The organism is Chitinibacter sp. GC72 (assembly GCF_009760905.1).
Classification (GTDB): domain Bacteria; phylum Pseudomonadota; class Gammaproteobacteria; order Burkholderiales; family Chitinibacteraceae; genus Chitinibacter.
On the sequence record NZ_VIRW01000010.1, the window covers coordinates 1 to 55,924 of the forward strand.

Here is a 55,924-nt window from a genome sequence, read left to right on the forward strand (position 1 = left end):
ATCCGGCATTTGCGGCAAGTATTTGATGTCGATGTGAAAATAGCCGGGATCGTAGGCCTTGAAAGGCTTGCTGAGCTTGGGGGCGGTGGCGGGCTCCAGGTCGCGTAGACTGCCAACCCCATGACGATGCAAACAACGATCCAGCCCGGAACGGGAAACCGCGGGATTGAGGAATTCGCGGATGACCAGCAGTAAATCATCCAGCCCGAGTTTGAGCAGCTTGCGCAATTGGACGGCAATGCGTTCCTGCGCAGGCGTCAGGGTGGTTTGCAAGCGATGTGCCGTATGAGAGCGATCTGCCACACTGTCCCGGTTCTGCCACTTGTGAATGGTATCGACGGAGACGTTATAGCGTGCAGCCAGTTCGGCCTGAGTGCCGGTCGCTTGCTGAATTTCCCTGCGAATGGCAGGCGTGGTGCGGGCGTTTTTGTGTAATTGGACGATCATGTTGTCTGGGCCTTGAGCGTTGCCAGAAGCTTACCTAAACTCTCGCGAGCTAGGGCAAGTTTCCAGATGCGTTTACTCAGGCAATCGTCCGGGATGCGACACCCGGTGCGACTCATTCGGTCATCTTGTCTTGGCAAATCACTAAGTGTTCGGGCAGTACGTCGGCCAAGTTAGCTTCATTAAAATCTTTGCGCGATATATTAGCCAACACTAGGCCATGCCCATACGGCATAACTAATTTTCCGGCGTAGCGGCTGGCCGAAGGGTTGATTAATAGCGGATCTTTTTTGAGCATATCAATGGTGACATTGATAAAGTCCCGTGCTTTGAGAAGTGGATTAACATCTTTGACCAGCTTGCCATTGAATTCACATTCAACAAGATTCGGATTGATCGTCAAAATACTAGCAAGTTTCCAGTCCTTAACTTCGAGTGCAAGTAGCCCGCGATGCGGATTTAAAATCAGAAAATCAGGGCGCCGCCGTTTTACGCCCACGGTCACGTCATACCAGCACAGGTAATCGTCTTCAAGTAAAACTTCAAGACGGCGAGCGAAGCGCTTCTCACCAGAAGTCATTCGGGACAGGCAAGTGTTTAAACTGGGGATAAGCGTTGCCATGCAAGATTTCCTAAATGCTGATTGTTGTGTGCAGCTCGACTATCAACTTTGCCGTAAGTCAATTCAAAAATAGTTTACATGATTAATCAGCAAAAGCCTGCTGCACGGCATCAACAACCCTTTCACCAATAACTGGTTTTTCAGCAAGGATTGGATATCGCTTACAAAGTTGGTTGGACAACGCGTTGCCATTTTGTCGAATGCTGCGAATGATGCTATCGAGCTCATTGTCCGGCGCTTCTAAAAATTGCTTGATGGCGTTGCGGGCTTGGTCGTTGGCTTTTAAGAAACGGGCTTCTTTGCGCATTTCTTGTGTCAACGTGGTGTCGATGATTTTGGCGAGATATTCGGCGTGTGCCGTGAGGTCAGGGTAGCGCCATGCGGGTAGTGCATCATCGTAGGCGCTGAAATAAAGGTTGTATTCAACACCGTCCTCGGCGATGATTGGCTCGCCAAAATAATATTGATCGGCATATTTGCGCATCAGGCGGCGCGAAAAACGCTCAAGCACTTTGTCGTAAGCGGCGCGTGCCTGCGTGCTATCTGCGATGGTCGCTGAGACGGGCAGAATAATCGGCGCGGGAACTAGCCCATCGCGGCGCAAAATGTCATTAATTAAAAAGCGCGAAATTCTGCCATTGCCATCGGCCATCGGATGAATATAGACAAAGCCGAAAGACGCCACTGCTGCCCGTACGATGGATGATGCACCTTGGCTGCGTTCGAGAAAATGCGCCAGCCCAGACAGAAGGGCGTTTGTTTGTTCCCAATGCGGGGCGATGTAATCAACGACCGCTTGATAATGCGCTGAGTGCCCAACGTAAACTGGTGAGCGGCGCAGTCCATAGCGTAGCGCCATATCGCCCAAAATACCGCGCTGTAATAGGCTTAAGGTGTTAGCCGCGAATGGATTTTCGTGTTGCCCGCATTCGTTTTCCATGACAGCAGCAAAGCGGCGGATACGGTCTTCTTTATCCTGCTCACGCTCAATTAAAAAGCTGGCGCGGCTCTCTTTGACGGTTAGCCAAACTGTACTGCGCAAAATCAGATCAACGCCGAAGTCTGATTCCAGCTCGGCCAGCTTGTCTGGCAAATCATAAGTCTCAGCAGTTTGAATGGCGGCGGTTCGACGAACGATAGGGCAGTAATGGCGATTGCCCGGCAGATTGTCACGAACCCGCCAGCGCGGGCAATTGATCGGCGTTCCGACTAGATACAGTTCGGGGTCAAGTGCATCAATGTAGTTGCCTCGCGTCAGATTCGGCGCAGCCAGCGTGTCATCCAACAACCATTCATACAAGAAGCAGGCGCGGCGTGCATAACTTCCCGTTGGTTCTCGCGCAATCCATTGTTCCAGCTCTTGCTTGGCCAAAGCTTGAGAAAAAAGCCGAGCTAGAAATTCCAGATGTATGCCTTCATATTTGAAAGCAAACGCCAGTTGCTCACTAAACGTGTCAAGAGGGCGGTATGATTCTGGATATACTTCAAAACGTATGTCACCGTCACTTGATGTTGAGCGGTTACGCCCGATTTCACTCTGTACTGCCAGCGGGTGCACAGCATTGACATTGTAGGTGAGCGATAGCCATTGATACCCGATCTCAGCCATAAAATCGATTACTCCGTCATAAAAACAGTTATAAATTGAATGTTTTCAATGAAAACGATTATAGCAGACGGGTTTGGGGTTGGTAGGCTAAGTTGACTGGGTTGCGCTGAGGTGTGCTAGAGGGGCGGAAACGCTATGAACTGATCATGGCATTTTTCATGGCCTTATTTTTTGATTGGTATATTTTCTTAATAAATCAGTGGTTTATGCGGCTGTTAATGATTGAGTGGCTTAAGCGGCAAATATCCGTCAAAACGGGTGCTTTCTCCCTCTAAAGCAAAATCGGGTTTAACGCCAGCTATATGCGGTGCGTGGCGTGGGCGTTTGACGGTGACGCGCTTGAGCGCGATTTGTCGTGCGGGGGCGAGCAGCGCATCGGCGTCTTCGTCGCCGCCGATCAGTGTTTGAAATGCGGCCATGTCTTTTTTTGACTTGGCTCGTTTGCTAGGCTCGGGAAACATCGGGTCGAGATAGACAACATCAAATGCTTGTTCAGCCAAGGGGCCAATGCCTGCAGCGCGCTCGGCCAGCCATTGGCGGCCATCGCCAAAATGCAGCGTCATGCGCTGAGCAATTTCAGATGTATTAGTATCTTGCTGTGCGCGGTGCAGGCCGTCTTTCAGCAGCAGATACGCTACCGGGGTACGTTCGATCAAAGTCACTTCACAGCCTAAGCTGGCCAAGACAAAACCATCGCGTCCCAGCCCGGCAGTGGCATCAAGTACGCGTGGCAGGTAGCCACTTTTAATGCCGACGGCTTTGGCTACCGGCTGGCTACGTCCGCCACCAAACTGGCGTCGATGCGCCGCAGCACCGCCGACAAAATCAACAAACACCGGTGCTTTTTCGGTCAGCGAGTGCAGCTCAAGATGTTCATCAACCCAGTACAAATAGTGGGTCGCATCGTCAGGGGGGGTGTCCCATAGTGGCAAGCCCAGCAATTGGGCTTCAGCGCAAAGCTCCGGGGGGGTATTGGTATAGATCAGACCTATCATCTTAGTGCACTACGGCGTCTGCAAAATAAGGGCGATAGCCTACACGAGGCAGACGGCTTTGGGGGTCTTGGCGGTAAAAGAGTTTGAGCTGTTCGTACACCGCCGGATAGGTGTCGAGCAGCGTGTGCGGGTCTTCAAAGAATACTTCGGAGCAGACCGCAAAGCATTCGGCGGCATTGGTCGCCGCGTAGAGATCAATCGGGCTGTATTCGCCGCGGTCTGCTTTTTGCTGCAAATCGATAAAGGCGTGGCTAAATGCGGCCTGCCAGTGCTTCTGGTTCATGCCGTGATGCAGCGGCGGGTTGCCATTCGGAAAGCCATTGCGCATGTCGAGTTTGTGTGCCAGCTCGTGAATCACCACATTAAAGCCATCCTGCCAGGGCGCTTCCATCACATCGTGCCATGAGAGCAACACCGGCCCGTCGCTGCGCGCTTGTCCGGCCAGCACTTGCTCGCCTTCATGTACAAAGCCGTGGTGATCGCGTTCGCGAGTGGGTGTCACAAACTGGCTGGGATAAATAATGATTTCCTGCCAATCATCGTAGGCGTCAAAGCCCAGATTCAAAATCGGCAACACTGCTTGCACGGCCAGCACCAGCCGCATGGGGTCGCTAAATTCGATGCCTTTGGCCGCAGAGATGGCCTTGGTATGCAAAAACCAGGCGGCCAGCGCTTTCAGTCGCTGTAACTCATCGCCGCTTAGCCCGCGCAATATCGGCATTGTGGTCAGCGGTAGCCATAGTTCATCGTTAATCGGGTGACGTTTGAGCCACCATTGGCGGTAGGCATTCTGGAAAAATTGCAGCATGGATGTGCTCGGGCTATGGATATACCGGACAGATTGTTATCTCAGGCTTTATTTTCAATCGTGATGGTCAATAATGAAGCTCGATTGCAGCGTGAATGTGTACACAAATCCACAAAATCAAGCTTTCGTAAGCTTACAGGATGGGGTTGGTTTATGCTGATAGGGGCTTGCCTATTGGGTGTATTGCCAATTGCGCCCTGTGCCGGATGTAATTTTCTTTTTATCGTGGTGACATTATGTCGATTCGAGCTCGTCTTCTTCTGATCGCTGGTGCGGTGTATGGTGCAAGCATGATTGCACTAATCATTTTTCTGAGCAGTGATTCGTTGGGAAGTATCTTGCTGGTTGGAGTGGTCGGCCTGCTGGTGCTACTGGCGGCGCTGTTCTGGGCCATGAACGATTCTCTGGGCCAACTGGGCAAACTCAGTGATGCGATTCGCACCCAGGCAGCCGAACATGGTGATTTAAGTCTGCGTTTGCCGGTATCGGCTGGCGAAGTCGGCGAGCTGGCACAGGCGTATAACCAGTTTGTTAGCAAATTCCAGAACGTGCTGCGCGATGTGCAGCGCGAAATGGAAGGGCTGGCGATCAGCCTGCATGAGCTGAGTGCGGTGACAGCCCAGATGGCTAAAGATACACGCAGCCAGTCGGACTTTGCCGCCTCATCGGCTGCAACGGTGGAAGAAATCACGGTGAGTATCAATCACATTGCCGATAGCGCGCGTGATATGGATTCAGTGGTGAGTGAAACGCAACGTATTTCCGGTGATAGTGCCGATGCCGTGCAACGGGTATCCGAGGAAGTCGGCCAGGTCTCCAACGCTATGGTCTCGCTGGGTAAAACCATGGATGGTCTGGGCGAGCGCTCGGTAGAGATCAGCGGGATTATCGGCGTGATTAAGGATATTGCCGATCAGACCAATCTGCTGGCGCTCAATGCCGCAATCGAAGCCGCGCGTGCTGGCGAGCAGGGACGTGGTTTTGCGGTTGTCGCCGATGAAGTTCGCAAGCTGGCCGAACGCACCGCACAGGCCACCGTAGAAATTGCCCGCAAAATCGAGTCGGTTGGGATTGAGACCGATCGCGCAGTGAATAATATGTCGACCACGTCCGAGCGGGTAGGCCAGAGTGTGACACTGGCTGATGATGCCCGTACCCATATGCTGGATATTCGTGAGCGCATGGATCACGTTGTCAGTCTGGTACGCCAGATTGCCGATTCGACCACCGAGCAATCATCCGCAGCAATGTCCATGGCCACTTCGTCCGAGCAAATCAATGTGATGACAATGGCGACTGATTCGGCCTTGCAACAGGCGAGCAAAACCATTGTTTCGCTGGATGATAGAGCCAAGCGGCTGTTGCAAATTGTTGGCAGCTATAAGCTGGCCGATATTGAAGTATTGCACTGGTGGCAAGCTTCCAGCGAAGCCAAAGCGGTTTCTGAAATCAAGGCTTTGCTCAACCAGCGTGACCACCACTGGGTTGATGCCCAGATTGGTGGCGATAATCCAATGGGCTCGCTCAAGCAACGGGTCATCGCAGGTCATCCGCCAACCGCTGCCGCAATCGGTGGTGTCAAAATCCAGAACTGGGCCAAAGACGGTGTCTTGGCTGATCTGACCGACATTGCCCAGCGCGAAAACTGGCCCAGCATTCTGCCTGCTGTGCTCGACAAGATGATGCAGGCTGACGGCAAGTATGTGGCTGTGCCTCTGGGCGTGGCACGCGTCAATATGATGTGGATTAATGCTGCAATGTTCAAGCGCACTGGCCAGAGCGTGCCTAAAACCTGGGACGAATTTTTTGCCGTGGGCGAGCGTTTCAAGCAGGCCGGTATTCCGATGATTGCGCTCGGTGAGCAGCACTGGCAGATCGCCACCATTTTTGAAGCACTGGCCTTGGGACAGGGGGGCGCTGATTTTTATGTCAAAGCCTTCAGTCAGCTTGATTCTGCCGCCCTGACTGGCCCAGCGATGATTCGTGCTCTGGAAACATTGCGCCGCATGAAGCCTTATTGCACGCCCGATTCAGCCGGACGCGACTGGAATCTGGCAACCGCCGATGTGGTCAATGGCCGTGCTGCATTGCAGATCATGGGCGATTGGTCCAAAGGTGAGTTTGTGCAAGCGGGTAAAGAGCAAGGTGTTGATTACCTCTGTGTGCCATCACCTACCCTCAATGGCGAATACAGCTTTGCCGCTGATACCCTGACGATGTTCAAATTGAGCGAGCCAAAAGCCATTACGGCACAACGCGACTTTGTCAGCTTGCTGATGAGCCAGGAAGGTCAGGAAGTCTTCAATCTGTTTAAAGGTAACATCCCGGCGCGTACCGATGTGAATCTGAGCCGCTACGATGATTATGCCAAACAGTCAGCGCGGGACTTTACCGGTGCCGCCAGCAAAGGCGTACTGGTGCCATCATGGGCGCATAATATGGCGGTGCAGGATGAAGTGCGCATGGCTTGGTTCGATATTATCGAAGCCTTCTGGCGCAACGCCAATATGAGCCCGCAAGACGCAGCCAAGCGTTTTGTCGACGCATGCAGAATAGCGCGTTAATCCTAGCTGCACTGATTAAAATAACACAAGTTGCACGCTAGAAAATTAATAAGGGTATATCTCTGTGGCCTATTAAATAAAAAGGCTACGACGATATACCCTTGTTGTTTATTACTCACTGATATCCGGACTGTTTGCTGAGATCCGTTTACTGCGATATTGTCGCCAGCCTAAGGAAATCATTGCAGCAATGAGCAGAAGTGGCCACAGATAGCTCAGGGCGATGATCACTTCCTGTGCGCCTTTCCAGCCTGCTTGCAGGGCTGCAAGGATTCTCTCGCCAAAACTGGGCTCTGCTGCAGCCAGCTCGGTGGCGATGTCTTCGTGTTCGCTGCGACTGATCTGGCGATCCTGATATAAATTCAGGCGGATGGTGCTAAATGCGACCTGATCGGCGATCAGCTTGCTCTGGATGAGCGCCTCATCCTGTCTGGCCTGTAGCTGGTTTTGAGCCAGGATGCGCTCGGTGGCTGATGCGGCTGTGGCGCTGGCGGTATTGCTCAGCGCCTGGGCGCTGGACTGGTTGCGTGCCTGTGCCAGCTGTTGCTGGAGCAACTCCAGTGCGACGTCCTGAGCGGTGAAATCTCGCTCGTCCAGAAACAGAACCAGTGGCGCCAGTGCATGTAGCAGGCTCTGAGTCTCGGCGCTGGGCACGCGCAAGGTGATATTGCCGCTTAGCGTATATTCGGTCAGTCGCAAAATCCGGCCATTGGCCTGCTTGCGCTCATGCTAGGCGTATTGTTGTGACTCGATGTGATTCTGGGTGATAAAACCACCGAGCTTGGCGACGATATTTTCAATCTGCATACTGCTTTGATACACATCCTTGACCCGGAAACGAGCTTGCGCCTGCCGGATTAATTGCCGGTTTTCCGGTGTCTGGCTATTTGTGCTGGAACTGAGCTGCTCTACTGGGCTTGTTTTGGTTGATTCGGCTTTGGCGGCCTCGGATGGTGCGGATTCGGCAACATCCGCAGCCATCCCGCCGGACATTTCTTCTTTTTTCCCGCAAGCAAAGAGCAGGCTTGTGCACAGCAAAACAGGCAAGGCGAGTTGGCGCATGATGGTGTCCGGGTGAAAGTATTGTCGCAGTGTAGTGCGGCATCACCGGGGCTTGCTGTAACCATCTAGCGTGAAGTTTTTACCAAAGTAAGGGCTAAACCAAAAGTTCTCATGCATCGTTACTTCGCCTTGCCGTACACACTTGTACTGTCTTCGGCTCAGTGCTTTGCCTGAAAATTTTTGTCCAACTACTTAAGTAATTTGTACGAATTTTGTAATAACGTGGTGTGCGAATGCAGAGCAACGGCGCGGTACTGTGTAGTCAGTAATCGGGTAGCGTATTGCTCAGCGCTTGCAAGATGGCAAACATCGTCTGCAATTGCTCTGGAATGCTGTCACGGCCTTTGATTTCGGCGGCTTCGGCGATTTCCAGCGCCATACCCGGCTTGCTGTGATAGCGCAGCGCGCGGGCGATAATTTCCTCATCGCTGTAGTGCACCGGCGTTTGCAGCGCCAGCGCTGCGGCATGTTGCGGTGACATTGGCGTTTTCAAATTACTGGCTGCCTGGCGATATACCGCATCAAAGCCCTGCTCCCATAGATAGTGCTCGATATCGCGGCTCGGCAAAACAGTAATATGGCTATCTTGCTCACGGTCTCGCAGCAGCTTTTGTGCGCGCTGTAGGTATTTCTGACCCGCCTCGTCGCCATCGCAAATCACATGCCAGTGGATGCCCAGATGATCGGCAAATTTGATCAAGGGGGCCAACCCGGCCTGGGCAAACTCTACGCAGCGAATACCTTCAAGCGGGAAATTAAGTCCGCAAATGCGGGCCAATTCGGGCAATAACCAGAATTCGGTTTCCCCCTCAACCAGCAGCCAGACGCGCGCAAACATGCTGCTGGCGCGGTTGCTGCGGATATGAAACGCCACTTTGCGCGCATCGGTAATCGACAAGGCATTGGTCGCCAGTTGATACACATGCACATGATTGGGCCAACGCACTAGGCGGCGCAGCGCGTGCTGCGCAAAGCTGGCCAGCAAATCGCCATGATTGGTCGTGATGATTTTCTGCAGTGGCAATTGCTCGATTAAGCCCCAGATCATTGCTAGCTGGATCGGGTGTAAATGCGTTTCCGGGTCTTCCATCACCAGAATCGGGCTGGCTTCGCCGCTGAGGGCTTGCTCGCCACGCGCATGCAATAAAGCGCCGATGAGCATCAGCAAGGCCACGCGGCGCAGATTCGAGCCGGAGCGGTTGGCGATTTCCAGCAAGCTGTCGTCGTCACGAAAATTCAGCGGCGCATTGGCAATTTGCTCGGCCAAGCGCTGGGTGGGTGCATCAGTCTGAACCAGGCTGGCGTTTTCGCTCAGCAGCTGTTGCATCGCCGCCAGACCCTGGCGCAATTCCTGCGGATGCAATTGATGCGGTACCGTCAAAATCCGCTCAAACACCGTGCGTACTGCGTCGCTGGCGGGTAATTGCGGGTCTTCCGGTTGGGGCTGATTGGATAGCCGCGGGTGCTCCAGCCAATCGGTCAGCTGCATATCGCGAAAGCGCAGCACCGGATGCAGCTTGATCAGCCAGTCGGCGAGCTGATCACTGGCAGCGTGCTCGATTTCCGCGCCTTCGCCGTCGATAAAAAACCGGCGAGCCCGGATATCGCGGTGGCCAAAACGCTCGGCGACAAAACGTAGCGCCAGCGTGGGCAGCTCTGGTGAGTCGGTGTTATTGCGACTGGGATAAAAGCACAGTGGCTCAAATTCAGCAGCAGGGGTATTGCCCTGAAAGTACAGTGTAATATTGAGTCGCCGGGCAATACTGGCCCTAGTATTGGCGATACGATGAAAATCTTCCTGCGTAAACAGTGTTTCAACTGCCGCCGGCGCAGTCAGGCAGCGGCACAGCGCCACAATCAAGCTGGTTTTGCCCCAGTTGTTTTCGCCAAACAGCGCCGTCGCGATTTCATCCAGCGTTAAATCAATCTGGCTGATGCCGCGAAAATTAGTCACTTGCAATCGAATCAGTTGCATCGGGCGCTCAGTAAGGCGTGCGTGGCGATGCTGCGAGTCTAGCAAAGATTGCCGCTGTTGGGCTTTTGTGCGTCGTTGAAGCGCCAGTGCAGCAGCTGCAATATGCCGCGTTTAACCTTGTTTGAAAGCTTGCCGCGTTAGCAAGACGCCATGGATTAGCCAAAAAAGGATGAAAACGAGCCATTACAGCATGTTCAGTGGATGAAGAAATCGAGAATAAGCACTGTGTAGTGCACTGGACATCGCTACATGACACTGAGTAGCACGACATCAAACCCGGAAAGACCCTGGAGGAAAGAATGAAAAAGCACCCTGTTTCTCTGTATTGCCTGCCTTTGGCTGCGGCCTTGATGGCCGGTAGCGCGTTTGCACAAAAAACCACGGTCGAGTTTTGGACCTTCAATCTGTCACCGTTTGCACCGTATTTTGAAGAATCGGTCAAAAAATTCAATGCTGCCAATCCAACGCTGGAAGCCAAATGGGTGGACATGAACTGGGATCAGATTCAGCCCAAGCTGATTACCGCCATGGCGGCGGGCAAAGCGCCTGCGCTGGTCAATTTCAATGTGCCATGGACGCATGAATTTGCCCGCAAAGGCCATTTGCAAGCCATTGATACGCTGAGTAATGGCAGCAACCGCGCGGTGTATCTGCCCGTCGCGCTAGATGATCTGGCGGTGAACAATAAAGTCTACGGCTTTCCGTTTTATAACTCGGTGTCGGTGATTGCCTACAACAAGGATTTGTTCAGCAAGGCCGGAATCAAGGCGCAGCCGACGACATTCAATGAATTTATCGCCCAGGCACGTCAGATCAAGGAAAAAACCGGCGTCCCGGCCTTTTCTCCCAAGCTGGCGACCAAAAGTGGCGACGGCGGTATGGTGCGCTGGTTTATGTATCTCGGCCTGCCCGTCGTACAAAACGGCAAGGCCGCTTTCAATACGCCTGAGCATGTAAAAGTGGTCGAATCTTTTGCTGATCTGTATCGCAGCGGTGTGATTCCAAAAGACAGCTTCCGGCTGGAATACGAGCAGGAAGTAGCGTCGTACTCATCCGGCAAGCTGGCCATGATGACCACTTCATCCACCGCGCTCAAACGCGTTGAAGTGGATAACAAAGCCATGTATCAGAAAACCGACGTGATGCCGTTTCCGATTGCCGAAGGAAAAATGGCTTTGGGTGCATGGCTGATGAGCTATGTGATTCCAAAAGGCTACGCCAATACCGAAGCGGCAACCAAACTGGGCTTGTTCCTGACCAGCGATGAGCGGCAGCTGGCGATTGCCCGCTTTACCGAAACCATGCTGCCATCGTCGAAAAAAGCCACGGAAGATCCGTATTTCATGGCCGGCAAAAACAGCAACGAGCCTGTTGAGCGCGCCCGTGCTGCGGCAGCGCAATCGATGAAATACGCACGTACGCCCATGCTGCCGCCCAATGCACTGCCTGATGAAGCCACCATGATGAAGCTGTTTAACGATCAGATGCAGATGGCAATCGAAGGGCGAAAACCGGTGCAAAAAGCGCTCGCCGACGCCGCTGCCGACTGGAATCGCCGGATGGCCAAAAAATAAGCTCCTGGCATCCGCTATCGGTCGGTGGCGGATGCCTTGTGATGGCTGTTCTATTTGAATTTGTTCTATTTGAACTAATGAATTACGCGTGAAATGAGCTGTTGGCCATCAATTATGCTCCAGCTCTGGTATATCCCATTCCCGATTCGGCTTTTGCAAGCAGGTGTTTGAATGAAACCCCGTCATACCTATATTCTAGTGGCCTACCTTTTTCTGGGCCCGGCATTAATTCTGTTGGCCCTGTTTACTTTTCTGCCGGTCGGTTTTAATACCTATCTTGCATTTCATGAATATAATATTTCCGATGGCTCGGCCACCTGGCTGGGGCTGGAGAATTTTGAATATATTTATCATGAAGAGCTATTTCATAGTGCGCTGAAAAACTCGCTGATTTACTTGCTGATTGTGCCGATTGTGCAAATTATGGCGCTGGTCAGCGCCAAGCTGGTCAATAACCAGCTGCCCGGCATGACGCTGGTGCGAGCAACGATTTATATCCCGGTGATTACTGCCATTTCAATTGCCGGGGTGGTGTGGGGCTTTGTTTATAAATACGACGGCATGCTCAACGGATTTTTTAGCTGGCTGGGGCAGCACACCTGGTTGCTTGAAGCGGGCGAGCTGATCGAAATCGACTGGCTGGGCGACCCGGATATTGCCCTATATGCCACCATGGCCTTTACCTGCTGGAAAGGCGTTGGCTACTACATGGTGCTGTATCTAGCTGGCTTGCAGGCTATTCCGCGCGAAGTGGAGGAGGCCGCCGAGCTTGATGGTGCGAATGCCTGGCAGCGTTTCTGGAAGATCACCGTCCCCATGGTCAAACCGACCATTTTGCTATGTACGCTGTTATCGACCATTGCGGCTTTAAAAGCTTTTCAGGAAGTGATCGTGCTCTCCAAGGGGCAGGCCGATACCTATACCGCGCTGTATTACGTTTACGATCAAGCATTCAAAAATTTTGTCTTTGGCCGCTCGGCAGCAGCAGGGCTGGTGGTGACTTTCTTTTGCGTTTTATTGGCGATTGCGCAATTCAGAATGTTCCGGGAAAAAGATTAGGCGACAAATTCGGTCATAAAGTCACTGCCGCGCTGGCGAAATAGGAAGAAGAGCATGCAATTGACAAAAAGAACGGTTAAAAAAACCTTAGGGTATTTCTGGCATTATTCAGCGCTATTGCTGATGGTGGCTTTTACGGCATTTCCACTGGTTTGGGCGCTGGCGTTTGGTCTGTCCAGTGACGCATCAATGGCGTATTTATTCCCAGACGGCTTCTTCCCGCATCAAGACAGCAGCGCGTGCACGCTCAAGGCAGGCAGTTATTGTTTATTTGCCAGCGATCAGCCCGGCCAGCATATTGGCTTTAGTCTTGACTGGTTTCAGCGCGTTTTTCAGGAAATGCCTTTTCTCACGTATCTGAAAAATTCGCTGATTATGTCGGTGATGAGTATTGTCGGCGTGTTGCTGGTTTCGGTGTTGGCCGCTTACCCTTTGGCCAGAATGGATTTTCCGGGGCGCAAAGTGATTTTTATCGCCATTGTCACTACGATGATGCTGCCCTCCGAAGTGGGCATCGTGCCCAATTTTATTATCATCAAAAAATTCGGCGACTGGGCCAATGCCTTGCAAGCCTTGCTGTATGGCGGCGACTGGCTGGCCTGGCTGTGTGTGCTGGTGTTTGCTGCCGCTTTGCTGCTGGCCGCCATGCTGGTTTATCGCCAGAAAGCTGCTGCCAAATCCTTGCTTTTGCTGGCTGCGCTGGCCTTTGTCGCTCAGGCCTTGCTGATGGCCAAAGTGTTGGCCTGGCAGCCGGATGCGGCGGCAGGGGGCGATTTCTGGCGCGCTGTTCAGCCGGGCTGGGCGGCCATCGCACACACTGTATTTGGCTCAACTCAAAGCCCGGCCAGCTGGTCTGGCTGGGTTGGGCTTGATAGTCACTTTGCGGCCGTGGTGCCCAATTTTGCTACCGCGTTTGGTATTTTCCTGATGAAGCAGGCGTTTGAGGCCATACCGCAAGATCTGATCGACGCCGCCCGGGTCGATGGTGCCAGCGAAATGCAGATTTTGTGGCTGGTGATGGTGCCAGTGACCGCGCCAGCGATTGCCGCGCTCAGTATTTTCACGTTGGTCAGCGCGTGGAACGACTATTTATGGCCATCGATTGTGATCAATACCAAGGAGAAACTGCCGGTTGCCGTGGGGGTATTTAATGATCTGACCGGCCCGTTTGCGACCTCGGATAATTTGCTGATGGCCGCGATTATCCTCACTGTTCTGCCGGTGCTGGTGTTCTTTGCCTTTACGCAGCGCTTCTTTATTTCCGGCATGGATGGTGCCGTCAAGTAAGGCTTGCTTGTGCCCCGAGCTCGCTGCGTGACGGCGCGCGCAGACGGCGAAATGCATGCGGGGTCAGTTGGGTGTAGGCCTGAAAAATACGATGGAAATTGCTCAGACTAGGAAAACCGCTCTGGCTGGCAATATTTTCGATTTTCATCGAGCTGCTCAGCAGCAGATTGCAGGCATGAATTACCCGCAATTCGGCCAGGATTTCGCTAAAGCTTTTGCCCAGCTGCTGATTGAACAGACGCTTGAGATTGGCCTCGCTGGTTAGCGCCACTTTGGCCACTTCGGATAGATAAACCGGCCGGGCAAAGTGCTGGGATAGATAGGCCAGCGCCTGCTCGACGCGCTGATCGGGCAGTGTAATCTCGCGCCCACTGTTGATGCTGGCCGCATCGGGCGCTTTGTAGAGTATCGCCAGCAGCTCCAGAATCAGGCTGATCCGCTCCAGCCCCCGGCTTTCATGCAGCCGCTCAAACAGCGGTGCCAACTGCTCGGCCAGTGTGGCGCTAAACTGGATGGCGTGCCGGATATTGCCCAGCCAGTTGCACACGCCGCGCAACTCGGGCAAGCCCGACTCAGCCAGCTGGCGTAGCCAGCTTTCACGAAAAAACAAAACCTGTAACGTTTGCGGGCTGCCATCGGGATTGGGCGCCGCCTCCCAGCTGTGCGGCTGATTGGGCGCAACCAGCACCAGATCAAAGCGCGGAAAAGCCTCGGCTTTGCCGCTGATATAGCGCAAACCCGAAGCATTACGTGTGTAGGTGAGCTCGAATTCGGGATGGTAATGCAAGTGAAACTGGATTTTGGGCACCACATACTGCTGGTAATGCCAGGGTTGGCAGTGCGAATTGGTAATCCACTCTCTGATTAACATAGACACCTGTGGGCAGGTATAGCCTGCTGCAGATTGAGTGCCATGATTACATTTCGCCGCTGAGGCACTTACAGCTGGGTTTTGATTTTAACTATGCCCGCAGGTGAAGAACAAGAGCGCTATCGCATGCTGGCAGGGTTTGACTGCTGATGAGCCAGGCATTCATCGGTGCTGTGCGATATGGGTTTTTGTTTCTTTGTATGGGTATGTTGCTGTAGGTCTTATTTTGATTGCCATTTGGCCATATACCAGATGGTGTATTTTGGCCTTCTGAGTCTGTTCTTAGTATGAATGCTGACTTGTATGTCTTTTTTCTTTCGATTCACTGCCATTGGTATTGGGTTTCAATGAGGTAGGTGCTGATTTGTATTTACACACAGCTTTAATCGCTTGCCTTGACTGGCATTTTTTGCAAACCCTATGATCTGCTGCCTTATGACATTTGCAATATAAAAATAATCCGGGAGATTAGCGATGAAACTGTCACACCTTGCAATCAGCATGCTGGCCTTTGCTGCGTGCACCAATACCGCGCTAGCGGCCAATGCGCTCAGCGAGCAAGCGGCGCAATATCAGGCCGCCTGCGCTCAGGCAAAAGGCTATTTTCAGTATGGCACGATCAATTCACCGCCCAATAGCGACTACCCAGCGGTGACTAACTTCAAGCCAGGTAACAAACTGCATGGCGTTCCCCTGTCGCATACGCACATTGAAATCACTTCGGCTTTGGATGGCAAAGTTTACGATGTTGCGATTGATAATGTCTTTGCCAAAGACTTCAAGCGCTATCGCCGTGAAGTGCCAGCCAGCTACCGGCGCAATCTGAAAGCAGGGCGCACCGTTTATTTCTGCGGCGGCAATCCCGGCAGCGAGCCCTATACATTATCGGGCCAGAAATTTGCACAGCACGGTTTTGACTGGGTGCATACCAACTGCGAATCACCCAATTCACAATTTGCCGATGGCTGGATGATCACTGAAAACGGCAGCAAGCTGACCAATAGCCACAAGTATTGCTATCTGTGGAATGAATAGACAACTGGCCATGCCTGATGCTCAGGCTGGTCCAAGCCTCAGCTTGGTACAGCCAGCTTGCCAATTATCATCACTTAAAGGCGACGCAGCGCTCGCCTTTTTCACTGGAAAACCCATGATCAAATCAACACCACGGCTAAACACCTTGCTGGCCAGTGCATTGCTGGCCATCGGCCTGAGTGCTCAACCGCTACAGGCCAAACCGGTTGCCAGCAATGAGGCGCAAACGGCCCGATTCTTTGCGCATTTACTCTCCGGCACGCCCAAGACTTCGATTCTGAACCTGTTTGTGACGCAGCTGCCCAAAGGCGGTGATCTGCACCATCATTTTTCCGGGGCGATTTATGCGGAAAACTATCTAACCTGGCTGGCAGCGCAGGATGGCAAAATTGATAGCTGCACCCTGCGCGTCGTTCAGGCGGGCAGCAGCCCGGCCACAGGTTGCCAGGCGCTGAGCGTGGCGCAGTTACAGCAGGATAATGCCAAATATCGCCAGCTACTCACACTGTGGTCGGATGCCGATTACGGCAATCATTTTCATCTGCAAGTCCCGCCCGACAGCAATTTCTTCAATACATTTTCCTATTTTGGCGCACTAGCCATGCCCAATGCGGCGCAAGGCCTGGCCTCGCTCAAGCAACGCGCCATTGATGAAAATGTCAGCTACATCGAAACGATGTTCTCGGCCGTCGGCTTCAAACAGAATGTGCTGTATGCGCAGCAAGCCAGAATCGACGAAGTCAACCGCGCACTGCGCCTGGCCAGCTCGCAGGCCGAAGTCAATGCAGTTTTAGAGGCAGTTGTAGGCGATGTGCAGCAATCGGCTGCCTTTGCGCCTGCGTTGCAAAGCTACATTGGCAAACTTGAGCAAGCGCATCAGGGCATTGATGACGAGCGCTTTATGATGCGCTACCAGACTTATGCCGCCCGCACGCAAGATCCATTGCAAGTCTTCCTAGATCTGTACGCGGGCTACCGGGTGGCGGTGCAAAGCCCGCTGGTGGTGGGGGTGAATATTGTTGCGCCGGAAAACAACTATGTCTCGCTGCGCGACTATACCCTGCATATGCGGATGTTCAATTTTCTGAATGAGCGCATCAAAGTCAGTAGCGGAAACACCAGCCGCGCAATGAATCTGGCCCTGCATGCCGGTGAGCTGACCCTGGGCATGGTGCCGCCGGAAGATTTGCAGTTTCATATTACCGAGGCAGTGGATATTGCCAATGCGCGGCGAATTGGCCATGGCGTGGACATTAGCTACGAGAAAGAGCCGCTCAAATTGATGAACACTATGAAATCGCGCGATGTAGCGATCGAGATCAATCTGACCAGCAATGAATTTATCCTGGGCGTCAAAGGCAATGATCATCCCTATCTGCTCTATGCGGCCTACGATGTACCGATGATTATCTCCACCGACGATGCGGGCGTCTCACGCAATAATCTGTCAAACCAGTATCTACTGCTCGCCACCCGTTACTCACCCAGCTATAAAACGCTTAAAACTTATGTGTATAACAGCATCCGTTACTCATTTCTCAACGAAGCCGACAAGCGCCTAGCCTATCGCCGCCTAGATAAATCGTTTGTGCAATTTGAAGAAAAGATGGCCAGGCTGTACCAGAAGGTGAAGCATAAACCTCATCATTCACGCTAAAACCTCAACAGATCCCGGTTGGTATTTAAAAATGGCAAAGCTTGTTGGCTTTGCCATTTTTCTACATGTGCAATACCGGATTGAGCTTCTATACCGTGGCGTAGACCTTGGCCTCGCGCGGGATCAGATAGACGGTTTCGGCTACTTGCCAGGCGCCTTCCTGCTGGCGCTCGCGGGTTAATTCCACTTCGACCACGTCATGATCTGGCACTTCAACTTCCAAGCGTACTGTTGCACCAAGCAGACGGATATGCGTAATCGTGCCGCTAATTGCGCCCGGTGTGGCAATCCGGCTCAGGTCGATTTCATGCGGGCGTACATACACCGTGGCATGCTCACTGGTTTCAGTGGCTGCAAATTTAGCACTGCCCACTTGCGCCCAGCCTTCGTGGACGCGCGATTGAAATAGATTCACATCGCCCAAGAATTGATACACAAATGGGCTGGCTGGTGTGTCATACACTTCGCTTGGTGAGCCGATTTGTTCGATCTGGCCTTTGTTCATGACGACAACGCGGTCGGCGACTTCGAGTGCTTCTTCCTGATCGTGCGTTACAAACACCGAAGTCACATGAATCTCATCATGCAGGCGGCGCAACCAGCGGCGCAACTCTTTACGCACCTTGGTATCAAGCGCACCAAATGGCTCGTCGAGCAGCAATACTTTAGGCTCAACGGCCAGTGCTCGCGCCAGCGCAATCCGTTGGCGCTGTCCACCCGACAATTGCGCCGGATAACGATCGGCCAGCCAGTCGAGCTGCACCAGCTGTAGCAAATCGTGTACCTTGCGCTTGATTTCGGCATCCGATGGGCGAGTTGATTTCGGGCGTACGCGCAAACCAAAGGCGACGTTTTCAAATACCGTCATATGGCGGAAGAGGGCATAGTGCTGGAAGACAAAGCCCACTTGGCGTTCACGCACATGCCTGTCGGTAGTATCTTCGCCGTGGAACAAAATTTGCCCCGAATCGGGCGTTTCTAGGCCAGCAATCACGCGCAGCAAAGAGGTTTTGCCGCAACCCGAAGGCCCGAGTAGTGCCACCAATTCGCCCGATTCTACATTCAGGCTTAAATCATTCAGTGCTTTAAATTCGCCAAAAGTTTTGACGATATTACGAATTTCGATACTCATCATTTGCTCCTGCAGCCGGACAGGCTGCTGATTGGATCGTTGAGGGTCTGAAGCCGGAGCGAGAGCCCGTCAGCTTGCTGTGGCCGGAGCGCAGGCACCGCAGTGGACATCAAGTCCATGAGGATGCCGAGCACCGCCCGCAGCTAGATCACGGGAGTCGCAGCCCGGTTACACGGCCTCAATCGCATGTTTGCGATCTTCAATCGCCTGTTGTTCGGTACGCCATTCCACATAGCTCTTCAAGGCCAGCGTCAATAAAGCCAGCAAGGCCAGAATCGAAGCGCACGCAAAAGCGGCGACAAAGTTGTATTCGTTGTACAAAATCTCAACATGCAGCGGAATGGTATTGGTCATGCCGCGGATATGGCCGGATATCACCGATACCGCACCAAATTCACCCATCGCACGCGCATTGGCCAGAATCACGCCGTAGAGCAAGCCCCATTTGATGTTTGGCAATGTTACGTGCCAGAAGGTTTGCCAACCGGAAGCACCCAGCACGAGTGCCGCTTGCTCTTCATCGCTGCCTTGCGCTTCCATCAATGGAATCAATTCACGTGCAACAAATGGAAAAGTGACAAATACCGTGGCCAGCACAATGCCGGGTACAGCAAAGATGATCTTGATGTCGTTATCCATCAGCCAAGCCCCCCACCAGCCATGCGCGCCAAACAGCAGCACGTAGATCAGACCAGCGACGACGGGTGATACGGCAAACGGTAAATCGATCAGCGTGACCAGAATGCTTTTGCCTTTGAAATCAAACTTGGCAATCGCCCAAGCTGCCGCAACACCAAACACCAGATTCAGTGGCAGCGAAATAGCAGCCACGATCAAGGTCAATTGAATTGCCGAGAGCGCATCGCTTTCGATCAGCGCGTCTTTATATAAACCCCAGCCCTGATGCAGTGCTTCGTAAAAGACTGACAATAATGGAACGATCAGCAGGATAGCAATCAGCAACAAGGCAAGACCCGTCAGCAGATAACGCACCCACGCCGACTCAGTGGTAACAACTTTATTATTGAGATTGTTGATGGCGGTACTCATTATTTGCGTCTCCCTAGGCGTTTGGCCATCCACCACTGCAGGCCATTAATGAGTAAAAGGAGTCCGAAGGAAACGAGCAACATCACCACGGCAATGGCCGTAGCGCCCATGTAATCGTATTGCTCCAGTTTGGAAATAATCATCAGCGGTGTGATTTCAGATTTGAACGGCATATTGCCGGCAATGAAAATCACCGAACCAAATTCACCAATGGCGCGGGCAAAGGCCAAGGTAAAACCAGTGAGTAGGGCAGGGAAAATTGTTGGCAAAATCACCTTGCTAAAGATTTGCCAGCGGGTTGCGCCTAGGCTCGAAGCGGCTTCTTCCAATTCGCGCTCCATGTCTTCCAGAACGGGCTGGACGGTACGCACGACAAAGGGCAGCGTGATAAAGGTCAGCGCCAGCACAATCCCTAGCGGGGTAAATGCCACCTTGATGCCCAATTTATCCAAAGGCTCGCCCATTAAACCGTTTGGCGCGTACAGCGTTGCCAGCGCAATCCCGGCCACCGCGGTGGGCAGTGCAAATGGCAAATCGACCAGCGCATCAATAAATCGCTTGCCCGGAAATGGGTAACGTACCAATACCCAAGCAATCAGCATGCCGACGAATAAGTTGATCAATGCGGCAATCAGTGAGGCGCCAAAAGTGACTTTATAGGTGGCCACTACACGCGGCTCGGTCACAATGGCCCAGAAAGTAGCCCAATCCAGCCCCATTGTTTTGGCAAACAAGGCGGTCAAGGGCAATAGCACAATCAGCGAGAGATAGAGCAGGCTGTAGCCTAGGGCAAGATTAAAGCCCGGCAGTACACTGCTTTGTTTGAATTTCATTCCGTATACCTTGTGGTTAATCACATCGGTGGGGTATTGCCATCTAGATCAATTGCAGACTAACTTAGATGGCAATACCTCGATGTTTATTTCTTTTTGGCAATGTCAGCTGCGATCTGATCGTAAATTGCACCGTCATCAAAAAACTTTTTCTGCGCCGCTTTCAGGCCACCAAAATCAGCCACGCCAAAGAGTTTGATTGCCGGAAATTGCTTAGCGTATTTTGCAGCTACTGCTGTATTGCGCGGGCGTAGATAGTTTTGTGCTGCGATTTCTTGCCCTGGTACGCTCCACAAATAATTCAGGTATTCCGTTGCCACTTTGCGGCTGCCTTTTTTGTCGACCACTTTATCCACTACGGCGACAGGCAGATCGGCATCGATTGAAACGCTTGGATAAATCACCTCGAAATTACCGCGGCCAAATTCGCGCGCAATCATTTCGGCTTCGTTCTCAAACGTCACCAGTACGTCGCCAATCTGACGTTGCATAAAGGTGGTGGTTGCTGCGCGACCGCCGGCATCTAGTACCGGTACGTTGGCGAAGATGGCTTGCGTAAATTCGCGTGCCTTGGCCTCATTGCCACCGTTTTGTTTGAGCGCTGCGCCCCAGGCGGCAAGGAAGGTGTAGCGACCGTTGCCGCTGGTTTTCGGATTTGGCACGACCACTTGTACGCCAGCTTTAGCCAAATCATTCCAATCCTTGATGCCTTTCGGATTGCCCTTGCGGACAATCAGCACCTGCAAGCTGGAAAATGGTGCGGCTTCGTTCGGAAATTTCTTATCCCAGCCAGCGTTGATTTGCTTGCCTTTTTCCACAATTGCATCGATGTCGGTCGACATATTCATGGTGACTACATCGGCTTCAAGGCCATCAATCACTGAGCGCGCTTGCTTGCTTGAGCCGCCATGCGATTGCTGGATCGTTACTTTGTCACTAAATTTTGCGTCGTAATACTTGGCAAATGCAGGGTTGTAGTCTTTGTAAAAATCGCGCATGACGTCGTAGGACACATTGAGCAATGTGGTTTCAGCGAAAGTCACCGCTGATAATCCGCTTAGAATGAGGGCGAGTGAGAGTTTGCGTAGCATGGACATATTCCTCGGTTTTGTTCGAGATAGACTGTAACAAGGACCAATTAGCACAACAAGAAATATAAAGTTATTTTTATATAGCCATTATGTCTAAGTCATTAAAAAAAGGCCCTTTGTAGACAAAGGGCCAGAAAATTAATGTTCAAGCGTGGCGTTGAGATTAAAAATTAATTGTAGTACCTACGCGGATACGCCAGTCGTCGGTCAACTTTTTGTTTTTGACCAATGCATCAGGCAGATAGCCAAATTCTGCGTAGGGGCGGAAAGTTTTGTTGAGTTTGTACGTTGCGCCGACGTTGTGCTCGAATAGATCTTCGCTTTTATCTGGGTAGGCGTAGTCCGCGAGTTTGTGATCCCAACGGAAGTTGTAATAGGTATCGATTTCGGTGTTGACCGATTTGCGCAGCCACAAATCAGTGCGGGTGGTGTCATCGTTATCCCATTTTTTACTTAAATCTTTGGTGTCGCGAGTTTTATGTTCGTAGCGGAGTCGACCATCCAGGCGCCAAGTTGGGGCAAATGCCCAGTTTGCACGTAAGCCGACTTTAGCAATATCGCCGCTTGATTTGCTGTCCTGAAATAAAACGCTGGGGAGTAATGTCACAGTGTCATTGAGTTTATATTTGTAATACAGCTCGAACTCGGTTTCTTTCCAGCGAGCCTGATCGAGACCTTCACCGGCTTTGCTAGTATGGTCAACAACATATTCAACACCGCCACCAATGCCGTTGCTCAGCTCATGGCTGAGCAGATAGCGCGTTTCATATTTTTCCTGCTCGGTACGGTATTGCCCGCGTACGTCCAGGCTCGCGGCCTGTGCATTGAGTGCCAGTGCGGCCAGTACGGTGGCCAGTAGATATTTCTTGTTCATATTCAATCCCCTGTAGATGTTCAACTATCGTTCCAAGCGCGGCTGTGCTTGGCATGGGAAGGACTATATTGCAGTTTTGTTATATCAATTAATACTTTATTATTATTTTAATATTCCATTTTGCGTTGACTGCCATGCTGTTCGGTAATTTTTGATATATAGAAATAGTTAAATATAATTAAATAGAATATATTGGATGTGTTAGGGTTAGCTTACCGATCAAGGAAGATTTGGCACAAAGGAGAGGTGGCATGCAGGCATTGATTGTTGGCGCGGACCATCTAGGCAATATTCCGCAGACCCTGGCGCAATTCGGCATTACGGTGGGGCATCATGTGAGCGGGCGTAACCCGTCGCATCAGCGCAGCCCAAGCCATATCAATGGTATGGACGTGGTAATTCTGTTTACCGATTTCTTAAATCACAACGCCATGCGCAACTATCGCGATATTGCGCAAAAACGCAATGTCCGCTTTGTCGCCTGCCGCCGTTCAAGCTGCGATCTGACGCGCTCGCTGGAAAAAATCGGGGCAGTGAAAAGCCCACCCGCCGTGCATTGACGCAGCAGGTGATTGCAATAAACCGGTTTTATGGCTGCCTGCCATGATGGCGGGCAGGGCATAGCGCTTTATTGGATCAAGGCTTTGGTCTGCAAGCATCACAAACCCAGCTCGCTCAGGCCCGGATGATCATCGGGGCGGCGGCCTTGGGGCCAGTGAAATAGCCGCTCATCTTCACGAATCGGCAGATCGTTGATGCTGGCAAAGCGGCGCTGCATCAGGCCATGTGCATCGAATTCCCAGTTTTCATTGCCGTAAGAGCGAAACCATTGCCCGGCGGCATCGTGCCATTCATAGGCAAAGCGCACGGCAATGCGGTTGCCATCAAAGGCCCACAGCTCTTTGATCAGCCGGTATTCGTGTTCGCGCTGCCATTTACGCGTCAGAAATTCGACAATTTGCGCGCGGCCGCGCGGGAATTCATGGCGATTGCGCCAGACACTATCCTCGGTGTAAACGAGCGAAACCCGCTCGGGGTCGCGTGAATTCCAGCCGTCTTCGGCCAGCCGCACTTTCTGGGTGGCCGATTCAAGATCAAACGGCGGTAAGGGCGGGCGTTGTGTCATTTTTTACTCTCAATTAGCAATTAATCAGCTCGGCTTTGCAGCTCAATTCCCGGCATAGTCACAAAACCCGGCTGCGCCTCGATGCGCGCCAGCCACTGGCAAACGGCAGGGTATTGCTCTAGGGGTACTTTCCCTTCAATGCTTAGCGCGATATACGGGTAGAGGGCAATGTCGGCAATCGTGATCTGCGGCGCGGCCAGCCAAGGCTGTTGGCTGAGCGTGGTTTCCAGCACCGCCATTAATTGCGCGGTGATGGTTTCGGCTTCGGCCACCGTCACATTGCGCCCCCATTTATGAAAGAGCCGCAGTGCATTGGGCCCGCGCGTCACTTCATTGGCCGCCGTGGCAAGCCACGCCTGCACCTGCGCTTGGCCAGCCGGATCGCTCGGCAGCCAGAAGTCGGCCTGCGTGGCGCCATACTGGCGGGCGAGGTAAACCAGAATCGCCTGACTATCGCGCAGTACCACGTCGCCATCGACCAGTACCGGTACTTGGCCGAGCGGATTTTTCGCCAGAAACTCGGGCGATTTGTGTTCGCGCTCTGCGCCATTCACAGCAATACTCTGGTAGGGTATGCCCAGCAAAGACAGCATCAGTCTGACCTTGTGGCAATTACCCGATAGTGCAAATTCATAGAGCTGGATCATGTTTTTTTCCTTAATGACCAAGTGAGAATTACAAATCAAGTTCCAGCCGTGCCGACTTGGCGCGTGAAACGCAGATACACATTAGCCCGGCGCGTTCGCGTTCGTTCTGATTGAGCGCGTTATCGCGGTGCTCAACTTCACCTGCCAGCACTTTCACCGCACAGGTACCGCAATTGCCCACACCACAATCCGACAGCGTATCAACGCCGGCGGCTTGCACCGCTGCCAACACGGTTTGATCGGCAGCAATTGGAATAATGCGTTGCGAGCGGCGCAGCACCACTTCAAAGGCGCGGTTTTCGCCATGCGGCGCAGCGGCAAAGCGTTCGAAATGAATGCGGGCGGGGTCAATTTGCAATTGACTAGCAGTATCTTGCACTGCGCTAATCAAACCGCTCGGCCCACACACATACACCTCGGTGGTATTTTCCATTTCGCTGAGTAGTTTCGGCAGGTTAAGCGCATCACCTTCATCGCTAAAATAGGTCGTAATTTGCCCAGCCAAATCGCGTTGCAGGCGATCACCGTAGGCCATCTCGCGCCGGCTGCGCGCGGCATAGTGCAATGCAAATGTGCGACCCTGCGCTTTAAGCTGTTGCGCCATCGCCTTGATCGGCGTAATGCCAATACCGCCCGCGATTAGCAACACCGGTGCAGCGCTATCGTTCAGTGCAAAATCGTTCTTCGGCATGCTGCAATGCAGCGTCATGCCCAGCTGGTAATGTTGATGCACAAAAGCCGAGCCACCGTCTCCATCATCTTGGCGCAGCACGGCAATTTCGTAGATATCGCGGCGCGCTGGGTTGGATGCGATCGAGTAGTTGCGCACACTATCCTGACCATTTTTTAATTTAACCGGTACTTTCAGGTGCGAACCAGCAGCAACCGGCGGCAAATCTTCGCCCGCCGGATGGCGCAATTCATAGGCGCGGATTTGCGGGGTAAGTTGACGCACGCCGCTGATGACCAACGCTAATTCGCCGCTGCCCAAGCTATCAAGCGGTTCGGTGGCCTGCGGTTTAGCGCGCAGTGCCGCGAGTTCAGCCTGCAATGGCGCAATCAGTTGCTCGATATCGGCATCGGTATAGCGCGGCGTGATGTGCTGCGGGCAGTTCCAATCCCAGGCTTCGACGGTAATCACCATCGCGCGCTCGATGCGCGCGCGATAAGCCGGGCTTTCCAGCGCGGCGATCAGCTCGGGGTGGTCGATTTCATGCACGATGCGTACCCGACCCCATATTTTCAGGCGACGGCGGTTGGCGTAGTCCATCAGGATGATCGACACTTTGTCGTTGGTATTCAGATTGCCGACCGACAAATATTGCACATTGCCGCGAAAATCGGCAAAGCCCAGCGTATGTTCGTCCAGCACCTTTAAAAACCCGGCCGGGCCACCGCGGTGCTGCACATAAGGCCAGCCATTTTCGTTCACGGTGGCCATATAGAAGCTATCGCGCTCGGCGATAAACTCGGCCTCGCGCGCAGTGATTTCGCTGCGGCTGTCTTCCGCCAGCTCAAAGCCCAGATTGCCCTCGCGGCTGTGATAGCGGGTTTGGGCAGCTTTCACGCTATCGGTAAAAGTAATGGCGGCAAAGGCGCGTGGCATGGTGAAAATCCTCAGGACTGGTTCTTGAATCTGTTGCCCTTAGTATGTCGCCAGCCAGCGGGCGAGAGAATCACCATCGGCGTGAATTGATTATTGCTGCAAGTGGAATAAATAGTTTGTTTGCACAGAAAACAAAACCCAATATGACTGATGTAGATGGGTATATTGCTGCAGGTCATGCTAGTAGATGATTACTGCGACATACCCATGTATTGTTAAAAGGTGCAGCTTGCCACCTCTTCCTGTATCTGTGCACTGAGCGCCGAGTTTCGTTTGCTGAGAAATTCATTCAATAGTTGAGGATAGTCGGCTACGACTGCTTGCTGTACCGATGGCCGCTGCGCCAGCGCGCGTCGCCAGGCCTGCACTTGCGGCAGATGGTTTAGCGACACCAGTTCGCGAATGGCCTCAATGGCATCAAAGGCATCGAAATAGCGGAACACCGGGGCAAATACCGCGTCGACCAGCGTGAACTGCTCGCCGGCAAAATACGGGCCACTGCTCAGCGCCGCCTCAACTTGCGCCCATTTTTGCTGGATTTGCTGGGCTTTGAGTCGCAGGCTGGCTTCATCTTTGGCCGAATAGAAACCGGCAATGTCAGTCAAAATGGCCGAGCCCAGTTCCATCCAGCCGCGATGCCGAGCGCGCAAGAGTGGGTCGGCCGGGTGCAGCTGCGGATCCTGCGTTTCATCCAGATATTCACAAATCACCGCCGATTCAAAAATCGCGGTGTCGCCCACTTGCAAGACCGGCACTTTGCCTAGCGGCGAGATGGCCAGAAACCAATCCGGCTTGTTAGCCAGATCGATGTTTTTGCGCGTAAACGGCACGCCTTTTTCCAGCAGCACGATGGCGGCGCGTTGTACGTAGGGGCAGAGTAGGTGGCTGACCAGCGTGAGTGATTGCGGCATTTTTGATTTCCTTGTTGGGTGTAATTTGCGTTAGTCTAGGCTTGCTTTATTGCAATCAACATAAGCAGGAGTGCAGACCATGAATGCAAAAACGCAATACCATTTGGCGAGCCAAGACCTGGAGTTTTTGCTGGCTGTCACACGGGGCGGCACGCTGGCCGCTGCTGCCGAACGGTTGGGGGTTGATGCCTCAACGGTTTTCCGCAGCATCCAGCGCATTGAAAAAGGGCTGGGACAACGCCTGTTCGAGCGCAGCAAAGCGGGGTATTTCCCGACTGAAATGGCGCAAATCCTGGCCGGGCACGCCGAGCAAATGGAAATCGCGCTTGAATCGGCGCGCTCGGCCGCGCAACTGCAGCCCGAAGATGTGGCTGGCAGTGTGCGCATTACCACTACCGATTCGATCTTGCACGGGCTCATCGCCCCCGAGCTTGATGTGCTCTCCACGTTGCATCCGCAGCTGAGCTTTGACTTGCACACTGGCAATGAGCTGGCCAACCTAACCCGGCGCGACGCCGATATTGCCATCCGCGCCACCCGCAAGCCGCCGCAACATCTGGTGGGCAAACACCTGGGCAGCATCAAAGTGGCGCTGTTTGCAGCGCAAAACAGCCCCTATACCGACTTGCCTGCGGTGATCGAGCATCACGCACCGTGGATTGCGCCTGACGACGCGCTGCCCGATCATCCGACGGTGATCTGGCGCAAAAAGCATTACCCCAAAATCACGCCGCGCTACCGAGTGAACAGTATTTTAACGGTGGTGGAATTGATCGAACGCGGCATGGGCGTGGGCATGGTGCCGACATTTCTGGCCGCCACGCGCCCCCAACTGCGCGCTTTGACGCCGGTACTGGATGAATGTGCCACCGACCTGTGGCTGCTCACCCACCCCGAATCCCGCCACCTACGCCGCGTGGCCACGGTGTTTAGTCATCTGGCGAAAAATATCCGGCTGGATTGATGGTCTGGATAGGCAATACACGTCGGCATTTTGAGCCAGCAACTGGCACCGCTTAGCTGGCCTGCGGATTGCCCGGCCAAGCCTGCATGGCAAGGTCAGCCATTTTGAGCAAGTCTGCCGTGCTTGCACCATCAATCGCCTGCACCGACATGCCTTGAATTATGCCCGCATAAAACCCAGCTAGCGCGTGGATATCCAGATCTACCGGCAAATCACCATCCTGCTGCCCTTGCTGCAGACGCGCCAGCATCATCGCGCGGGTATTGCGGCGATGATCGGCGGTCAATTCGCCAATCGCGGCATTGGCCTCGGCGCAGCGCAGCACTCCGCTGGCAATCGGGCAGCCGGGGGGGTGATCGGGCGCGGTAAATTGTTCGGCCGCACCGCGCAACATGCTGTCCAGCCCAATGCGCGCCGTGGCAGCTTGGGCGAGCAAAGCGCCAATACGCTCGTATTGCTGCGCCAAATACAGATCAATCGATTCACGATACAGAGCAGGCTTGGACTCAAAGGCGGCATACAGGCTGGGCGCATTGATACCTAGCGTGCTGGTCAGGTCGTTCAGCGACGTACCTTCATAGCCCTTGGCCCAGAACAAATGCAGCGCTAATTCAAGCGCTTGTGTGCGATCAAATGCTCTGGGTCGACCACGCGATTTTTTATTTTCCATATCGATCACTACAAAATTTATTGACGACGCCATCTTAGCTTGATTATATTGTGTATCGTTTACTACATAAATAGGATTAAAGACGATGCAAGAGACCCAAACCCGACATGGCAGCCACTATCAACTGCAGCGCAATGGCGATGCATTTCAATTGCAGCACATGCCAAGGCAGTTACCCGATTTGGCCGCCGATCAAGTTTTGATTCAGGTCGGCGCAGTGAGCCTCAATTACCGTGATTTGCTGATTTTGCGCAATGCGGCCCAAGACACCGTTGATGGCCAGATTCCGCTGTCGGACGCGGCAGGAACGGTAATCGCTGTTGGAAGCAGGGTGAGCCGCTGGCAAGTCGGCGATCGCGTAGCGCCGAACTTTTTTGCCCATTGGCACAGCGGTAAATATCAGGCAAAGCATTATGTGCAAGGTGCTTTGGGAGGCTCGCAAACTCCTGGTGTGCTTGCCGAGCATATTGTGGCCAGCGAAGACGCGATTGTGGCCATTCCTGCACACCTAAGCTTGCAAGAAGCCGCAACCTTGCCGTGCGCTGCAGTGACTGCCTGGCATGCGCTGTTTGAGCGCGGCCAACTGCAAGCTGGGGAAACGGTGCTGATTCAGGGTACCGGCGGTGTTGCACTGTTTGCCTTGCAACTGGCGGTGGCACAAGGCGCCAAAGTCATCATCACCTCGTCGTCAGATGAAAAACTGGCGCGCGCCAAAGCGTTGGGTGCCTGGCACACCATCAACTATCACCATCAGGCCAACTGGGATGAAATTGCGCTCACCCTCACAGACGGCGTCGGTGTTGATCATATTCTGGAGCTAGGCGGCCCCGACACTTACGCGCGCTCGATTAATGCGCTGGCCTCTGGCGGGCAGATTCATCAGATCGGCGTGCTTACCGGCTTTGGCCCCACGCCCAATTTATGGCCGCTGCAAGCCAAAAATGCGCAGATCAACGGCATTTTGGTCGGCTCGGTGGCGCACTTTACCGCGCTCAATGCCTTTCTGAGCCAACACCAGATTATCCCGGTAATTGACCGGCAGTTTGCCTATGCCGAGGCTGGCGCGGCGTTTGACTACCTCGCCAGCGCCCAGCATTTCGGCAAAGTCGTTATCAACGTTCACCCCTAAGCCCAACCACCCCACAGAGGATTAAGCATGACCCCATTTCAGCTGCACACCATCGCCACCGCCCCGGCCGGCAGCCAAAGCTTGTTACAAGCGGCGCAGACCAATTACGGCTTTGTGCCCAATTTATTCGCCCATATGGCCGAATCGCCTGCGCTGCTGGAAGGCTATCTGGCGCTCACGCAGATTTTTAACCACACCAACTTAAGCGAAACCGAAAAACAGATCATTATGATGACGGCCAATCGGCTCAATCGCTGCGACTATTGCATGGCCGCGCACACCACCATCGCCAAAGCCGCCGTGCCCGCCGAGGTGATCGCCGCGCTGCGCAACAACACGCCGATTGCCGATGCCAAGCTCGAAGCCTTGCGCCAATTCACCATCCAAGTTGTCGAAAGCCGCGGCTGGCCCACCGCGCAGGAAGTCGCCAGCTTCATCGCCGCTGGCTACAGCCAGCAAACGGTGTTCGAGGTAATTTTGGGTACTAGCCTGAAAATCTTGTCCAACTACACCACCAGCGTGGCCGATACACCGTTAGACGCGGTCTTTGCCACCGACCGCTGGCCGGCCGCCTAAGCTGGGCATGGATAGCCAGATCACCCCGATCATGGCTATCCTATTGCAACCCACCGTAAGCGGAACCGCCACCATGCCGACCGTAGATCAACTCAAAGGCCTCGGGCCAAAAAGCCGCGCCATGCTGGCGAAAATCGGCATCACCACCGCCGCGCAAGTGCGCGCCGCCGATGCCTTTGCACTGTATGCCCAGCTGCAACAAGTGGTGCCGAATCTATCGCTGAATATGCTGTATGCCCTGATCTGCGCGCAGGAAGACCTGCCTTGGCAGCGAATCAAATACGAGCGCAAAACCGAAATACTGCTGCGGCTGGATGATCTGGGGTTGGCTTCCAAGCGGAAATAGCGGCAAATTTTGATTGGGTATGCCATCGTAGGTCAATCAATATATGGTCTGCAGGGATATACCTATTAGTCTCTGCAAACCAGAAACCTAGGTTGTTTCTCCCATCCGCAGGTTTAATCTACATCGCAGTTGCACTGTAGCCATTACGTACTCAGGGCTGCAGTGCATGGCCGCAACGCGGCCTAAGCTAATTGCGAGGCGGGTGCTAGGGTATAGCCCTGCGGCATATGGCCGAGCAAGTTCGCGTATTGCTCGATTAGCTGGCGATTTTTCCGCCCCAACTCACCTGCGCCCAAAGCCGGGGCGCGGCTGGCGTCGACTTCGTAATTATTGGCGCGGAAAATTTGCTCAAATTGCGCATCGGCCAAATCCCGTGCGTACGGACGGGTTTGCAGCGACAAATCGGCAATCGCCTGAATCGCGTTTTCACGGCTAAAGCGCGCAAAGCCGCGAAAGCGAAAGGTCTCATCCACATGCCGATCGCTGTGCGCAATCAGCGCATCCATCATCGCATACGGTAGTTGATGTAATTGCGCGAGAGGCAACAGCACGCTGAACGACAGCTGCGCAAACTCAGGAAAATCGCCTTCCAATTGCCGAGCCAGAGGTGCAGCGCCCAGTTGAAAATCGAGCAACACCCGCTCGCCCGCCAATTCAACGACTTGCACCAACTCGATCTGGCGCTGCGCAAAACGCAGCGTCGCCAATTGCGCCAACACCGCAGCCGCCACATTAGCCGCGCTCGCTGGGCGCGCAGTGGCGCGTAATTCATCCCTTTGCTGAGTGAGCAAGGGCAAATCGTGGTGATTACTAAACACCGCGCTGGTTTTGCCCGCGCCATTGCGCACCGTTAGTAGCTCGCGCACCTCGTGTTCACGCGCTTTTTTAATCGCCAAAAAAGCGGTCTGGATGATTTCAGAAGTTGGGGTGTCGGCATCAATGCGCCATTTTCTGCCGTACACCAGCTTATGCTCACGGAGGGTATTGCTGCGATCATAATTCTCGCGCCCAATCAGCCCCACTTGCAAATACACGCCATTGGCATCCTGCCCAGCAAACAGCGGCGTATGCGCGTCAAAATCAATCTGCGCCAACAACGCCGACACACTTTCTACCGTGTGCTGATAGCGCAAATAATGCTGCGAAATCCAGCGCTGGCCATTGGCCAACGTCAGCTGCGGCGCCAGAGGCATCACGCGCTCGCCGAGCACATTTGGGATAGGGTTTAGCGTATGTAGCGTCATCACAGTCGTCATCCAAAACAATGACGCTATTGTGGTTGATGACGATAAAAAGAAGAATAACTCTAAAATGCAATATATTGTTGTGATTAATGGAATAATTTGAAGCCAAAAAAGCCCAGCACGCTGGGCTTAGTGGCGGCTATCGACCCAGAGCCGACATGTCACTTAGTCACGATATTACTTGGACACCAGTAAATGAACGTCATTTTGCTGTGCCCACTGCTTTGCGATTTCTAGAACTGTAGGCTTAGTAAAGTAAAAACCGTACGTGTAGTCCCAACCTTCGTAGAAAGCACAATCGTACTCAGGAAGCACAACGTGAAAATGACGTGCACCCTTTCTATGACGCCAGTGCCTGAAAATTTCACCGCCATGGGGTTTGCAGTAATTGGCAAGATATTTTACGGATGTGAAGCTTCTAAAAATAAAGTTATTTTTTTCCCTGCCGCGTTGGGTAAAAGACAGTACTTCTGTGTTCGCAATTAACGATTTGCAAAAACCAGCGAGTAGGGATTCTCTTCGGGCGTGCTCAACAGCAGGAACATTTTCTAATAGCTGGTTAGCTTCATCACGCGTGAGCCAGTGGTCAAAAGTTGAGACTGCAAGTCGTTGCAAATTATCTTTAACCGTATCCTCTTGAATATCAATTAACCATGGAAACTGCAAATTCAGCTCTCGCTGACGAAGTCGTGAAACATTAAGAACTTTACATCGTGCCATTGTTTCTCTTTTAATCTCTTTGAATACATTTGATGCACAGCAGTATGAACTTCCGCTTCTGGCCGATTGCAGCCAATTTCATTTCAACGATTGTAATGATTTTCAGTGCCTACGGCACTATGTTTTTGTAGCGCGTTCCGCCGCGCAGACAGGCAAGGAGCTTTGCGTCGCCAAAGCCCCCCGAGGCGAAGTCGGCTCTGCCGTGCTGGCCTTAGGCCACGGTCTTCGCTAAGGCAGCAAGCTGCCAAGCTTCGCCACGCCTCAATCGTCGCGAGCCTAGGTCTCGCTCCTCAATCGGCCTTCGCTTTAACGGGAATTCAAGCCCCAGATTAACCATCACGGCATATACCCACCGTGGTGTTTCACTAAGGGCCAATCATTCTTTAGATTAGCCAGATATACCCTTGGTTTGGCTTCGCCTTTAGCTGCACTTCGTCTAGTCGATCATTTTGAACAGAGTCTGTCGGCTGAAGCCGACCCTACAGTTACAGCTAATTAGAACGAGATGCCCGTGGAGACGCGCGGTTTGAAAAAGTTATGGCGAGGCATGGCGCAGCTTGGCAACTTGTTGCCTTAGCAGAGACTGTGGCCTTGGGTCATTTTAAGACGCGATTTGTTTGAGCCACGCGACGTTAGCGCGTGGCGAGTTGAAGCGGCGCCTCGCCATGGCTATTTCAAACGGGGTTTCGCGGCACTCGGGCAGGCGAGACCAGCAAGGTACGGAGCAAGACCCGTCCCTTGCTGGCTTTGGCCAGATTCGGCGCTTAGCTTGTCATCACCACGGCTTGTTGGCCAACAGTGATCACGCGGCCGCCTTGGCTTGCGGCGTAGCTGTTGGCAGTTTGCGCATCGGCAAACCACAATTTCAGTTGCGCCGCGCCGGTATCAAGGTATTGCCATGCGGCCAAATCAGTGGCGCTGAGCGTGCTTAATTGGGGTTTGAATTTCTCCCAACTTGGATAACCCGCTTCCAGTGCCAATAGGCGCAGAATATGTTTACGCTGCAATTGCTGGCGCTGCGCGTACAGCGTGACCAGCGATTTGGCTTCAATTGCGCCCGCTTGAATTAAGCGCCGCAAAATGGGCAAGGCAATGGCAGGTGAATCGGATTGCGCTGCGCGCTGCAAGCGCCGCGCTTGGCGCAAGATAAATTGCACCGCAGGTGTTTCGTGATGAGTAGAGGCAGAATTAGGCATACCAGCTCCAAAATAAGTGACCATTCTCGCTGTGGGTCACGGAGGGTATGCAAGCAATGGGCTTGCGCGATGAAACTGGTGTTTGCACTTTCGCGAGCTGGGCGACCAGTCAGCCCAGATGCGTATGCTAATCAATGCCGCCGAAAAATGGAAGATTCGCTTGCTCGGTGGAACTTAAACGATCACTGATTTTGCAGCGATGTCCAAATCTCATCCCAGTCTGCATCCTGAATCACGCCTTCGCGCGTCAGCGTGATTTCGCCATTTTTGCCGATCACAAAGACGGTTGAGTCGTTTTTCAATTCGCCAAAGCTGTCTTGATGCGCTGAATCGGGCCGCCATAGCAGCGGAAATTGCTCGTCTTTGGGGGTGGTGGCGCGCACCAGTTCGGCGTAGCTGCGAAACAGCTCTGGCTTGCTGTCTAGGCCGACACCAATCACATTAAAACGACTGGCTTTATTAGCTTTGTAAAATTCCCGGATCAGCTTGAAGTTGTACACACAGGTGGTGCAACCCGCTTTAAAAAACACCAGCAAAACGGTTTGGTCTTTAGCGCGCACTTGCGCCAGATTCACCGCTTTGCCGCTGATGACATCGCGCCCTTGTAGTGTCGGTGCCGCATACACGCTGCTGCAGATTAAACTGAACCACACAGCACTGAGCCAGAATTTTTTCATTGTGAATCCTATGGTGGGTTTATTGAGAAGCACGCGCGCGGAACAGCACACGATCGAGCGCCCAACGTTGCAGCGGGATCGCGATCAGCGCCAGCAACATTAAACCCCATTCAAGATGATCTTGCACCGCGCTGGGCATGTCTTTTAACACATGGTAGTACGAGACGAGCGCTACGGCATTGAGCGCGAAGAGTCCCAGCGCAGACAGGCGGGTAAATAGGCCCAGCACCAGCAACACCGGCAAGATGAGTTCGCCAGCCGTTCCCCCGAAGGCCGCCAATTGCGGCGACAGCAAGGGAACGTGGTATTCGTCGCTGAACAACATCAGCGTGGTATCCCAATCGGCGATTTTGGTCAGGCCCGACATAAAAAAGATTTTGCCGATATACACGCGCAGAGCCAAATCGGCGAGCGGTGCAATGGCGTTGAGCGGTGTCGCTTGCGCTAAGCGTTGAAGCAATGGGGATGAAAGCATAATGAAGTCCTTTATTGGATGCTGCGGTTTAGTCGATTCCGCGTTAAAAATCTAACAAAAAAAATCCCCTTGCTAAGCAAGGGGCAAAGAGGAAGGAGATTCGATGCGACTTAAGGGTTACAACGGCGTGAGCGAACCCTTCATCGCCAAGCAACTGCCTTTGGCGACTAGTTTCCACTCTTTACCATCACGGTCTTTCTTGGCCATGCCGGCACAAGAGTGACCGTTGGCGGCACAATCATTCGCGCCCGCTTTGGCGACGCCAAAGCATTTTTCTTTGCTGGGGTCAGCGGCCAGGCTAGGCTGGCTGGCGAGCGCCAGCACTGCGGTCATGGCACCGGCCAAAATCAGTTGTCTGCGATCCATCTTTTTGATCCTTTAGTGAATGCTGTGGCTGAGCAAGCTATGCAGCCCACGGAGCGGGGTGAGTAATTCGTCGTCAAATCCATGGCGCAGTTGCAAAAAATCGGGCTGATTCAGGTACACCCAAACTTGCCCGTGGCAGTCTTGGCTCACCAAGGCTTTCAGTGGTAAATCCAAACCGGTGCTGCTGGCTGAATTAATTAAAGCGGTGCCGATTTTTGGGTGCCCAAAGATCAATAATTGCGTGGGGGCCAATTCCAATTGCTGCTGCTTGGCCTGCGCTTGATGATCGATTTGGGCAAAAATCGTCGCGCCTTTGCTCTGAATCGCGGAACTTAAGCGGGCAATCGTTTCGCTAAAGTCATACGCCGAGGCGATTTTGTCGATGCCAAAGGCGTTCGGTTCTTCACACATGGACTACACCCCTGCTTGTGCCAACCAAACCGGCAATTGGCCAGATTGATCAAGGGCTAATAAATCGGTAAAACCACCGACGTGTCGATCACCAATAAAAATCTGCGGGACCGAGCGACGCGCGGTGCGCTCTACCATGGTGGCAAATTCGTCTGGATTTTGATCAACTAAAATTTTGTTCACGGCTAAACCTTTGCGCGCGAGCAAATTTTCAGCCTGAACGCAAAATGGGCAAGAACGGGTGCTGTAGAGGGTGATGGTTGACATGTTGCGTCTCCTTTTTCTTAAACCATTGCGCTCGCCAGAGCGAACTAGCAACTGGATATGACGGGTATATCGCCAAGATCATTTCTGATCATTGTATGTGGCGATATACCCATGGGTTAATTACAAATCTTTCGGTGCTTTATCCTTGATCGACGGCCATTCCATATTGGCTTTCTTCAGATTGCCCGGCACGTCTTCCAGCCATTTCTTCTGTACTTCTTTATTCACATTCAGGTACAGCTTGCCATCCACAATCTTCCAAGCTTGTGGATCACCATCCAACTTCTTGTCCAAAGCCACGCCCATCGCGCAGAAGCCGCCAAACTGGGGTGCGTATTGCGCTGGGTTCGCAGTGAACTTGTCGCGGTTGGCTTTGCTAGCAAAGTGATAAGTCACGCCATCGTGCTGCGCGCTGTAAGCGGCATTGCCCAAGGTTGGCGCTTTAGCGGTGAAGTACGCCACTGGGTCGTAGCCTTTCAGGCCAACGCCTTGTTCGTCCACATTCACTGAGGCGGTCGACGTTTCGTCATAGGCCATGGCAGTGCTCGGTACAGCCGCCAAGAATGCGAAGCCAGACATCAAAGTTGCGGCGATCAGGGTTTTGCGAAGATTCAACATGGGATAAGTCCTTTTAAAAAATAAATAGTCAGTCGTGAGGGTGTTACGGGTTAAATCATTAATTAAGCTAAAGTCACTTTCGGGAAGTCGATTTCCAGGCGGCTGGCTTTGCCCAAGATATTGGTCAGCAAATTCATGCCGACGTGGGTAATAATCTCGACGATGTCCGCATCGCTAAAACCAGCGTTACGCGCTTCGATCAATTCGGCGGTGGTGATTTCGCCTTTGTGCTCAGCCAAAGAGCGCGCCAATTCCACGGCAATCGCCGCTTTCGCGTCTTGGCTAGTACCGGCACGGTTAGCCGCGATTTCGTCGCCATTCAAACCTGCGCCTTTACCGATTGCGGTGTGCGCTGACAGGCAGTATTCGCAAGAATTTTGCTGCGCCAAAGCTAGGGCGATACGTTCACGCGTTTGCAAATCTAGGCTGCCTTCTTTCGCAATGCCGTGCAGACCGAGGAAGGCGCGCAGTGCAGCGGGTGAATTGGCAAACACTTTCAAGAAGTTCGGCACAATGCCCAGCTGAGCGTGGATGGCATCAAACAAAGCTTGTTGTTCGGCAGTTGCAGTTTCAGTAGTAACGACGTTAATGCGGCTCATGATTTTTTCCTTTAGATTTAAGAAGTTCACTCGGTGTTGAGCGAATGAGTGCATTGTGCCGATCTTCACTTGAAAGAAGAATCCACATGAATGACAATAGATTGTTGCTAAAAATGGAATAAATCATGGATCGCTTTCATCAGATGACCGTCTATGTGGCGGTGGCCGAAACCGAGAGCTTTGCCGCCGCAGCGCGCAAGCTGGCGATGTCGCCGCCAGCAGTCACCCGCGCAGTGGCTGCCTTGGAAGAAGATTTGGGCGTGAAACTGTTAAACCGCACCACGCGCTATGTGCGAGTAACCGATGCAGGGCAACGCTATCTGGACGATGCGCGGCGGATTTTGGCCGAAGTGCAAGAAGCGGACGAAGTGGCTGCCGGCATTAACGCCGAGCCGCGCGGCCATCTGACCATTACCGCACCAGTGCTATTTGGCCAGTTGTATGTGATGCCGCAGGTAGTGAAATTTTTGCAGCGCTACCCGGATGTCGATGTGTCGGCAATGTTTCTCGATCGGGTGGTGAATATGCTCGAAGAAGGCGTGGACGTGGGTATCCGCATCGGCGCTTTGCCCGACAGCACGATGCGGGCAATACGGGTGGGGCAAGTGCGCCGCGTACTGTGCGCCTCGCCCGAATATTTGGCGCAATATGGCATCCCGCAAACCCCGCAAGATTTGCTGCAGCACCAGATCGTAGCCGCCAGCAGCATTAGCCCCACGGTGGAATGGAAGTTTGGCGAAGATGAGCACAGCAAAGTCGTGCGCATCAAACCGCGCATTACCGTCACCAGTAATGATGGGGCGATTTCAGCGGTGCGCCATGGCGCGGGAATTACGCGCCTGATGTCGTATCAGGTGGCGGCGCATTTGCAGAGCGGCGAACTCAAAACGGTACTGGGTGAATTTGAAGCCAAACCATTGCCGATTCATGTGGTACACCGCGAAGGCCGCCATGGCTCGGCCAAGATTCGCGCTTTTGTTGATTTTATGGCGCAGGCACTCAAAGAAAACAGCGCGCTTAACTAGGTACCGTCTTGCCCTCATGCAAACCCTGCCATGGAGCGATCAGCGCGCTGCTGCTGGCCCGCGTGCTTACTGGCTGCGTACGTTGAGCCAGTTTTGCCGCCCGAACGGGTTGACGACATAGCCTGAGACTTTGGGCGTGGTAATCACCGAAGTTAGCGGGTGCGCCAGCGGTATCCACAAAGCTTGCTGTGCGATGATTTTTTGCGCGGCCTGATATTGATTGCTGCGCTCATTGATATTGGCCGTGGTGCGGCCTTTCTTGATCAGTGCATCGAGCTGTGGCAGGCAGAAACGGGCGAAATTGAGCCCCGATTCGAGCGAGGCGCAGGCAAATTGCGGCGTCAGGAAATTATCCGGGTCACCATTGTCGCCGCTCCAGCCCATAAACAGAATGTCATGTTCGCCCGCTTTGGCACGCTTGATTAATTCACCCCATTCAATGGTTTTTAGCTCGGCGCGAACGCCGATTTTCGCCAGATCGGCTTGCAGCAATTCGCCACCCAGCCGTGGATTCGGGTTCAGTGTGCTGCCTGCCGGACGAATCCAGATTGTGGTATCAAAGCCATTGGGAAAGCCGGCTTTAGCGAGCAGCGCTTTGGCCTTGGTTGAGTTGTAGCTGGTTTCCTTGTCGCCCAGATAGCTCCACGTTGCAGGTGGCAGCGGGCTATTGGCCGCAGTCGCGGTGCCTTGGAAAACTTGATTTAGATAGGTTTTCTGGTCGAAAGCCAGTTTGAGCGCCTGACGGACTTCCACCTTGTCCAAGGGTTTGTGCTGCGTATTGAGTGCGACAAAAGCGGTGGCAAACATCGGTGTGCTGAGCACTTTCAGGTTTTTATCCTGCTGCGCGGCGGTGATTTCCTGCGGTTTGGGGCCGAGCGCAATCTGGCATTCGCCAGCTTTGACTTTTTGTACCCGCACCACCGGATCCGGGGTGATGGCGTAGATTAATTTATCCGATTTGGGCTTGCCGCCAAAATACTGTGGGTGGGCATCAAAGCGGATTACGGCGTCTTTTTGAAAGCTGCGCAATGCAAATGGGCCGGTGCCAATCGGTTTGCTGTTGAACGCATTTTGCTGATTTGTGGCCAGTAGCTGGGCGGCGTATTGCGCTGAATAAATCGACGCAAAACCCATGCTCAGCAAGGGCAGGAAAGTGGCGTCGGCCTGCTGCAAAGTAAATTGCACGGTCAAATCGTCGATTTTGCGGATGTCCTTAACCAGCTTGCCTAACCCAAATGATTGGGCGTGCGGGTAGCCGTTGGGGGCGCTGGCATGCCAGGGGTGATTGGGGTCGAGCATGCGCTGGAAGCTGAAAATGACATCGTCGGCATTCAGAGCCCGGGTGGGCTGGAAATAATCGGTGCGCTGAAACGCCACCTTCGCTCGCAGCTTGAAAGTGTATTGCAGCCCATCTGCGCTCACTTGCCATTGTTGCGCCAGGCTGGGCACCAGCTTGCCGCTACTGGCATCGTATTCAAGCAGCCGGTTGAAAATGGTGTCGGCCGCCGCGTTGGTATTGGTCAGCGAATTGTATTGCACCACGTCAAAACCATCGGGGCTGGCTTCGGTGCACACGGTCAAGGCTTTGCTGTGTGATATACCGCTAAGGAGTATGCCGATTAAGGCAATGGCTGGATTGATGTTCATGAATATACCTCTGGTTTTTAAATCGGCTAAGGCTGTGTTGTTGTTCTTGATGTCGCCGTGTTTGTTGCTAGCGATGCTGCTGTTCTTCCGGTGCCAGCAGCGCGTATCCGTATTTATTTAGTATTTCTTTGGCTTTTGCCAGCTGTTTATCGCTACGCGAGACCTTGTGTTCTTTGCTGGCGGGGATATGTACATCTAGGCCGTATTGTTGCAGCCAACTGCGGATCAATTGCAGGCTTTTTTCTCCCAGGCCCGGGATATGCAGCAGATGCCGGTAACTGATTGCAGCTACTTCTTGCGGGGTAAAGTATTCGCGGTCCAAATGATTTTTTAGCGCATTGATCTGCCGATTGGTCAGTGGGGCATAACAGCCATCAAAGTCGCTGGCTGCTGGACTTTGTTTTCGATGCATCAATTTGCCCCATTGTTTTACTGAGAGATGTCCAGCTCAATCAGCATTTCTTGCTCATGGATTTTGCTAATCAGCTGCTCCAGCAGTTGCAAGCCTTCAGGCCATTGACCGTGCCCTGATTCGACATTGATGTGGCCACCGTTTTCTATCCAGTGCAGCTTGCTGCGCCAGCTCTGGCTCAATTGCACGGCACGATCCACGCTGCAGCTCGGATCGTTATCGCTGGCGATTACCCAGCTGGTAAACGGCAGAGCAATCGACGGTAGCGGCATAAAGCCTTGAAATTCGTCGGGCGCCTCGGGCCGCTTTACATCGGCCGGGGCAACGAGCAATACGCCTTGCACGGCTCGGTTGCGGCCAAATAGCGCCGCCCAGTGAGCCAACGTAGCGCAAGCGAGGCTGTGCGCCACAATGATTGTGGGGGCGTCGCTCTCAGCAATTTTCTGCTCAAAGCTGCGCACCCAATCGGCGGCTTTGGGATGCTGCCAGTCGTCTTGCTCGATGCGCTCGATTTGCGGGTATTGCTGTTGCCAGATCGATTGCCAGTGGTCGGCGGGCGAATTATTCCAGCCCGGGGCAATCAGGATGCGGTTTCCGGCGCTCAGCCAGCGTTCAATGGTCGCCATAAGGTATGCTCGATCTAAAGCTTGTTATTTTTAGAGTGGACGGTAATTTGGGCGAGCCAGGAAAAAGCCTTGCAGGCCATCCACGCCACTATCCAGTGCGATGCTTTTTTCGATTTGCGTCTCGACACCTTCGGCAATGACCTGACTGCCTGCGTCGTGTAGCAGCGACACCAGCTTGGCGTAGCCTTGCCGGGCTTTGTCCTGCTGGGCGGCCAGCGCCAGAATATGGCGGTCAAGCTTGACGAAATCAGGCTCAAGCAGCCAGAGCCGGTCCAGATTGGCCATGCCGTGGCCAAAATCATCCAGCGCAATCCGGTAGCCTTTGGCGCGGTAGTTTTTCACTGCGCGGCCGATTGCGCTGGCATCGACGGCGACGGTTTCGTTTTCCAGCAATTCGGGGTGAACATTTAAAAACAGCAGCCGGTTCGATTGGGCATAGCTGCTGTAATTCATCACATGCAGGGTGCGGCATAGGCGGTCAAAAGCGACCAGTTTGTGACCTTGCCGTGCCGAGGCAAAAGCCTGCGGCGGCGAAATGGCTTTATCGCGCACTGAGGCGCGCAGCAAGGCTTCGTCGGCAAAGTGGTGATTATGGCGATCAAAAATCGGCTGAAACGCCGACGCGAGCGTGGAGCCCAGCGCCTTGACCAGAATGCCGCGCAGCGAATCGACCTGAAACAGGCTTTCTGGCCAGTCGCGGGCAATTTCGGGCGGCACCGGCAAGCGCTCGCTTGCTTGTATATGTGGCCAGTTCATGGCGCAATCCTTCGCATGGAATGTATTTCTGTCCCGGGCATAGCCTGCGATGGCGTGGTTTGCCAACCGACCTGCTCAGAATGACCTATGGGGTATATGCCTATAGCCTTTTTTATGTATTGGCTGCAGGCATATACCCTGTGGTGTGTGCCCGGCTGCTGCCGGGCAGGCGCAGTGGGCCTTATTTGCCTGCGCTGTAGATCTGGTCGAACACGCCGCCGTCGCTAAAGTGGGTTTTCTGCGCCTTGGCCCAGCCACCGAACACATCGTCGATGTCGAACAGTTTCACGTTCGGAAACTGCTTGGCGTACTTGGCCAGAACGGCTTTATCCTGCGGACGGTAGTAGTTTTGTGCGGCAATTTCCTGACCTTCTTTGGAATACAGGTAGTTCAGGTATTCGGTCGCCACTTTGCGCGTGCCTTTTTTGTCGACGACTTTATCGACAATCGCCACCGGTGGCTCGGCCAGAATCGACAGGCTAGGCGCCACAATGTCGAATTTATCCGGGCCCAGCTCCTTGATCGCCAGCACGGCTTCGTTTTCCCACGACAGGAATACATCACCCTGGCCGCGCTGTGTGAACGTCACCAGCGAGCCGCGTGCGCCGGTATCCAGAATCGGTACATTTTTAAACAGCTTCTGCACAAAATCACGTGCTTTGGCGTCGTTGCCGCCAGGCTGCTTGAGGGCGTATGCCCAGGCCGCCAGATAGTTCCAGCGCGCGCCGCCCGAGGTTTTCGGATTCGGTGTGATGACCTTGATGTCGTCGCGAATCAGGTCATTCCAGTCTTTGACCTTTTTCGGGTTGCCTTTGCGAACCAGAAAAACAATGGTCGAGGTGTAAGGGCTGGCATTGTTCGGCAGCTTTTTCTGCCAGTCCGGGCTGAGCAATTTGCCTTTTTCAGCCAGCTCGTCAATGTCGTAGGCAAGGGCAAGGGTCACTACATCGGCTTCCAGTCCGTCGATGACCGACCGGCCTTGCTTGCCTGAGCCGCCGTGAGACTGGCGTACCGTCACATCGTCACCTGTTTTGGCTTTCCAGTGTTTGGCAAAGGCTTTGTTATATTCCTGATACAGCTCACGCGTTGGATCGTAAGACACATTCAGTAGCTCGATACTGGCGGCCAGGCTGGTGCCGCTGGCGATGGCAAGGGTAATTGCTGTAAGGGTGTGTTTGAGTTTCATGATTCCCTGTCCTTGTGTTTTGGGTTGGCGAGGTGAATCATGCCATCGAATTTATATTTCATATAATACTAATAAATTTTAGCTTTATAACTTTAATTTTATTGTTACGGTGAATGTCAGGATGCTGCTCAATCTCTTGCAGTGTCTTTGTGTTTGCCGCGCATTCAATTTATCCACAGAAAATGTGAACAAACCCGCGTTTGAAACGCAGTATTTCCTTTTGCATCAAGCATTTTGCTGCCTGATTATTCTTTTGGCGAACAAACGTTCTGCGCTTTGTGTCGCTGTCTATACGCTTATTGATGATCACACGCTGGTGGTTTTTCACCCACTGCGCGGGCGGATCAATGTATTTGCCCTCTGATCACGCTACACTGAACAGGCTGTTCATCAACACGTCATACTAGGGGTTGCGATGCTTTGGTTGCTGGCAATGTCTGTCGCCGTTTGTGCCTTGCTGCTGGTTTATGCCTGGCGCGCGCGCCGTTTGCGCCAGCGCTATCAGGCGCTGGTTGATAGCATCCCTGATCTGGCCTGGGCCAAAGACGCTGATGGCCGTTTTGTAGTGGTCAACCGGGCCTTTTGTGACATCTGGCAAATCAAAGACCCCGCCAGCTTGCTCGGCAAGGACGATTACTTTCTTTCACCGCCGCATCTGGCGGCGCAATACAAGGCCGACGATCTCAAGGTGCTGCAATCAGGGCAGGCGATACGCGAAGAACACCCTTTTGATCATGTGATCGACGGCAAACGCTGGATGGAACTGATCAAGGTACCGGTGCGCGAGGGGCGGCGAGTGATCGGCACGGCAGGCATAGCCCGTGACATTAGCGAGCGCAAGCAGGCGCAGGAGCAGCTGCAATGGCTGGCCTGGCACGACCCTTTAACCCAACTGTATAACCGCACCTATCTGGAATTGCAGCTGGCCGCGTGGATCGAGGCCGGGGCAGGATTTGGTCTGTGGCTGATTGATCTGGACCATTTCAAGCGGATTAATGATGCGCTGGGGCATGCGGCTGGCGATGCCGCGCTGGTGCAAGTGGCCCAGCGCCTGCAAAGCCTGAATCAACTGGTGTTCCGTCTGGGCGGGGATGAATTTGTTTTACTGGCGCCCACCGAAGAAGCGAGCTGGGTCGATGATCAGTTGCTGGGCTTTTTAAGCGGGCATATCCAGATTGAAGAGCTTGATTTCCAGCTGGGCTTTACTGCGGGTCGCGTGCAGTTTCCTGCCGATGGCCAGAGCGCGGGGCAGCTGCTGAAGCACGCCGATATTGCGCTCTATCAGGGCAAGGCCGACGGACGAGGGCAGATTAGCGTGTTTGAGCGGGCAATGGCCAAGTACGCTGTCCTGCAGCTGGAGCTGGAGCGCGAATTGCGCCAGGCGCTGGCGCGGCAGGAATTCCGGCTGGTCTACCAGCCGCAGATCTGTTTGAGCGATTCGAGCCTGATCGGCTTTGAAGCACTGATCCGCTGGCATCAGCCGCAACGTGGTGAAGTTAGCCCGGTTGAATTTATTCCGTTTGCCGAGCAAACCGGCATTATTGCGGCCATCGGCGATTGGGCGCTGGACGAGGCGATTGCACAGGTTCAGGCTTGGGCCTGTGCGGGTTTGGCTGTCGTGCCCGTGGCGGTGAATGTGTCGGCCTTGCAACTGACCAGTCTGGATTTTGCCGACTCGGTGATTCGCCGCATACACCGGCTGCCGCTTTTTTTGCAGGACAAAATTGTACTGGAGCTGACCGAATCAACACTGATGCAGGCTCCATCCTTGCAGTCGCTGCGCACGCTGACGCAAGCGGGGATCGAGGTACATATGGATGATTTTGGTACCGGTTACTCCAATCTGGCTCAGCTTTCGCGCATGTCCTTGTCCAAGCTGAAATTTGACCGCAGCCTGATCCACAATATTGCCGGCAATCAGGCCGCCCAGCAGGTTTGCCGCGCACTGGTCGATCTGGCCTACGCACTGCGGCTGGAAATTGTCGCCGAAGGCGTGGAAACCGAAGCCGAAGCACAATGGCTGCATGCACAAGGCGTACAGCACGCCCAAGGCTATTGGTTCAGCCGCCCGCTAGAAAAAGACGCCGCTGCAAAATACCTAGGATCTTAAAGGGTAGTGGCTAATCTGGTGCGCTTTAAAATCAAAAATCAGTGGGTGCTGGCATGGGTTTGCCAAATCTGACACCGTTTTAATGCCTTGATGCGAGTGATGCCCAGTCTTGTTTTGGCTGCATTCCCACCGATAAAATAAATGACTCGAGACCGGAATATAAAGACAGAGGTGGAGTTGCCTTAGTCCCGCTCCATTCAACCTGACCGCATTCAAAGCAAATTTCCATAGAGTCAATCTTCATCCCTGCGGTGTAAAACTCGAGCCGGTGATGAGCCACGATGATGCAAGAAGGAAATAAATTCTGAGTTTTTGGAGGTAGTGCCTCAATCTTGGACTTAAACTGATTTTTTTGCTGGTCAGTTAATTTAATTCGCTTGTAAATGATCTCCGTCGATGGGCTGGGGATGCCTGTATTCGCATCAACAAGATCTAATGGCGAAGAGTGTTCAACAATTTCAATATGCTCTGCCTTCGTGATTAACTTCCCAAAATCATTCAAGTAGTGCTGGCCTGACTCGTTTCCTTGGGTGCAAGCGAGTTGCGCGGCAACAGCAAATAGCAAGCAAATCAGCGACTTCATGGCATTATCATGTTCTGTGATTATTGGTTCTGTCCAGTCGCCAGCCATGATTTTTGCCAGTCGGCGATCTGGCTGGCGGACATGGGTTTGGCGATGCCGTAGCCTTGTGCGTAGCGGCAACCAATCTGGCGCAGGGCGTGGCCGTGTTCTTTGGTTTCTACGCCTTCAGCGATGACTTCCAGATTAAAGACGGCGGCCAGCTTGATCACGCTCTCGACAATTCCAAGGTCGTCGCTGTCGATCAGCATGTCGCGAACAAAGCTCTGGTCGATTTTCAGTGTATCAATCGGTAATTTGCGCAGATAGGTCAGTGAGGAGTAGCCGGTGCCAAAATCATCGAGTGCAATTTTCACGCCCAGCTCGCGGCAGCGCTCCAGAATGTCCACGGCTTGCGTCATGTCTTCAATCGCTGCCGATTCCAGAATTTCCAGCTCCAGCAATGATCTGGGCAGCCCGGGGTAGGGGGCAAAGCTTTGCGCCAATTGTTCGTAAAAATACGGTTTAAGCAGGTGGTTGGCGCTGATATTGACGCTGATTTTGAGTGCGCAGCCTTGCTCTTGCCAGTGCCAGGCCTGTGCTAGCGCGGTCTGGATAACCCAGAGGCCAAAAGCTGCTTCCAGTTCGTTGCCGTGCAAATACGGCAAAAATTCTGCCGGTGAAAGCAGGCCCTGCTCGGGGTGTTGCCAGCGGATCAAGGACTCGACGCCGATGACGGTATTGTCGAGCAAATCCACCTTGGGTTGATAAAACAGTTCAAACTGTCCCTCTTGCAGTGCGTATTGCAATTGCTCCAGCCGATACCGGTGTAGTTGAGCCTTACGATCACTTTCCGGATCGAATAATTGATAGCGGTTTTTGCCCGATTCTTTGGCCAGATACATGGCCTGATCGGCGTGGCGCAGCAGCGTATCCGGGTCGGCATTGTCTTCAGGAAACAGGCTCACGCCGATGCTGGCCGAAATATTGAGCAGCAGGCCATCGAGCTTGACCGGATGGCTAATGGCTTCCAGTACCCGATCCAGAATCTGGGTGCATTCTTCTGTGTTGTTAATTTCAGAAAAAACCAGTGCAAATTCGTCACCACCCAGCCGGGCAATGGTGTCTTCTGCCCGCAAGGTTTCCTGTAGCCGCTCTGTCATGGCGATTAGCAGGCGATCACCGATGTGATGCCCGTGCCGGTCATTAATCGCTTTAAATCCGTCCAGATCGAGCAGGCAAACTGCGCACGCCAGATTGCTGCGGCTGGAGCGCAAAATGGCTTGCCGCAACCGGTCTGAAAACAGCAGCCGGTTGGCAATCCCGGTCAGCTTGTCGTAATGGGCCACGCGATCGAGTTCGGCCTCATGTGATTTGATCATGCTGATGTCGGAAAATAGGCCGACATAGTGTTGTATCTGGCCGGAGGCATCACGTACGGCCGAAATGGACAGCAGCTCGGGGTAGATTTCGCCATTTTTGCGCCGGTTCCAGATCTCACCGCGCCAAAAATCGTGTTCATTCAGTGAGGCCCACAGATCGCGGTAAAGCTGCGGATCATTTCTGCTGGATGACAGAATTCTGGGCGTTTGGCCTATCACTTCCTCAGCTGCATAGCCGGTGATCTGGGTAAAGGCCGAGTTGACCTTGATGATTTTGTTATCAGTGTCCACCAGCATAATGCCTTCATAGCTGCTGTCAAAGACGATGGCGGCTTCGTTTTGTGCGCGCTCCAGCAGCTTGCGCTCGGTAATGTCGGTATGCGTTCCGGACATGATCAGTGGCTGCCCGTGCTGATCCCACTCAACCACGCGCCCGCGTGACAATATCCAGCGCCAATCACCACTTTTGGTTTTGAAGCGCATTTCCACTTCGTGCAAAGGCGCATGAGCCATCAGATGGCGCTGCACTGAAATCATGGCCAGCTTGAAGTCTTCCGGATGCACCAGCTCTGGCCAGTTTTCAATCCTGACATCGATCTCTCCCGCCTCGAAACCCAGCATGGTTTCATACCGTTCGCTGACCTGAAATTCATTCGTTTGCAAATTCCAGTCCCAGTAACCCTGATCAGCACCTTCAATCACGCGCTCAAGTTGGCGTTCGCGCTGTTTGAGCGATAGCTCGGTTTGTTTTTTATCGCTAATGTTCGAGAGCGTGCCAACGATGCGCAGTGGCTTGGCCTTTTCATCGCGCTGCACGATCTGACCGCGCACCTGTATCCATTGGGCCGGTTCGACAGGCTTATTGAGCCGGCAGTCAAATTCGATCCTGGCGGCATTGCCGCTCAGATGTTTTTCGAACATGACGCGGACGTAATCTCTGTCGTCCACGTGGATATTCGCCAGAAAAAACGCCAGATTATGCGTGTCCACCGCCGCATTCTGGCCGATTAGTTCATCAAATTTTTTCGAGTGGAAAATATAGCCGCTGCGATAATCCCAATCCCAAAAGCCATCGCTGGTGGCGTCAATTACCAGCTGCAATTGCTGCTGGCTTTTTTGCAGGCGGATTTCCAGCAATTTTTGCTCGGTAATGTCCTGCACCGTACCGCTCAGCCGGATGATTTTTCCAGTGTTGTCCCGCTGCGCTTCGCCACGGGCGGTGATCCAGCACGCTGTTTTGTCTATCCGCACCAGCTCGGCGGTGCATTCGTAGGGCAGCCCATCCTGCAGACATTGCGTGACAGCGGCAGCCAGCCTTTGCCAGCTGTCCCGCGTAAAATAATGTGCTACATCGGGATAGATCAGCGGAGCTAGCTGTGGGGGGCGGCCGTAAATCCGGTAAATTTCGTTTGACCAGGTATGCTCATCGGTCTGCAGATTCCAGCTCCAGTTGCCAATGCCGGCCAGTTGTTGCGCCAGCTTGAGTGCAGCTTCACTCTCTTGCAGTAACGTATGATTTTTTGTTTGCTCACTGACATCTCGCGCGATGCCGAATATCCCGTTGATATGGCCTTCAGGGTCAAAGGTGGGGCCTTTTGTCACGAGGAAGTGGACCGCTTCCGATCCTGGACGCTGTACGTATTCCTCTGCGGTTTGCACCGAGCCTGCCAGCATGACGGCCTGATCGCGCTCGATAATCATCCGTGCCGATTCAGGAGCAAACAACTCATGATCGGTATGGCCCAGTAATTGCTGTGGGGTTTTCCCGGCGTAGGCTGCCGCGGCACGATTGACCAGCAGGTATTGTCCTTGCCGGTTTTTAACAAAAATGGCGTCTGAAGTGCCCGTAACGACCGATTCAAGCAGATGTTGGTTGAGCTGTATGCGTTTGATGGAGTGCCGGAGCAAGGCGCTCAGTAGGCTGACCATCAGACCATTTACCAGCAGAAATACCCAGCGAATCAGTAGCGGCGGTTTACTGAAAAAACTCGCTACATCCGGTGGCGTACTGATGGCGACAGCCACTGCAGATATCAGCGTGGCCGTCAGCCCAGGTCCCAGTCCACCCAGCAGGGCGCTCACCACAATAGGCAGAATGAAAAAAATCATCCGTGGGTCATAGTCAGGACCTTCCACGATTTGTTGATGAAAGGCAAACATCGCGCTGGTCATCGCGATGGCAAACACGTAATTGATCCAGGCCGGGTAGCGCGGTTTGATGGGCGAGACATCCACGACCGAGTCCAGAAAAGACACGTTGTCTTGCACGGGCCTGTTGCTGGGGGTATTTTTCAGCGCGACAAAAAACAGTGCGGCACTGGCTAGCACAAAAAATATGCCCTTGATTGTTGAGAGGTAGGCCATCTTGCTAGCGTCAACCATCAGCAATAGCAACTGGTCAGAAAGCACAATCCACGCCAGCGCGAGCAGCAGGTAGCTGCTGACTGCGGTCAGGATGTAGCGTTTGCGCTGATTGTGTACGGTCATTACCGGCGTTTCCTGTGCTGCAAGGCTGATATGGCCATGTTCAGATAGGGTAGTGCTCACGCAAATATAGGCTCATTTCAGCGTGTCAATCGGATTGACTCTGATGCTGGTGGGGTATGGCTATAGAGGGTGTGATTTATAAAGGTTACACGAGTATACCCTTGTTGTTTTTGTGAAATTTACAGCGATTGCTCAAAATGCTTTACCAGTGCATTGAGCGCGCTGGCGGTGCTGGCCATTTGCGTGCTAGCGGTGCCGATAATGTGTACGCTCTCGTTGTTCTGATCGGTCAATGCACTCATTTTTTCCATATTCACCGCCACTTCGCTGGCGGCCTGTTTTTGCTGCTCCAGCATGCGGGCAATATCACCCGCCGAGCTGGCCACACCTTGCGCCGACCGATTGATATTGGCCAGGTCCTGATGGTTGCTTTCGATCAGGCGGTTATTGTCCAGCATTTGCACCATGACCTGATTCATCACTTCATAGGCCGTGCGCGATTGCGCCAGCACCCGCTCGCTGAGCGCTTCAATGCCTTGCGTGCTACTGGTGGTGCGCTCGGCCAGGTGGCGAACTTCGTCGGCCACCACGGCAAAACCACGTCCTTGCTCGCCAGCGCGGGCCGCTTCGATGGCGGCATTGAGCGCCAGCAGATTGGTTTGCGCTGCCACATCCTTGATGGTCTGGCTCATTTGCTGGATGGAATTGATTTCGCTGGTCAGCTGGCCGATTTCTTTTTGCGCCTGCCGCATTTGGTTTTCAAACTGCTGGCTGGTGGCCAGCGTATGTTTCATGCTTTGCATGCCGTGATTGGCCAGCTCAAGCGTGCTGGCGGCGTATTCGGAGCTGCGCTCGGTGGCGTCGGCGATCTCGCTCACCGATACGGTGAGCTCCTCCAGCGTGGCGGCCACGCTGGCAATGCCGTCGCTATTTTGTTGAAAACGGCCCACAACCCGGTCGACTTCCAGTTTCAGCTCGTCAGTTTCGCGGTCTACTGTGGCGGAGGAGGACACCACATCGGCCATAATCGCCCTGAGATTCACTTTGGTCGAATGCATCGCCATCAGCAGGCGGTGAAATTCCTGTGCGGCATGGTTATCGAGCTCGAATTTGAAATCGCCTTCGCCGAGTTTTTCCAGCGCAGTTTCCAGCTGGGCAATCGGTGCTTTGATCGCGGTACAAATCCACCAGAGCAGCGCCGACGACGTCAGTAGCGCTGCGGCCAGCCCCCAGTACGGCGCATTGAGCAAGTGCCCGCCCAGAGCCAGCAGACTGGGAACGATGGCTGCCACAATCAGGCGTAGCGATAACGCGCTCTGATGCGTATAGCGCGTGTTTGGAAAGCCCTGCTGGCCGGATTTGACCGACTGATAAAGTTGCTCGGCGGCGCGGATTTGCGCGGTACTGGGTTTGCTGCGAACCGACATATAGCCGACTTTTCGGCCATTTTCGGTCAGCGGGCTAACATAGGCGTCCACCCAGTAAAAGCCGCCATCTTTCGAGCGGTTTTTCACCAGCCCGCGCCATGGCAAGCCCGCCTTGATTGTGTGCCACAGATCGGCAAAGGCCTCAAGCGGCATATCCGGGTGGCGAACAATATTATGCGGCTGGCCAATCAGCTCTTCTTTGCGATAGCCACTGATCTTGATAAACGCCGGATTGGCGTAGGTGATATTGCCGCTTAAATCGGTCTTGGTCACGATGGGCTGCTTTTCGTCCAGATGGTATTCGGTGTGCGTGACGGGCTGATTGTTTCGCATGGTGTCTTGAGCTCGAAGATGGATTTTGTGTTACACGTGTTGCAGGGCAGCATGAATGGCAGCAGTTCAATTTTTGCCGATCAGCGGTGAAAAGCAAGCTTTAGCTGCTGCCTTGTTGAGTTTTGCGTGTATGGATGCGCTTTTTGCGCAGTGCCCTAGGGCCAGTTATGTTGGGTTGGCAGAATTGCAAACCGTTGCTGTATTTCATTCTATGCCAGTACCGGGTAATACAGCATCAGGATAAACGACGACAGACACGGCGCAATACCCGTGTGCGATACCGAGCTCCAATATGGGCAGGCCTACCTCTTTATAGTGTGTTTGCTGGCGTGCTTTTCTGATCTGGAACAAGAATGATCCTCATTGCCCTGCTTAAGATGGGCTTATCTTTCTCATCCGGTTCTTCATCATGCCCCGATTCAATTTGCGCAGCCCCTTATTGCAAGCGCCGCATCGACTGGGGTTTCTGGCTGGGGGCGTTTTGCTGCTGGCTAGCCTGCTGGTATGGGCGCTGGAAATGCTCAGCCGTAGCGCGGGATTCAGTCTGACGCTGGGTCAGGAAATCGGTCATCAGGTGGGGATACCGGCCATGCTCTGGCACGGCTATCTGATGATTTACGGTTTTTTTCCCTTGTTTATGCTGGGGTTTATTTATACCGCTGGTCCGCGCTGGCTGAATGTGCCCAGCCCAAGCCGGCGGCAATACGTGCCGGTGTTGCTGCTGTTTGCCATGGGTAGCGTGCTCGATATCTTGGGGCGCTGGTTACCGGCGTGCATGCTGGTCGGTGTTGCGTGCCATGCGTTGGCCTGGCTGGCTGGCGCGCTGATCTGGTGCCGCGCCGTCTGGCGTAGCCCGGTACCGGATAAAACGCACGCACTGCTGATCGCCATTGCCTTTGCGCTGGGTGGTGCGGGCATGCTGGCTGCTTGGGCCGGTTTTGCGCTGGGGCAGGTGACTGGCTGGCGCTTGAGCATCACACTGGGCGTGTGGGGTTTTCTGCTGCCGGTGTTTCTGGTGGTGAGCCACCGGATGATTCCCTTCTTTTCCGCAAATGTTTTACAGCCTCCGCAATCTCCACAGCCCTATATCGCCTGGCGTCCGCTGAGCCTGCTATATACCCTGGGTGGGTTATTGCTGCTGCGTATCATTCTGGAATACCTCCAGCTCAATACCCTACTGGCTGATCTGCCGTTGGCGGTGGGTTTGCTCTACACCAGCTGGCGCTGGCAATTGCGCCGCTCTTTTCAGGTCAAGCTGCTGGCCATGTTGCACGCAGCATTTGCCTGGGCAGGGCTGGGCATGACTCTGTTTGTGGTCAGTGATGTATTGCAACTGCTAGGGCAGCCCGGGTTGGGTTTTGCGCCGCTGCACGCGCTGACACTGGGTTTTTTCTGCACCATGCTGCTGGCTTTTGTCACGCGGGTCACGCTGGGGCATTCGGGGCGGCCTTTGCTCGCGGGCGGGGTGGCGTGGGTGGCTTACTGGGCCATGCATGGCGTGGCGCTGGCGCGCGTGCTGGGCGAAATCATCCCCGCCTGGCAGGGGGTGCTGTATCTCTTGGCCGCACTGGCTGCCGGGATAGCGGTTGCGGCGTGGTCTAGGGTTTATCTGCCGATGTACTGGCAGGCCCGAGCCGACGGACAGCCAGGCTGATTCATGATTCTGAGGCCGGATAGGGCAGGATAGGAGCGCGGGAGTACCTCGAACGGGGTAGTCGTTAATCCCCAAATTGGGGCGGCGCGGTCGGGGTAAACTCGTAGCAAATGAGTGATCGCGGGGGCAATATGTTGCAGGTGCAGAATCTCGCGGCTGCGCGAGGCGGGCGGGTGCTGTTTTCCGGCTTGAGCTTTACGCTGCTCGCCGGGCAGTGCCTGCATGTGCAGGGCGCAAATGGCGTCGGAAAAACGTCCTTGCTCAAAATGCTGGCGGGTTTATCGCCATCGCCTGTGGGCCGCGTTAGCTGGCAAGACAAAAGCTACGCCGAGTGGGGCGATGATTTGGGCGCGCAACTGCACTATCTGGGCCATCGTGACGCACTGAAAGACACGCTCAGCCCGCTGGAAAACCTGCTGATTGGCGCGCGCCTGCATGGTGTTCGGCTGACGGAACACACTGCGCTGCAGGTACTGCAGCGGGTCGGGCTGGCCTGCCATGCCGATTTGCCGGTGCGCCAGCTCTCGCAAGGACAAAAACGCCGTGCCACGCTGGCCCGCTGTCTGGCCCTGCCACGCCCGATCTGGATTATGGATGAACCCTGGGTCGGTCTTGATCTGGCCGGGCAGGCCGAGCTGGGCGCATGGATTGCAGCTCATTTGAATAGTGGGGGTATTGCCATACTGACCTCGCATCAATTGCTGCCAGAGCAAATACCCAGTGTGAGTATTTTGGCGCTACATGCCCCCAACGCCGCAACCGCCGTGCCGGAGGCTGCATGGGCGTGCTGAGTTTTTTTGCCAGCGTTCTTGAGCGCGATGTGCTGCTGGCGTGGCGGCAGCGCGGGGATGTATTGCTGGGGCTGATGTTTTTTATGCTGGTGGCCACGCTGTTTCCGCTGGCGGTGGGGCCCGAGCCGAACGGATTGCTGCGCATCGGCCCAGGCGTTTTGTGGGTTGCCGCCTTGCTCGCCAATTTGCTGGCGCTGCCCAGGTTGTTTCATGGCGACTGGATCGACGGCTCGCTGGAGCAATTACTGCTCGCGCCATACCCGCCCAGCATGATGGTGGCCGCCAAGTTTGCCGCGCACTGGCTGGTGACGAGTTTGCCGCTGGCACTGGCCGCGCCCTTGCTGGCGATTCAGTATGGCTTGCCGCTTGCGCAGTGCCTGATGCTGGTGGCCAGTTTGCTGGTGGGGACGCCGATTATTACTGCGCTCGGCGGCATTGGCGCAGCGCTGACGCTGGGTTTGCGCCAGGGCGAAGTGCTATTGGCATTGCTGGTGCTGCCGCTGCTCGCGCCGGTGCTGATTTTTGGCAGCGGCGCGGTGGGCGCTGTAGCGGCAGGGCAAAGCGGAATGGCCGAATTGTCCTTGCTGGCGGCAATGGCGTGTACCAGCGTTTTTTTCGCCCCATGGCTGGCGGCCAAGGCTTTGCGACTGGCGATTGAATAAGACAAAAATGACCATGGATACTCCAAAAAACAAAGTTAACTGGCATTTATTTCACTACGCCGCACCGAGCACGTTTTACCCGCTGGCGGGTAAGGCGATTCCGTGGCTGATGACACTGGCGGTGGTGCTGGCAGCCATCGGGTTGTGGATAGGCATGGCAGTTGCGCCGTCGGATGCGCAGCAGGGCGATGGCTACCGGATTATTTATCTGCACGTGCCAAGCAGCTGGATGGCAATGTTCATTTATATCGTGATGGCGTTCTGGTCGGTGATTCATCTGGTGTGGAAAACGCGTCTTTCCGCTTTGATGGCGCAGGCGCTGGCACCTACTGGCGCATGGATGGCGCTGATGTCGCTGGTGACTGGTGCGCTATGGGGCAAGCCGATGTGGGGCACTTGGTGGGTGTGGGACGCGCGGCTGACGTCGATGCTGCTGCTGTTTTTTCTGTATCTGGGCTTTATTGCGCTGACGCGCAGCATTGATGACCCGGATCGCAGCGATCAGGCCGGATCGTTGCTGGCGATTGTGGGGGTTTTCAATGTGCCGGTGATTTATTTCTCGGTCTACTGGTGGAACACACTGCATCAAGGGGCGTCGGTTTCCAGCAAGGGCAGCAGCATGGCCGGTGTCATGCTCGCCGCGATGTTGCTGATGAGCCTGGCAGCGTGGATGTATAGCATCGCGATGACGCTTAGACGGGTGCGGGTGCTGATTTTGCAGCGCGAAGCGAGTACACGCTGGGTACAGGAGTTGAACATACTTTAAAAATGCTGCGCCCTGAAGGAAGTACCCTTGGGGTGCGCGCTCCGTGATAGCGCATCGGGCGGTACTCGCAATCTTCATGTACTTCAGTACATTCCGGTTGCTGCGTTCCGGCCTCAACGCTCTGACGGGCGCTCGCTACTTTTCAAGCATGTTCAATCGCGGTAATTAATCGCGGTAATTGGGAAGGAATTGCAATGTACTGGAATAGCTGGAGCGAATTTATTGCCATGGGTGGCTATGGGGTATATGTCTGGGGCTCTTTTATAGCCTGTTCTGTAGCCATATGCATGGAGGGTGTATTGCTGGCTCATGCCCGCAGACAAACAATGCGGCAAATCGCCCGCGCCAGCATGCTGGCCAATCTGGCGCGCAGTCAGGTGGCAGGGCTACAGGTGGCGGATCAACACAAGGCCAGTCAACAGGAGGGCGCGCAATGAGCCCACGCCGCAAACGTATGCTCTGGGTCGCAGGTGCGCTACTGACCTTGGCCCTGGTGGCCTTTTTTGTCGTCAATGCTTTTCGCGAAAACCTAGTGTTTTTCTATAGCCCGACCCAGATTGTCGCAGGCGAAGCCCCCGAGGGGCGCGCTTTCCGCATTGGTGGCATGGTGGCCGAGCATTCGCTACAGCGCCAGCGCGATGGGGTCACGCTGCAATTTGCCGTCACTGATACCGACAAAACCATTGAGGTTCACTACCAAGGCCTGCTGCCTGATTTGTTCAAGGAAGGTAAAGGCGTCGTGGCGCAGGGCAGCTGGGACGGCAAAGTGTTTACCGCGACCGAAGTGCTGGCCAAGCACGATGAAAACTATATGCCCCCCGAAGCGCAAGAGGCCGTGAACAAGGCGCATCAGCGGGCAATCGAGAAAAAGGCCGTTCAATGATTGGTGAACTGGGGTTATTTACGCTGATTCTGTCGACCTTGGTCGCGCTGGTGCTGGCGGTGTGCGGCATCGTTGGCGGGCAGACGGGCAGTGTGGCTTTGATGCGCATCACGCGCCCGGCAGCGGTG

At 53.9% G+C, this 55,924-nt stretch carries 58 protein-coding genes and 1 pseudogene (1 of these 59 cut by a window edge); 22 read left to right on the forward strand and 37 right to left on the reverse strand.

What is annotated here, in order from left to right:
- The 5 genes and pseudogenes from FLS37_RS09970 to FLS37_RS09990 all read right to left on the reverse strand — a co-directional run.
- Positions 1-447, reverse strand: a pseudogene (locus FLS37_RS09970) (IS481 family transposase); the annotation flags it as partial.
- A gap of 112 nt (positions 448-559) precedes the next feature.
- Positions 560-1,066, reverse strand: coding sequence for a nuclease-related domain-containing protein (locus FLS37_RS09975; protein ID WP_157669752.1), 507 nt, complete (start codon positions 1,064-1,066; stop codon positions 560-562).
- Positions 1,067-1,148: 82 nt separating this feature from the next.
- On the reverse strand, positions 1,149-2,675 hold the full coding sequence (locus tag FLS37_RS09980; protein WP_157669753.1) for a Fic family protein: 1,527 nt from the start codon (positions 2,673-2,675) through the stop codon (positions 1,149-1,151).
- A gap of 215 nt (positions 2,676-2,890) precedes the next feature.
- A complete protein-coding gene (locus FLS37_RS09985; RefSeq protein WP_157669754.1) occupies positions 2,891-3,670 on the reverse strand; it encodes a class I SAM-dependent methyltransferase in 780 nt (259 codons plus the stop codon).
- A 1-nt stretch (position 3,671) separates the two neighbouring features.
- Positions 3,672-4,478, reverse strand: a complete 807-nt coding sequence (locus FLS37_RS09990) for a zinc-dependent peptidase (RefSeq protein ID WP_157669755.1) — start codon at positions 4,476-4,478, stop codon at positions 3,672-3,674.
- 236 nt (positions 4,479-4,714) lie between these two features.
- Here FLS37_RS09990 and FLS37_RS09995 point away from each other — a divergent pair, with 236 nt between their 5' ends.
- Positions 4,715-7,042, forward strand: coding sequence for an extracellular solute-binding protein (locus tag FLS37_RS09995; protein ID WP_157669756.1), 2,328 nt, complete (start codon positions 4,715-4,717; stop codon positions 7,040-7,042).
- 111 nt (positions 7,043-7,153) lie between these two features.
- On the opposite strand, the gene FLS37_RS10000 is transcribed toward FLS37_RS09995, so the two are convergent.
- The 3 genes from FLS37_RS10000 to FLS37_RS10010 form a co-directional block, all read right to left on the reverse strand.
- On the reverse strand, positions 7,154-7,741 hold the full coding sequence (locus FLS37_RS10000; protein WP_157669757.1) for a DUF4349 domain-containing protein: 588 nt from the start codon (positions 7,739-7,741) through the stop codon (positions 7,154-7,156).
- A 30-nt stretch (positions 7,742-7,771) separates the two neighbouring features.
- Positions 7,772-8,104 carry a DUF4349 domain-containing protein gene (locus FLS37_RS10005; RefSeq protein WP_157669758.1) on the reverse strand — a complete coding sequence of 111 codons (333 nt, stop codon included), beginning with the start codon at positions 8,102-8,104 and terminating at the stop codon, positions 7,772-7,774.
- Between the two features lie 262 nt (positions 8,105-8,366).
- Positions 8,367-10,079 (reverse strand): DUF2813 domain-containing protein, encoded by a 1,713-nt coding sequence (locus FLS37_RS10010; protein WP_157669759.1) that lies wholly within the window; start codon positions 10,077-10,079, stop codon positions 8,367-8,369.
- A 299-nt stretch (positions 10,080-10,378) separates the two neighbouring features.
- On the opposite strand from FLS37_RS10010, the gene FLS37_RS10015 reads away from it, so the two are divergent.
- From FLS37_RS10015 to FLS37_RS10025, 3 genes are all read left to right on the forward strand, one after another.
- Positions 10,379-11,653, forward strand: a complete 1,275-nt coding sequence (locus FLS37_RS10015) for an ABC transporter substrate-binding protein (protein WP_232522564.1) — start codon at positions 10,379-10,381, stop codon at positions 11,651-11,653.
- 171 nt (positions 11,654-11,824) lie between these two features.
- The gene (locus FLS37_RS10020) at positions 11,825-12,712 is read left to right on the forward strand and encodes a carbohydrate ABC transporter permease (protein WP_232522565.1); all 888 of its coding nucleotides are present in this window, start codon (positions 11,825-11,827) and stop codon (positions 12,710-12,712) included.
- Positions 12,713-12,766: 54 nt separating this feature from the next.
- Positions 12,767-13,999 carry a carbohydrate ABC transporter permease gene (locus FLS37_RS10025; protein ID WP_157669760.1) on the forward strand — a complete coding sequence of 411 codons (1,233 nt, stop codon included), beginning with the start codon at positions 12,767-12,769 and terminating at the stop codon, positions 13,997-13,999.
- Here FLS37_RS10025 and FLS37_RS10030 read toward each other — a convergent pair.
- Positions 13,992-14,870: an AraC family transcriptional regulator gene (locus FLS37_RS10030; protein ID WP_157669761.1), complete on the reverse strand. Its 879-nt coding sequence runs from the start codon at positions 14,868-14,870 to the stop codon at positions 13,992-13,994. The two genes, FLS37_RS10025 and FLS37_RS10030, sit on opposite strands and share 8 nt — an antisense overlap.
- A gap of 474 nt (positions 14,871-15,344) precedes the next feature.
- Here FLS37_RS10030 and FLS37_RS10035 point away from each other — a divergent pair, with 474 nt between their 5' ends.
- The gene (locus FLS37_RS10035) at positions 15,345-15,905 is read left to right on the forward strand and encodes a hypothetical protein (protein WP_157669762.1); all 561 of its coding nucleotides are present in this window, start codon (positions 15,345-15,347) and stop codon (positions 15,903-15,905) included.
- 115 nt (positions 15,906-16,020) lie between these two features.
- Positions 16,021-17,562, forward strand: coding sequence for an adenosine deaminase (locus tag FLS37_RS10040; protein WP_157669763.1), 1,542 nt, complete (start codon positions 16,021-16,023; stop codon positions 17,560-17,562).
- A gap of 88 nt (positions 17,563-17,650) precedes the next feature.
- Here FLS37_RS10040 and FLS37_RS10045 read toward each other — a convergent pair whose 3' ends face one another.
- The 5 genes from FLS37_RS10045 to FLS37_RS10065 form a co-directional block, all read right to left on the reverse strand.
- Positions 17,651-18,694 (reverse strand): sulfate/molybdate ABC transporter ATP-binding protein, encoded by a 1,044-nt coding sequence (locus FLS37_RS10045; RefSeq protein ID WP_157669865.1) that lies wholly within the window; start codon positions 18,692-18,694, stop codon positions 17,651-17,653.
- Positions 18,695-18,862: 168 nt separating this feature from the next.
- The gene (cysW, locus tag FLS37_RS10050; RefSeq protein WP_157669764.1) at positions 18,863-19,744 is read right to left on the reverse strand and encodes a sulfate ABC transporter permease subunit CysW; all 882 of its coding nucleotides are present in this window, start codon (positions 19,742-19,744) and stop codon (positions 18,863-18,865) included.
- Entirely contained in the window at positions 19,744-20,577 is an 834-nt protein-coding gene (gene cysT, locus FLS37_RS10055) for a sulfate ABC transporter permease subunit CysT (RefSeq protein ID WP_157669765.1), read from the reverse strand. Before cysT ends, cysW begins: the two co-directional genes overlap by 1 nt.
- A gap of 86 nt (positions 20,578-20,663) precedes the next feature.
- Positions 20,664-21,668: a sulfate ABC transporter substrate-binding protein gene (locus tag FLS37_RS10060; protein ID WP_157669766.1), complete on the reverse strand. Its 1,005-nt coding sequence runs from the start codon at positions 21,666-21,668 to the stop codon at positions 20,664-20,666.
- A gap of 163 nt (positions 21,669-21,831) precedes the next feature.
- Positions 21,832-22,542, reverse strand: coding sequence for an oligogalacturonate-specific porin KdgM family protein (locus tag FLS37_RS10065; RefSeq protein ID WP_157669767.1), 711 nt, complete (start codon positions 22,540-22,542; stop codon positions 21,832-21,834).
- Positions 22,543-22,793: 251 nt separating this feature from the next.
- On the opposite strand from FLS37_RS10065, the gene FLS37_RS10070 reads away from it, so the two are divergent.
- Positions 22,794-23,102: a DUF2325 domain-containing protein gene (locus FLS37_RS10070; protein WP_157669768.1), complete on the forward strand. Its 309-nt coding sequence runs from the start codon at positions 22,794-22,796 to the stop codon at positions 23,100-23,102.
- A 98-nt stretch (positions 23,103-23,200) separates the two neighbouring features.
- On the opposite strand, the gene FLS37_RS10075 is transcribed toward FLS37_RS10070, so the two are convergent.
- The 4 genes from FLS37_RS10075 to FLS37_RS10090 form a co-directional block, all read right to left on the reverse strand.
- Positions 23,201-23,668: a nuclear transport factor 2 family protein gene (locus FLS37_RS10075; protein ID WP_157669769.1), complete on the reverse strand. Its 468-nt coding sequence runs from the start codon at positions 23,666-23,668 to the stop codon at positions 23,201-23,203.
- A gap of 20 nt (positions 23,669-23,688) precedes the next feature.
- Positions 23,689-24,315, reverse strand: a complete 627-nt coding sequence (locus tag FLS37_RS10080) for a glutathione S-transferase family protein (RefSeq protein WP_157669770.1) — start codon at positions 24,313-24,315, stop codon at positions 23,689-23,691.
- Between the two features lie 28 nt (positions 24,316-24,343).
- Positions 24,344-25,921: a pyridoxamine 5'-phosphate oxidase family protein gene (locus FLS37_RS10085; RefSeq protein WP_157669771.1), complete on the reverse strand. Its 1,578-nt coding sequence runs from the start codon at positions 25,919-25,921 to the stop codon at positions 24,344-24,346.
- 215 nt (positions 25,922-26,136) lie between these two features.
- Entirely contained in the window at positions 26,137-26,832 is a 696-nt protein-coding gene (locus FLS37_RS10090) for a glutathione S-transferase family protein (RefSeq protein WP_157669772.1), read from the reverse strand.
- A gap of 79 nt (positions 26,833-26,911) precedes the next feature.
- Between FLS37_RS10090 and FLS37_RS10095 the strand changes: the two genes are divergently transcribed.
- Positions 26,912-27,796: a LysR family transcriptional regulator gene (locus FLS37_RS10095; protein ID WP_157669773.1), complete on the forward strand. Its 885-nt coding sequence runs from the start codon at positions 26,912-26,914 to the stop codon at positions 27,794-27,796.
- Between the two features lie 52 nt (positions 27,797-27,848).
- On the opposite strand, the gene FLS37_RS10100 is transcribed toward FLS37_RS10095, so the two are convergent.
- Entirely contained in the window at positions 27,849-28,466 is a 618-nt protein-coding gene (locus FLS37_RS10100; RefSeq protein ID WP_157669774.1) for a TetR/AcrR family transcriptional regulator, read from the reverse strand.
- Between the two features lie 85 nt (positions 28,467-28,551).
- On the opposite strand from FLS37_RS10100, the gene FLS37_RS10105 reads away from it, so the two are divergent.
- The 3 genes from FLS37_RS10105 (at position 28,552) to FLS37_RS10115 (ending at position 30,517) form a co-directional block, all read left to right on the forward strand.
- Positions 28,552-29,595 (forward strand): NAD(P)-dependent alcohol dehydrogenase, encoded by a 1,044-nt coding sequence (locus tag FLS37_RS10105; protein WP_198314572.1) that lies wholly within the window; start codon positions 28,552-28,554, stop codon positions 29,593-29,595.
- Between the two features lie 27 nt (positions 29,596-29,622).
- The gene (locus tag FLS37_RS10110; RefSeq protein WP_157669775.1) at positions 29,623-30,171 is read left to right on the forward strand and encodes a carboxymuconolactone decarboxylase family protein; all 549 of its coding nucleotides are present in this window, start codon (positions 29,623-29,625) and stop codon (positions 30,169-30,171) included.
- 73 nt (positions 30,172-30,244) lie between these two features.
- Entirely contained in the window at positions 30,245-30,517 is a 273-nt protein-coding gene (locus FLS37_RS10115) for a TfoX/Sxy family DNA transformation protein (protein ID WP_157669776.1), read from the forward strand.
- Between the two features lie 182 nt (positions 30,518-30,699).
- Here FLS37_RS10115 and FLS37_RS10120 read toward each other — a convergent pair whose 3' ends face one another.
- The 10 genes from FLS37_RS10120 to FLS37_RS10165 all read right to left on the reverse strand — a co-directional run bounded on the left by FLS37_RS10120 (position 30,700) and on the right by FLS37_RS10165 (position 37,090).
- Positions 30,700-31,764, reverse strand: a complete 1,065-nt coding sequence (locus FLS37_RS10120) for a hypothetical protein (protein ID WP_157669777.1) — start codon at positions 31,762-31,764, stop codon at positions 30,700-30,702.
- A 174-nt stretch (positions 31,765-31,938) separates the two neighbouring features.
- Positions 31,939-32,481 (reverse strand): hypothetical protein, encoded by a 543-nt coding sequence (locus FLS37_RS10125; RefSeq protein WP_157669778.1) that lies wholly within the window; start codon positions 32,479-32,481, stop codon positions 31,939-31,941.
- A gap of 764 nt (positions 32,482-33,245) precedes the next feature.
- Positions 33,246-33,677: a hypothetical protein gene (locus tag FLS37_RS10130; protein ID WP_157669779.1), complete on the reverse strand. Its 432-nt coding sequence runs from the start codon at positions 33,675-33,677 to the stop codon at positions 33,246-33,248.
- Positions 33,678-33,859: 182 nt separating this feature from the next.
- Positions 33,860-34,354, reverse strand: a complete 495-nt coding sequence (locus FLS37_RS10135) for a peroxiredoxin (RefSeq protein WP_157669780.1) — start codon at positions 34,352-34,354, stop codon at positions 33,860-33,862.
- A 19-nt stretch (positions 34,355-34,373) separates the two neighbouring features.
- Positions 34,374-34,829 carry a DoxX family protein gene (locus FLS37_RS10140; protein WP_157669781.1) on the reverse strand — a complete coding sequence of 152 codons (456 nt, stop codon included), beginning with the start codon at positions 34,827-34,829 and terminating at the stop codon, positions 34,374-34,376.
- A 117-nt stretch (positions 34,830-34,946) separates the two neighbouring features.
- A complete protein-coding gene (locus tag FLS37_RS10145; RefSeq protein WP_157669782.1) occupies positions 34,947-35,195 on the reverse strand; it encodes a DUF2282 domain-containing protein in 249 nt (82 codons plus the stop codon).
- Between the two features lie 12 nt (positions 35,196-35,207).
- Positions 35,208-35,606 carry a DUF302 domain-containing protein gene (locus tag FLS37_RS10150; protein ID WP_157669783.1) on the reverse strand — a complete coding sequence of 133 codons (399 nt, stop codon included), beginning with the start codon at positions 35,604-35,606 and terminating at the stop codon, positions 35,208-35,210.
- Positions 35,607-35,609: 3 nt separating this feature from the next.
- Complete coding sequence (grxC, locus tag FLS37_RS10155) at positions 35,610-35,873, reverse strand: glutaredoxin 3 (protein WP_157669784.1); 264 nt, start codon at positions 35,871-35,873, stop codon at positions 35,610-35,612.
- 120 nt (positions 35,874-35,993) lie between these two features.
- Positions 35,994-36,491 carry a YHS domain-containing (seleno)protein gene (locus FLS37_RS10160; RefSeq protein WP_198314573.1) on the reverse strand — a complete coding sequence of 166 codons (498 nt, stop codon included), beginning with the start codon at positions 36,489-36,491 and terminating at the stop codon, positions 35,994-35,996.
- A gap of 62 nt (positions 36,492-36,553) precedes the next feature.
- Positions 36,554-37,090: a carboxymuconolactone decarboxylase family protein gene (locus FLS37_RS10165; RefSeq protein WP_157669785.1), complete on the reverse strand. Its 537-nt coding sequence runs from the start codon at positions 37,088-37,090 to the stop codon at positions 36,554-36,556.
- 125 nt (positions 37,091-37,215) lie between these two features.
- Between FLS37_RS10165 and FLS37_RS10170 the strand changes: the two genes are divergently transcribed.
- The gene (locus tag FLS37_RS10170) at positions 37,216-38,115 is read left to right on the forward strand and encodes a LysR family transcriptional regulator (protein WP_157669786.1); all 900 of its coding nucleotides are present in this window, start codon (positions 37,216-37,218) and stop codon (positions 38,113-38,115) included.
- A 66-nt stretch (positions 38,116-38,181) separates the two neighbouring features.
- Here FLS37_RS10170 and FLS37_RS10175 read toward each other — a convergent pair whose 3' ends face one another.
- From FLS37_RS10175 to FLS37_RS10195, 5 genes are all read right to left on the reverse strand, one after another.
- Entirely contained in the window at positions 38,182-39,762 is a 1,581-nt protein-coding gene (locus FLS37_RS10175; protein ID WP_157669787.1) for an ABC transporter substrate-binding protein, read from the reverse strand.
- Between the two features lie 67 nt (positions 39,763-39,829).
- Positions 39,830-40,174, reverse strand: a complete 345-nt coding sequence (locus FLS37_RS10180; protein WP_157669788.1) for a hypothetical protein — start codon at positions 40,172-40,174, stop codon at positions 39,830-39,832.
- A gap of 17 nt (positions 40,175-40,191) precedes the next feature.
- Positions 40,192-40,800, reverse strand: coding sequence for an alpha/beta hydrolase (locus tag FLS37_RS10185; protein ID WP_157669789.1), 609 nt, complete (start codon positions 40,798-40,800; stop codon positions 40,192-40,194).
- A gap of 30 nt (positions 40,801-40,830) precedes the next feature.
- On the reverse strand, positions 40,831-41,556 hold the full coding sequence (locus FLS37_RS10190) for an EAL domain-containing protein (protein WP_157669790.1): 726 nt from the start codon (positions 41,554-41,556) through the stop codon (positions 40,831-40,833).
- A gap of 181 nt (positions 41,557-41,737) precedes the next feature.
- Positions 41,738-42,742, reverse strand: coding sequence for a sulfate ABC transporter substrate-binding protein (locus tag FLS37_RS10195; protein ID WP_157669791.1), 1,005 nt, complete (start codon positions 42,740-42,742; stop codon positions 41,738-41,740).
- 121 nt (positions 42,743-42,863) lie between these two features.
- On the opposite strand from FLS37_RS10195, the gene FLS37_RS10200 reads away from it, so the two are divergent.
- Together FLS37_RS10200 and FLS37_RS10205 are read left to right on the forward strand one after the other, a co-directional pair.
- Entirely contained in the window at positions 42,864-43,106 is a 243-nt protein-coding gene (locus FLS37_RS10200) for a hypothetical protein (RefSeq protein ID WP_157669792.1), read from the forward strand.
- Positions 43,107-43,175: 69 nt separating this feature from the next.
- Complete coding sequence (locus tag FLS37_RS10205) at positions 43,176-44,852, forward strand: bifunctional diguanylate cyclase/phosphodiesterase (protein ID WP_198314574.1); 1,677 nt, start codon at positions 43,176-43,178, stop codon at positions 44,850-44,852.
- A 79-nt stretch (positions 44,853-44,931) separates the two neighbouring features.
- Here FLS37_RS10205 and FLS37_RS10210 read toward each other — a convergent pair whose 3' ends face one another.
- From FLS37_RS10210 to FLS37_RS10220, 3 genes are all read right to left on the reverse strand, one after another.
- Entirely contained in the window at positions 44,932-45,483 is a 552-nt protein-coding gene (locus tag FLS37_RS10210; RefSeq protein ID WP_157669794.1) for a hypothetical protein, read from the reverse strand.
- On the reverse strand, positions 45,456-49,280 hold the full coding sequence (locus FLS37_RS10215; RefSeq protein WP_157669795.1) for an EAL domain-containing protein: 3,825 nt from the start codon (positions 49,278-49,280) through the stop codon (positions 45,456-45,458). The genes FLS37_RS10210 and FLS37_RS10215 overlap by 28 nt, the downstream gene beginning before the upstream one ends.
- Before the next feature lie 179 nt (positions 49,281-49,459).
- Entirely contained in the window at positions 49,460-51,040 is a 1,581-nt protein-coding gene (locus tag FLS37_RS10220; RefSeq protein ID WP_157669796.1) for a methyl-accepting chemotaxis protein, read from the reverse strand.
- Positions 51,041-51,095: 55 nt separating this feature from the next.
- Between FLS37_RS10220 and FLS37_RS10225 the strand changes: the two genes are divergently transcribed.
- From FLS37_RS10225 to FLS37_RS10260, 8 genes are all read left to right on the forward strand, one after another.
- Complete coding sequence (locus FLS37_RS10225; protein ID WP_157669797.1) at positions 51,096-51,284, forward strand: hypothetical protein; 189 nt, start codon at positions 51,096-51,098, stop codon at positions 51,282-51,284.
- A gap of 165 nt (positions 51,285-51,449) precedes the next feature.
- The gene (locus FLS37_RS10230; protein ID WP_157669798.1) at positions 51,450-52,694 is read left to right on the forward strand and encodes an NnrS family protein; all 1,245 of its coding nucleotides are present in this window, start codon (positions 51,450-51,452) and stop codon (positions 52,692-52,694) included.
- A 110-nt stretch (positions 52,695-52,804) separates the two neighbouring features.
- Positions 52,805-53,485, forward strand: a complete 681-nt coding sequence (gene ccmA / locus FLS37_RS10235) for a cytochrome c biogenesis heme-transporting ATPase CcmA (protein WP_198314575.1) — start codon at positions 52,805-52,807, stop codon at positions 53,483-53,485.
- The gene (gene ccmB, locus FLS37_RS10240; protein WP_157669799.1) at positions 53,473-54,147 is read left to right on the forward strand and encodes a heme exporter protein CcmB; all 675 of its coding nucleotides are present in this window, start codon (positions 53,473-53,475) and stop codon (positions 54,145-54,147) included. The genes ccmA and ccmB overlap by 13 nt, the downstream gene beginning before the upstream one ends.
- 13 nt (positions 54,148-54,160) lie before the next feature.
- A complete protein-coding gene (ccmC, locus tag FLS37_RS10245) occupies positions 54,161-54,913 on the forward strand; it encodes a heme ABC transporter permease CcmC (protein WP_157669800.1) in 753 nt (250 codons plus the stop codon).
- Between the two features lie 227 nt (positions 54,914-55,140).
- Positions 55,141-55,350 carry a heme exporter protein CcmD gene (gene ccmD / locus FLS37_RS16985; RefSeq protein ID WP_255446433.1) on the forward strand — a complete coding sequence of 70 codons (210 nt, stop codon included), beginning with the start codon at positions 55,141-55,143 and terminating at the stop codon, positions 55,348-55,350.
- Positions 55,347-55,796, forward strand: coding sequence for a cytochrome c maturation protein CcmE (gene ccmE / locus FLS37_RS10255; protein WP_157669803.1), 450 nt, complete (start codon positions 55,347-55,349; stop codon positions 55,794-55,796). The genes ccmD and ccmE overlap by 4 nt, the downstream gene beginning before the upstream one ends.
- Positions 55,793-55,924: the start of a heme lyase CcmF/NrfE family subunit gene (locus FLS37_RS10260; protein WP_157669805.1), read on the forward strand. Its footprint extends 1,842 nt past the window's final position; only the first 132 of its 1,974 coding nucleotides appear in the window; it begins with the start codon at positions 55,793-55,795; its stop codon lies beyond the right edge, outside the window. The genes ccmE and FLS37_RS10260 overlap by 4 nt, the downstream gene beginning before the upstream one ends.

Bases quoted from the DNA above. Each gene is read 5' to 3' on its own strand.
- FLS37_RS10170 (WP_157669786.1), top strand. From the start codon at position 37,216: ATGGATCGCTTTCATCAGATGACCGTCTATGTGGCGGTGGCCGAAACC.
- FLS37_RS10075 (WP_157669769.1), bottom strand. From the start codon at position 23,668: ATGACACAACGCCCGCCCTTACCGCCGTTTGATCTTGAATCGGCCACC.
- FLS37_RS10210 (WP_157669794.1), bottom strand. From the start codon at position 45,483: ATGGCTGGCGACTGGACAGAACCAATAATCACAGAACATGATAATGCC.
- FLS37_RS10040 (WP_157669763.1), top strand. From the start codon at position 16,021: ATGATCAAATCAACACCACGGCTAAACACCTTGCTGGCCAGTGCATTG.
- FLS37_RS10010 (WP_157669759.1), bottom strand. From the start codon at position 10,079: ATGCAACTGATTCGATTGCAAGTGACTAATTTTCGCGGCATCAGCCAG.
- FLS37_RS10125 (WP_157669778.1), bottom strand. From the start codon at position 32,481: ATGGCACGATGTAAAGTTCTTAATGTTTCACGACTTCGTCAGCGAGAG.
- FLS37_RS10145 (WP_157669782.1), bottom strand. From the start codon at position 35,195: ATGGATCGCAGACAACTGATTTTGGCCGGTGCCATGACCGCAGTGCTG.
- FLS37_RS10225 (WP_157669797.1), top strand. From the start codon at position 51,096: ATGGCAGCAGTTCAATTTTTGCCGATCAGCGGTGAAAAGCAAGCTTTA.
- FLS37_RS10175 (WP_157669787.1), bottom strand. From the start codon at position 39,762: ATGAACATCAATCCAGCCATTGCCTTAATCGGCATACTCCTTAGCGGT.
- FLS37_RS10085 (WP_157669771.1), bottom strand. From the start codon at position 25,921: ATGCCACGCGCCTTTGCCGCCATTACTTTTACCGATAGCGTGAAAGCT.
- FLS37_RS10115 (WP_157669776.1), top strand. From the start codon at position 30,245: ATGCCGACCGTAGATCAACTCAAAGGCCTCGGGCCAAAAAGCCGCGCC.
- FLS37_RS10060 (WP_157669766.1), bottom strand. From the start codon at position 21,668: ATGCTACGCAAACTCTCACTCGCCCTCATTCTAAGCGGATTATCAGCG.
- FLS37_RS10025 (WP_157669760.1), top strand. From the start codon at position 12,767: ATGCAATTGACAAAAAGAACGGTTAAAAAAACCTTAGGGTATTTCTGG.
- FLS37_RS10190 (WP_157669790.1), bottom strand. From the start codon at position 41,556: ATGAACTGGCCACATATACAAGCAAGCGAGCGCTTGCCGGTGCCGCCC.
- FLS37_RS10065 (WP_157669767.1), bottom strand. From the start codon at position 22,542: ATGAACAAGAAATATCTACTGGCCACCGTACTGGCCGCACTGGCACTC.
- FLS37_RS10160 (WP_198314573.1), bottom strand. From the start codon at position 36,491: ATGTTGAATCTTCGCAAAACCCTGATCGCCGCAACTTTGATGTCTGGC.
- FLS37_RS10185 (WP_157669789.1), bottom strand. From the start codon at position 40,800: ATGGCGACCATTGAACGCTGGCTGAGCGCCGGAAACCGCATCCTGATT.
- FLS37_RS10180 (WP_157669788.1), bottom strand. From the start codon at position 40,174: ATGCATCGAAAACAAAGTCCAGCAGCCAGCGACTTTGATGGCTGTTAT.
- FLS37_RS10150 (WP_157669783.1), bottom strand. From the start codon at position 35,606: ATGTGTGAAGAACCGAACGCCTTTGGCATCGACAAAATCGCCTCGGCG.
- FLS37_RS10165 (WP_157669785.1), bottom strand. From the start codon at position 37,090: ATGAGCCGCATTAACGTCGTTACTACTGAAACTGCAACTGCCGAACAA.
- FLS37_RS10110 (WP_157669775.1), top strand. From the start codon at position 29,623: ATGACCCCATTTCAGCTGCACACCATCGCCACCGCCCCGGCCGGCAGC.
- FLS37_RS10215 (WP_157669795.1), bottom strand. From the start codon at position 49,280: ATGACCGTACACAATCAGCGCAAACGCTACATCCTGACCGCAGTCAGC.
- FLS37_RS09990 (WP_157669755.1), bottom strand. From the start codon at position 4,478: ATGCTGCAATTTTTCCAGAATGCCTACCGCCAATGGTGGCTCAAACGT.
- FLS37_RS10230 (WP_157669798.1), top strand. From the start codon at position 51,450: ATGCCCCGATTCAATTTGCGCAGCCCCTTATTGCAAGCGCCGCATCGA.
- FLS37_RS10080 (WP_157669770.1), bottom strand. From the start codon at position 24,315: ATGATCCAGCTCTATGAATTTGCACTATCGGGTAATTGCCACAAGGTC.
- FLS37_RS10015 (WP_232522564.1), top strand. From the start codon at position 10,379: ATGAAAAAGCACCCTGTTTCTCTGTATTGCCTGCCTTTGGCTGCGGCC.
- ccmC (WP_157669800.1), top strand. From the start codon at position 54,161: ATGGATACTCCAAAAAACAAAGTTAACTGGCATTTATTTCACTACGCC.
- FLS37_RS10095 (WP_157669773.1), top strand. From the start codon at position 26,912: ATGAATGCAAAAACGCAATACCATTTGGCGAGCCAAGACCTGGAGTTT.
- FLS37_RS10045 (WP_157669865.1), bottom strand. From the start codon at position 18,694: ATGAGTATCGAAATTCGTAATATCGTCAAAACTTTTGGCGAATTTAAA.
- FLS37_RS10105 (WP_198314572.1), top strand. From the start codon at position 28,552: ATGCAAGAGACCCAAACCCGACATGGCAGCCACTATCAACTGCAGCGC.
- ccmA (WP_198314575.1), top strand. From the start codon at position 52,805: ATGAGTGATCGCGGGGGCAATATGTTGCAGGTGCAGAATCTCGCGGCT.
- FLS37_RS10070 (WP_157669768.1), top strand. From the start codon at position 22,794: ATGCAGGCATTGATTGTTGGCGCGGACCATCTAGGCAATATTCCGCAG.
- FLS37_RS10090 (WP_157669772.1), bottom strand. From the start codon at position 26,832: ATGCCGCAATCACTCACGCTGGTCAGCCACCTACTCTGCCCCTACGTA.
- FLS37_RS10200 (WP_157669792.1), top strand. From the start codon at position 42,864: ATGCTGCTCAATCTCTTGCAGTGTCTTTGTGTTTGCCGCGCATTCAAT.
- FLS37_RS10035 (WP_157669762.1), top strand. From the start codon at position 15,345: ATGAAACTGTCACACCTTGCAATCAGCATGCTGGCCTTTGCTGCGTGC.
- cysT (WP_157669765.1), bottom strand. From the start codon at position 20,577: ATGAAATTCAAACAAAGCAGTGTACTGCCGGGCTTTAATCTTGCCCTA.
- FLS37_RS10195 (WP_157669791.1), bottom strand. From the start codon at position 42,742: ATGAAACTCAAACACACCCTTACAGCAATTACCCTTGCCATCGCCAGC.
- FLS37_RS10100 (WP_157669774.1), bottom strand. From the start codon at position 28,466: ATGGAAAATAAAAAATCGCGTGGTCGACCCAGAGCATTTGATCGCACA.
- FLS37_RS09980 (WP_157669753.1), bottom strand. From the start codon at position 2,675: ATGGCTGAGATCGGGTATCAATGGCTATCGCTCACCTACAATGTCAAT.
- FLS37_RS10140 (WP_157669781.1), bottom strand. From the start codon at position 34,829: ATGCTTTCATCCCCATTGCTTCAACGCTTAGCGCAAGCGACACCGCTC.
- FLS37_RS10005 (WP_157669758.1), bottom strand. From the start codon at position 8,104: ATGCGCCAACTCGCCTTGCCTGTTTTGCTGTGCACAAGCCTGCTCTTT.
- ccmD (WP_255446433.1), top strand. From the start codon at position 55,141: ATGGGTGGCTATGGGGTATATGTCTGGGGCTCTTTTATAGCCTGTTCT.
- ccmB (WP_157669799.1), top strand. From the start codon at position 53,473: ATGGGCGTGCTGAGTTTTTTTGCCAGCGTTCTTGAGCGCGATGTGCTG.
- FLS37_RS10220 (WP_157669796.1), bottom strand. From the start codon at position 51,040: ATGCGAAACAATCAGCCCGTCACGCACACCGAATACCATCTGGACGAA.
- FLS37_RS10135 (WP_157669780.1), bottom strand. From the start codon at position 34,354: ATGAAAAAATTCTGGCTCAGTGCTGTGTGGTTCAGTTTAATCTGCAGC.
- cysW (WP_157669764.1), bottom strand. From the start codon at position 19,744: ATGAGTACCGCCATCAACAATCTCAATAATAAAGTTGTTACCACTGAG.
- ccmE (WP_157669803.1), top strand. From the start codon at position 55,347: ATGAGCCCACGCCGCAAACGTATGCTCTGGGTCGCAGGTGCGCTACTG.
- FLS37_RS09995 (WP_157669756.1), top strand. From the start codon at position 4,715: ATGTCGATTCGAGCTCGTCTTCTTCTGATCGCTGGTGCGGTGTATGGT.
- FLS37_RS09985 (WP_157669754.1), bottom strand. From the start codon at position 3,670: ATGATAGGTCTGATCTATACCAATACCCCCCCGGAGCTTTGCGCTGAA.
- FLS37_RS10030 (WP_157669761.1), bottom strand. From the start codon at position 14,870: ATGTTAATCAGAGAGTGGATTACCAATTCGCACTGCCAACCCTGGCAT.
- FLS37_RS10205 (WP_198314574.1), top strand. From the start codon at position 43,176: ATGTCTGTCGCCGTTTGTGCCTTGCTGCTGGTTTATGCCTGGCGCGCG.
- FLS37_RS09975 (WP_157669752.1), bottom strand. From the start codon at position 1,066: ATGGCAACGCTTATCCCCAGTTTAAACACTTGCCTGTCCCGAATGACT.
- FLS37_RS10130 (WP_157669779.1), bottom strand. From the start codon at position 33,677: ATGCCTAATTCTGCCTCTACTCATCACGAAACACCTGCGGTGCAATTT.
- FLS37_RS10020 (WP_232522565.1), top strand. From the start codon at position 11,825: ATGAAACCCCGTCATACCTATATTCTAGTGGCCTACCTTTTTCTGGGC.
- grxC (WP_157669784.1), bottom strand. From the start codon at position 35,873: ATGTCAACCATCACCCTCTACAGCACCCGTTCTTGCCCATTTTGCGTT.